This window comes from Yersinia sp. 22-579 (assembly GCF_030433455.1).
GTDB lineage: Bacteria > Pseudomonadota > Gammaproteobacteria > Enterobacterales > Enterobacteriaceae > Yersinia > Yersinia enterocolitica.
Genome location: NZ_JAUJTZ010000023.1, coordinates 1 through 53,167, shown reverse-complemented (window position 1 = coordinate 53,167; position 53,167 = coordinate 1). Strand labels below are relative to the sequence as shown.

The window sequence follows — 53,167 nt, the reverse complement described above, 5'->3', positions numbered from 1 at the left end:
TAAAGAGCGTTCGTTACCCGTTTGCCTTGCGGCGAATCTTACGGTAACGCGGGAGGCAGATAATACGCTTTCCCGCTACAGAGTCAACCACTTAATTAGTTAATTTTCTCTGCTCTTCCCGGCCACTCTGTGAAGTTGCTCACAGCGCCGTGTCGATGGATGCGCATTATAGGGAGCCGCTTCAGAATGGCAAGGGTTTATCTTAAAGTTTTTTCTGACTGCCGATTATTTGAACGTTACGACTACTTATGACGCATTTTTATGGCTTTCGGCAGGTCAGCCAGACTATTTAGTACCAAATCCGCTGCTGCCTCACCTTCCGCGGTCACAGGTTTGCCAGTGCGAACTAATACTTTAGTACCGATATTTGCAGCCAATGCTGCCTGCATATCTTCAATTTTGTCGCCAACCATATAAGAAGCAGCCATATCGATGTTCAATTCACTTTGTGCTTGCAGTAACATGCCTGGCAATGGTTTACGGCATTCACATGTTTCACGGAACTCCGCTACACTGCCATCGGGGTGATGCGGGCAGAAATAGATGCCATCCAAATCAACACCGCGATCAGCTAGCGACCAATCCATCCACTCGGTGAGGCTCAGGAATTGCTCTTCGGTAAAGATACCGCGTGCGATACCCGATTGGTTGGTGACCAAAACCAGAGCAAAGCCCATTTCTTTCAATTCACGGCAAGCATCAATAACACCGTCTATAAACTGAAAATTATCAATTTCGTGGACATAACCGTGGTCGACATTAATTGTACCATCACGATCTAAAAATATTGCGGGGACGGGCTGAGTCACTTATCTACTCCTGAGGGCTGTTAACGCCACTAGTATCGCATGTTTTATTACCGATTGAGAATGGAAGAGAATCAGTGTTGCCAGTTGACTTAGCCGTCTAGACGCCTTAACATCCAATCCATACTTTGGTTTTGCCAAAGCTGACTTTTTATCTAGCCACGGAAATGACGATAAAATAAGAATAATATGATTAAACTTTCTCACATCAGCAAAGAGTTTCAGCAGGGTTCGCGCACGATTACCGCGCTTTCCGACGTGAGTCTACACGTCCCCGCTGGGCAAATTTATGGCGTTATTGGTGCCTCAGGTGCCGGTAAAAGTACATTGATTCGATGCGCCAATATGTTAGAGCGTCCTACCAGCGGACAAGTTCTGGTAGATGGACAAGATCTCACGACCTTATCTGAAGGGCAGTTGACACGCGCACGCCGCCAGATTGGCATGATTTTCCAGCACTTCAATCTACTTTCTTCCCGCACGGTGTATGGCAATATCGCGCTGCCGCTCGAGCTGGACAACACACCACGCGCAGATATAAAGAAGAGAGTCACCGAGTTGTTGGATTTAGTCGGGCTTGCCGATAAGCAAGACGCGTATCCAGCGAATTTGTCCGGTGGACAGAAACAACGCGTTGCCATCGCCCGTGCTTTGGCGAGTAATCCTAAGGTTCTGCTATGTGATGAAGCCACCAGCGCATTAGACCCAGCGACCACCCGCTCAATTCTGGAACTGCTTAAAGACATTAATCGTCGTTTGGGCCTGACCATTCTACTTATTACCCATGAGATGGACGTGGTGAAACGTATATGTGATCAGGTTGCGGTTATCAGCGAAGGCAAATTGATTGAAAAAGACAGCGTCAGCGAAGTGTTCTCTCATCCGAAAACCCCGCTGGCTCAACAATTTATTCAATCAACGCTGCATTTAGATATTCCAGAAGATTACGCACTGCGTATGACTCAAGAACCCACCCCAGATCGGGTGCCACTGCTGAAACTGGAATTTACCGGTCAGTCGGTTGATGCTCCGTTAATATCACAGGCTGTACGTCGCTTTAATATTGATATCGGTATCCTTAGCTCGCAAATGGACTATGCCGGCGGCGTTAAATTTGGTGTCATGCTGGCAGAGTTGCATGGCGACAATCAGGATGGCCTTGCTGCCATCAAGTTCTTGCAAGATCATCATGTAAAAGTAGAGGTTCTGGGTTATGTCTGAGGCAATGATGTGGTTAATGGGCCGAGGCGTCTGGGAAACTCTAATGATGACGTTTGTCTCTGGCTTCTTTGGTTTTGTTTTGGGGCTACCGGTTGGCGTTCTGTTATATGTCACCCGCCCTGGGCAAATTATTGCCAACAATAAGATTTACCGCACCCTATCTGGGGTAGTGAACATCTTCCGCTCCATACCTTTTATTATCTTATTGGTATGGATGATCCCATTCACTCGGATGATCGTCGGTACCTCTATTGGTTTACAAGCGGCAATCGTGCCACTGACAGTCGGTGCAGCTCCGTTTATTGCCCGCATGGTGGAAAATGCCTTGTTGGAAATACCATCGGGTTTGGTTGAAGCAGCACGCGCAATGGGTGCTACGCCAATGCAAATCATCAAAAAAGTGTTGTTGCCTGAAGCCCTGCCCGGCTTGGTGAATGCAGCAACTATTACCCTGATTACCCTGGTGGGTTATTCCGCTATGGGGGGTGCAGTAGGTGCCGGAGGCTTAGGCCAAATCGGCTATCAGTATGGCTACATTGGTTATAACGCCACAGTGATGAATACGGTATTAGTATTATTAGTTATTTTGGTTTACCTGATTCAAATCAGTGGTGATCGGATCGTAAAAGCGGTTACTCACAAATAGTTATTAATACATATATTACCCTGCGACTGCCTCACACAGCGGCGCATCTTAACGAATGTCTATAGAGGAAAGGATATGTCTTTAAAATTCAAATCTATCGCGGCAGTCAGTGCATTGATTGGTACTCTGGCCCTGGTAGGTTGCGGCCCAGCGGAAAAAGATCCAAACCATATTAAAGTCGGCGTGATTGTGGGTGCTGAACAGCAAGTTGCTGAAGTTGCACAGAAAGTTGCAAAAGACAAGTACGGTCTGGATGTTGAATTAGTCACTTTCAACGACTATGTATTGCCAAATGAAGCTCTGAGTAAAGGTGATATTGATCTGAATGCTTTCCAGCATAAACCTTATTTGGATCAGCAAATTAAAGATCGTGGCTACAAACTGGTTTCTGTTGGTAACTCATTCGTTTACCCAATCGCTGGTTACTCTAAAAAAATTAAATCATTGGAAGAACTGCAACCTGGCTCTCAGGTAGCACTGCCAAATGATCCGACTAACCTGGGCCGTTCTCTGTTACTGCTGGAAAAAGTCGGTCTGATTAAACTGAAAGACGGCGTTGGTCTGCTGCCAACCGTACTGGATGTTGTTGAGAATCCTAAAAACCTGAAATTAGTCGAGCTGGAAGCTCCTCAGTTACCACGTTCTTTGGATGACCAACAAATCGCTTTGGCGATTATCAACACCACTTATGCTAGCCAAATCGGCCTGACACCTGCCAAAGATGGTCTATTTGTCGAAGACAAAGAGTCACCATACGTTAACCTGATCGTTGCTCGCGAAGATAATAAAGATGCGGAAAACGTGAAGAAATTCGTTCAGGCTTATCAGTCTGATGAAGTCAACGACGCAGCAAACAAAGCATTCAACGGTGGCGCTGTTAAAGGCTGGTAATGGCCAATGGGCCATTTTGCTGAATATTAGGTTTCCTAAATTCAGTGTTTGCTAAATATATTGCAAGACGGGCAACAGCCCGTCTTGTTATTTGCATAATAGATTGCTTCAATAGCGCCTCTTAAATAAAAAGGCTGAGGAATTTCTATGCGTGCGTTACCTCTGTGTCTGTTAGCCCTCTCGCTAACTGGATGTTCCATGCTTCAATCAAAGCCATCCACCACAGAAAATCCGGTTAAGCAACCGCCTCCGGTTATCAAACCCAGCCCTACGGCAGCCCCGCGCCCGGCACCGGTCAAACTTTATAAAAGTGCAGAAGAACTGGTTGGCAAACCTTTCCGTGACTTAGGCGAAGTGTCCGGTGAGTCGTGCCAATCCACCGTTCAGGACTCCCCACCGAGTATTGCAACCGCCCGTAAGAGAATGCAGACTCGTGCATCGTATATGAAAGCCAATGCGGTCTTGCTGCATCAATGTGAAATACTTAGCGCTGTCCCCGGCTGTTATCAACAAGCCGTATGTCAGGGTTCTGCACTGAATGTTTCATCAAAATGAGTGTGTTTTCCTTTAATCAGATTGGCGTTATCCGCTCGCCCTATAAAGAAAAGTTTGCCGTACCGCGGCAGCCTGGTCTGATTGAAGATGGCGGTGGTGAGTTACAACTCTTAGCGCCCTATAATCAAGCAGAAGCAGTTCGCGGCTTATCTGATTTTAGCCATTTATGGGTGATGTTCGTTTTTCATCAAACCATGAATGGTGGTTGGCGGCCTACGGTTCGTCCACCGCGCTTAGGTGGTAATGCCCGAATGGGGGTATTTGCCACCCGCTCTACCTTTCGGCCCAACCCGATTGGTATGTCCCTGATTGAGCTGAAAGAGGTGCGATGCCAGGGAGGTGAAGTAACTTTGGTGTTAGGCAGTCTGGATTTGGTTGATGGTACGCCCGTAATTGATATCAAACCCTATTTGCCTTTTGCGGAGAGCCACCCCCATGCCCGAGCGGGTTTTGCTCAAGCTGCACCTGACGCAGACATGCAAGTTTGCTTTTCCAGCATCGCTGAACAACAGTTAGTACAGCAACAACAGCGTTACCCGCACTTACGGCGTTTTATTACCCAGGTTTTAGCACAAGACCCTCGTCCAGCCTACCGCAAAGGCGATAGTGAAAGCCGAGAATATGCTGTTCTGCTACTGGAATTTAATGTGCGCTGGCGGGTTATTGGAGAGCAAACGGAAGTGTTATCACTCGACCCATGCTAAATTTCACCCTGCTCTCTTTTGACAACCGGTACTCGCTGGTAAACTAAACCACTTTTTACTTTTTTGGCTGCCTCTATTTGTTGCAGCGCCAATGGAATCAAAACATCATGCGTACTAGCCAATATTTGCTCTCCACTTTGAAGGAGACACCTGCTGATGCTGAAGTGATCAGTCACCAGCTGATGCTCCGCGCCGGGATGATACGTAAACTGGCTTCAGGTCTTTATACCTGGTTGCCGACCGGGGTTCGGGTATTGAAGAAAGTCGAAAACATCGTGCGTGAAGAAATGAATAACGCCGGTGCAATCGAAGTTTCAATGCCGGTGGTGCAACCGGCTGATTTATGGCAAGAGAGTGGCCGCTGGGAACAATATGGCCCTGAGCTGTTACGCTTTGTTGATCGTGGCGAGCGCCCTTTTGTACTTGGCCCAACCCATGAAGAAGTCATTACTGACCTGATTCGCGGTGAGATTAACTCTTACAAACAGTTGCCGCTGAATTTCTTCCAAATCCAAACCAAATTCCGTGATGAAGTACGCCCACGGTTTGGTGTGATGCGCGCCCGTGAATTCCTGATGAAAGATGCTTACTCTTTCCACACGACTCAGGAATCATTACAGGAAACTTACGATGCGATGTATGCCGCATACAGCAAGATCTTCGAGCGTATGGATCTGAATTTCCGAGCTGTGCTGGCAGATACCGGCTCAATTGGTGGCAGTGCATCTCACGAATTCCAGGTGCTGGCAGACAGTGGTGAAGACGATATCGTGTTCTCAACCGCGTCAGATTATGCTGCTAACATTGAGTTTGCTGAAGCGCTGGCACCCTCTGCACCACGGGCTGTTGCAACAGAAGATCTGCGTATCATTGATACTCCGAATGCAAAAACCATCGCTGAATTAGTTGAGCAGTTCAACCTGCCGATTGAGAAAACAGTGAAAACCTTAATGGTTCATGCTCATGAAGAGAGTGGCCATAAGTTGGTTGCTTTGTTGGTTCGTGGTGATCATGAATTGAATGAAATCAAAGCCGAGAAATTGCCACAAGTGGCCAAGCCACTCACCTTCGCCACCGAAGAAGAGATTCGTGCAATTATCGGTGCAGGTCCAGGTTCATTAGGCCCGGTTAATCTGCCGCTACCCGTTGTGGTTGATCGCAGTGTGGCGGTGATGAGTGATTTCGGTGCCGGTGCCAATATCGATGGTAAACATTACTTTGGCATTAACTGGGAGCGCGACTTGCCGCTGCCACAGGTTGCTGATTTGCGTAATGTGGTTGAAGGCGATATCAGCCCAGACGGCAAAGGCACTTTGCAAATCAAGCGCGGCATTGAAGTCGGGCATATCTTCCAGTTAGGCACTAAATACTCGGAAGCGATGAAAGCCACGGTTCAGGGGGAGGATGGCCGCAATCAAGTGATGACCATGGGTTGTTACGGTATTGGGGTGTCCCGTGTGGTTGCGGCAGCAATTGAGCAGAATCATGATGAGCGCGGTATTATTTGGCCGGATGCTATTGCCCCATTCCAGGTAGCCATTTTGCCAATGAATATGCACAAATCTTTCCGCGTTCAGGCGCTGGCAGAAGAGTTGTATACCACCCTGCGTTCACACGGTATTGACGTGATTCTCGACGATCGTAAAGAGCGTCCTGGCGTGATGTTTGCTGATATGGAATTGATTGGCGTACCACACAATATCGTGATTGGTGATCGCAATCTCGACAGCGAAGAAGTGGAATACAAAAACCGCCGTGCCGGTGAAAAGCAAATGATTAAAACCAGCGAAATTATTGATTTCTTGCTGAGCCAAATCAAACGCTAATTGATTACGTGTTAAAAAACCGCTGGCTAGTGAATAACTACCAGCGGTTTTTTATTATTTCACCAATACCCTTTATCGATTCTCACAGTTCTTATTAGCATTAAACTGGATATCATCAGCTGGGATCAACGTTTTATCAGACTGCCCTTCTTCCATTGACGGTCGAATATCAAAATAGCCATTGAGAGTCAGGAAGACCGGCTCACCCACATTTTTGCGGGCTTTTAGATAGCCCTTTTCCAACGCGATATTATTTTCCACCGGGAAAGTTTTTCCCGTAACACAATCGGTGAACACCGCAGCATCAGCGAAATATTTATACATACCGCTTAGTGGCATTGGGGTTTTAGGTAAAGGCTGTTCGGTCGGTACTAACTGATAATTCAAATTAGATTCAATCGATAAACCTTGTTGATCAAGCATCACCAAATTTTTACCGACAGGCCGGAAATAACGTTTTTCTCCCTGGCCAGTGGTTAACACTAATTTATCTGCCGTCCGTGCCCACTTACCATATTCGGCAAAAGCCTGATCGCCTTCTTTACTCCCCCGATAAATCTCTTTCAAGACAAATGTTCCATCGCTGTCGAGGAATAACGAGGTATCCAAACCACTGCAATCAGCACAGGGTAAAAGTCCCTGATAACTTTGCTGCATCGGTTGTAAAGTCTGTTCGACCGGCTGATGCCGATTATTACAACCTAATAGTGACAGTGCGCCTACTGCCAAAAATAGCGTTATTGTTAATTTACTCACAGTCATTCTCCCATACTGTGTCCGATATAAAAGGATGAAGCTGCCTTATTCACCATAGAGCTGATATCAGCATCAATCCTGATGTATTTTACCACGCAGTGCTTTTGTCGCCCCTTTGCGGACTTTGCTTTCAACCCGCCTAATTTTTGAACCTTTAGTTGGTTTCGTCGCCCGGCGTGTTTTTTCTACCACCATCGACTGGCGGATTAATGCCACCAGCCGCTGCTGCGCAGCCTCACGATTCATATCCTGGCTACGGTATTCTTGTGCTTTGATAATGATGACCCCTTCGGCAGTCATCAAATGGCTATTGAGCGATAATAATCTTTCTTTATAGTACTCTGGCAGGCTTGAAGCCTTAATGTCAAAGCGCAAATGAATGGCTGTCGAGGTTTTATTAACGTGCTGCCCACCCGCACCTTGGGCGCGGATCGCCGTCAATTCAATCTCGCTGTCGGGTAAGCTGACATTATTGGATATGATCAACACGCTTATTGCCCATCGCCTTGCCATTCATCAAAACTAATTTCCAGATTATTCTGATCATCAGATAACCAAATAGTTCCCTCTTGCAACGTGGCCTGCAATGACATATTGCGATTAGACAGCGCCGCCAATTTTGCCATTTGCTCATCATCCAGGAAGCGTACCCTAAGATTACGGTGCCCAGATAATTTGTCCTTAACTTGTGGCCACCACACTTTAGCGGCCCTTTCACTATAGGCATAGAGCACAACTTGCTGTGATTGGTTACAAGCTTTACGCAACCGTTTTTCCTCGGGCAACCCCAATTCGACCCACAGTTCGATGCCATTGTGATCATTGTGACGCCAAATTTCTGGCTCATCATCAGCGCTCAAGCCTTTGGTAAACTGCAAACGCTCATCAGCATGACAAATCCACGCCAATAAACGCAGCATCATACGCTGGTCAGTTTCAGATGGGTGTTGCGCGATGGTCAGGTTAACATCTTGAAAGAAATTACGGTCCATATCGGCGATGTTAACTGCAGCTTTATGGATGGTTGCTTTTAGTGCCATGAGTGACCTCTTAATTATCTGGCTGACAGTGTACTTGATTAGGTCTGCTTGCAGCCAGCCCGGAGGAAAGAGAGTTATTAGTGGTATCAATACTAAAAAGAAAGCTTCATTCTGACTCTAATATCTCCACCACTCCTGTGCTATAGTCCTTATAAGTTCAGAGTTTATCTTCGTAGGTTGACAGCGCGACGTTTCCGCAGAGAATCTACTGGGTTAAACTTTTCCGGGAGGATTACTGTGCAGCAATACTGTGAATTAGTGCGCCGTTTTTATGCACAAATTGCTAGTGGTGACCAGGGCTACGTGTCAGATGCACTGGGTTGTGTATTGAAAGCATTGGACGAAGTTGCGGCTAATGACGCACTCCCGTCCTCCGTTAGGGAACAGGCGGCCTTTGCCGCCGCTAACTTATTGGTGAGCGATTATGTCGATGAGTGAAGAGTATCAACCCATCAATTGTGATGACTACGATAATCTGGAACTCGCCTGCCAACATCACCTGATACTGACGTTGAAGTTGAGAGGCGGTGAGATCGTAGAAGGAAAAGCTAGCGATCTGCTGCTGAGAAAAAAGGTCGAATACCTGATTGTCGAGCAGGAAGGGACAATGCGTGAATTACGTCTTGACCACATAGCCAGCTTCAGCCACCCCGAAATCGGGACGGTAGTAGTAAGTGCATCATAAGCAGTAAGTGCATCATAGTTTCTACACCTTTACTGACGGGCCGCTGAAAAGTGGCCCGTTTTGCTTTTAAGGCTAACCAATCTGCTTTAAGGCTTTAAACTCGCATAATAGGCTGCCAGATCAGAGATATCATCATCGGTTAGAGGCGTAACATAAGCCTGCATTACCCCAGCTTGCCCACCTGTCCGCTCTCCTTTCTTATACGCTTTTAATGATTGCTCTAAATACATAGCATTTTGCCCAGCCAAATTAGGATACATAGGGACTGAAACCTTGCCCTGAGCACCGTGACAAGCCACACAGCTGGCTGACTTTGCACGACCCGCTTCTACATCATTTTTTGCCAGTGCCGAAAAACTACATAAACTGAATATCACTATGCTAATAACTAGTTTCATCATTGCTCCTCAAAATAAATGCTCTTACTTGTTCTTATTATTCAGTTCCGGTTTGGCCCAATGAAGGTGCCAGCACGGTTCATTTTCTTTAGCCTGCCCAGCTTGAGTGACAAAAACCCCCACCGCAGCAATCAACTGCTCGCCAAAATACAGCAACGGAATACGCTCTCGCAGCCATGGCGGGATGCCTAACTCTTGCCATAATTTCTTGCTTTGGCGTGAATGTTGCCGCCCGACAATTTTAATATCCCCTTGCAAACCAAAACCTATGCTTATTTCATCGCCAATAACTGGGGCTTTAAGGGCTTGCCCGCCCTCGGTGGTAAAGCTCAATGTCCCAAGGCCCGCCGGCAGAATTAAAGGGGCTGGCACAACCGGTTCCGAACCAGAGCCAGCCTGAACTTTAGCCCAAGACAGATACGGTATTCGTATCTCTGTCAGTGGCGATAGCAGGTACAAATATTGTCGGAAACGGCGAACTTGATGTGCGCCGAGAGTTAATTGAGGCTCAGCATCTTGTCTGGCCATAGCCACTTCCAACCACAAACGTTGCAGTTGGCTCTGCGATGGCATTGCGGCTCCCCATTGTGCTAACCAACGGCGCAGTATTGCCGCACGTTTAGCCTCTGAGGCCACTAATAACCCCTCGACAGACAGTGCTCCTTCTGCATTTTGTAGCTGTTGCAGGTTATCCGCCAACAACTCATCCAGTAGTTGCTCCTGCTCAGCACACAAACTGGCACTGCGTGCCGTGGCTTGAGCAAAGTGCGGCCAACGCTGAGTCAGTAAAGGTAAGATTCTTAATCGCAGGAAATTGCGATCAAAGCGATCATCCTGATTACTGTCATCTTCAATCCACTGTAATCGCTGCACTTGAGCATAATTCTCAAGTGTCTCACGGGAAAATGCCAATAATGGCCGCCACAATTGGCTATGCGCAAAATGCATTTTAGCCGCCATTGCGGATAGGCCAGCCGGGCCGCTGCCGCGTTTGAGTGCCAGTAAGAAGGTTTCACATTGGTCATCTAAATGCTGGGCAGTAACTAACACTTCATTCGCGGCTAAATGTGAGGCAAGTGCTTGATAACGCGCCGTTCTTGCCGCTGCCTCAATGCCAGTATGACGTGCATCAATAGTGACTCGCACCACTTCGAGCGGGATTTTCCATTGCTCACATTGCTGCTGGCAATGTTTTACCCAACTGTCTGCCAATGGGTTTAAACCGTGATGAATATGAATAGCGCGAATCATCAAGTCAGGGATCAGTTGATCACGCAGGCAAACCAATAAATGCAGCAGTACACTGGAATCCAAACCACCACTGAACCCGACCAGCACATGGCGCTGCTCGCCCAATTGCGCGAACAGTGGGTTAAGCAAAACATTGGATGTAGCAGGAGTGGCGTTCATCTTATTCCGCTGTCAGTTCATAGAGCTCCAGAGGTAAACCATCTGGGTCATTAAAGAAAGTAAAACGTGCTTGTGTGTAGGGATCAATGCGGACTGCTTCGCAAATTACACCAGCGCCTTCAAGTTCCCGCACCGCCAGTTCAATGTCATCGACCTGAAAGGCCAAATGCCGTAAGCCACATGCTTCCGGGCGACTGGGTCGTGCGGCAGGAGACGGAAAGGAAAAAAGCTCGATCGTATACTGACCGTTTAACGCCAGGTCCGCTTTCCAGGAATCCCGCGTTTCACGATAAACTTCACTCATGAGACTAAAACCTAAAACCTCACAATAGAATTTTTTGCTCGCCTGATAATCTGAGCCAATTATCGCAATATGATGAACCTGACGTATTGCCAGCATATATCACTCCAACTTAGTCGTTTGTATTGAGTATATTGACCCAGTAACGCCCATTATCATCGCGCTTGGCACCATGTATATCCGTTTCAAACCCAGGATAACGAGCACCAATAGCACAAAGCATCAGGAGGAAATCCAATACTGCACGGCTCTCTTCAGTAATCATTTCACCTGGCATGACTAATGGAACTCCCGGTGGATAAGGTAAGATCATGTTGGCGACTACTTTGCCAATCAAATCAGCCATATCACAAGCGACTATATTACCGCGGATCTGCTGTTGGAACATGTTATAAGGTGTGAGTTTCATCTCTGGCAATACATCAAATGACTTGCGCATCAGGCGAGGTAAATCATGTTGGCGGATCATATTATGAATACCTGCCGCCAGATCCTGAATACGCATATGGCGATAAAAATCAGGATCTTCAGCAAACAGATCTGGCAGCATATTTTTAATCCGCAAATTAAGATCAAAAGCGCGCTTAAAGTCGGTCAGGCCGCGCAATAAACTCATTGCCTTAGTTTTATCAATGCCGATACTAAATAAGAATAGCAAATTATAGGGGCCGGTTTTTTCTACCACGATCCCACGTTCATCCAGAAACTTTGCTACCAATGCGGCAGGGATCCCTTCCTCTTCAAGTGCTCCTTCGTGACTCATTCCCGGCGTCAGAATTGTCACTTTGATCGGATCAAGATACATATGATCAGCATCTGCAGAGCTAAAACCATGCCACGCTTGTCCCGGTTGGAGTGGCCAGCAGGCTATTTCGTCAATATCTTCCGGCTGCCAAACATCAAAGAACCAGTTATCACTTTCTGAGCGTAAGCGGCGCACTTCCTTGCGAAAATGCATAGCCCGTTCGATGGAGCGCAAAATCATGCGTCGGCCAGGATTGCCACGCATCATTGCCGCCGCCGTCTCCATTGAAGCGACAATCCCGTAATTAGGGGAGGTCGTGGTGTGCATCATGTAAGCTTCATTAAAGGTACTTTCATTGTAATCACCTTTAATATGAATCATTGATGCCTGAGAGAATGCGGCTAGTAATTTATGGGTTGATTGCGTTTCATAAAATACTTTTCCTGCCATTCGCTTGCCACTCATACCACTTTTACCCTCATAAATTTCATGAAAGTTGGTATAAGGAACCCAGGCCGAATCAAAGTGAATGGAAGGAACATCCAATGTCTGCTTAATATAATCCGTATTATAGAGCAAGCCATCGTAGGTCGAGTTGGTTATTACTGCATGTACCGGCCAACTGGCATTCTTAGTCTGCGCAACTTTTGCCTCAATGGAGGTTTTAGTAAATTCGCGCTGCGGAATGCCGCCTAAAATGCCATAAGCATTTCGCGCAGGACATAAATAAAGAGGAATAATATCGCTCATCATTAATAGATGCGTCAGAGACTTATGGCAATTTCGGTCAATCAGTACCGTACTGCCTGCAGGTGATGAGTACATACCAATGATTTTATTCGCCGTCGATGTGCCATTGGTTACCATATAACTCTGTTCGGCATTGAATGTGCGGGCAATATATTCCTCGGCCTCCAAATGTGGCCCGGTATGATCTAATAATGATCCCAGTTCAGTAACGGAGATTGAAATATCCGCTTTAAGGGTATTAGCGCCAAAGAAATCATAGAACAAACTCCCCACCGGACTTTTTTGAAAAGCTGTTCCCGCCATATGTCCAGGAGTACAAAATGTATACTTTCCTTCTTTAACATAATTAAACAGTGCTTTGGTTAAAGGCGGGGTAATACTATCCATATACTCTGTCGTATATTGTTCAATATGTTGAGCGATATCTTCAGCGGCATTCAGGGTATATTCAAAGAAATAAAGTGCCATGCGCATTTCATTCAAACTGACATCCAGTGACGATGTGGTATTGATAAATGCATAAAGTGGAAGATATTCGTTTAGATCATTAATCTCAGCACAAAGTTCATTACTGTGTTGGTCCCAATCAAAAATCACACCAATAATGCGCGCATTATGCTCAATAAGCTTGAGCAGATCACCACGACTCTTAGGATAGATGAGCTGAAAACCTCTGGCGAGCAGGGCGTCGTTCAACTCTCGAATAGGTTCATCTTTATAATAAACCCCCATCGGCCCCATGATTGCGATGATATTCATTGGTGAATCCTCAAATTGTTCACTAATCATCTATAACAACATGAAAATTCAACACAGGGTATCTTTTAGCCGAAAATTATGAGGTTAAACATTATTTTGAGATAAATACTCAATCGGTATCTACGATGTTTAAACAATATTATTTATCTGCTTATAAATGATCAGTTACAAACTGAGCGGATATAACATGGCAGAATGACTTGCCAGCGTGAGCTGGGTGCTAATAAATAAAAAAATCCGGTACATAATATATGCACCGGATTTCAATATCTAACTTAAATGACCAGCAATGTGGACGCAGTTACTCAGCAATAACCATAGTTCATCAGGCGCTGATAACGACGATTTAATAGCTCTTCGCCATTCAGCACATCCAGATCACTGAGATCAGCCAGAAGCTGTGCTTTCAGTGAAGCGGCAATCGCCAGATAATCACGATGCGCACCGCCCAAAGGCTCAGGAATGACGGAGTCGATCATCTTCAGTTCTTTCAAACGATGAGCAGTAATACCCATTGCTTCTGCGGCCAGGGGTGCTTTATCAGCACTTTTCCACAAAATAGAGGCACAGCCTTCTGGTGAGATAACGGAATAAGTGCTGTATTGCAGCATATTCACTTTATCGCCTACACCGATTGCCAAAGCACCGCCAGAGCCGCCTTCGCCAATGACAGTACAGACGATAGGCACATTCAGGCGAGACATCTCACGCAAGTTACGCGCAATGGCCTCAGATTGACCACGTTCTTCAGCACCAACACCAGGATAAGCCCCTGGGGTATCAATGAAAGTAATGATTGGCAGCTTAAAGCGTTCAGCCATTTCCATCAGACGCAATGCCTTACGATAACCTTCTGGAGCTGGCATACCAAAGTTACGGCGAATCTTCTCTTTGGTTTCACGACCTTTTTGATGACCAATGATCATCACCGGGCGACCATCCAGACGAGCGATACCACCGACGATAGCTTTATCGTCAGCATAGGCGCGATCACCTGCCAGCTCTTCGAAATCAGTAAAGATATTAGCGATATAATCCAGGGTATAAGGGCGACGAGGATGGCGTGCCAATTGGGCAATCTGCCATGCACCGAGATCCGAGAATATCTTCCGCGTCAGCTCGACACTTTTCTCACGTAGACGCTGAACCTCTTCGTCCAGATTAATATCTAATTTTTCGTCTTGACGGCTGACTGCGGTCAGCGAGTCAATTTTCGCTTCCAGCTCTGCAATCGGCTGTTCAAAATCAAGAAAATTCAGACTCATAGCATTCCTATTTTAGTCAAATTCCAGTTCCACCTGCTCATTACCTACCAGCGTTCGCAAATCTATCAATAAGCGATCGGTGGGCGTCACGCGCCATGTGGCTCCAAACCGCAGCCGGGCGCGAGCATCTTCCCGTTGGTAATAAAGATGCACTGGGATCGTCCCCGCTCGATGGGGTTCCAACGACTGACGGAGACGGTTCAAAAGCTGGTCATCAATTTGCCTGTCGGTCAGCGATATAGCAAGCCCACGGGCATATTTTTCACGAGCTTCACTGATGTCCATTAACTCACGGGCGGTCATTTTAAGTCCACCACTAAAGTCATCAAAGCTGACCTGTCCGGTGGCTATCAGGATACGGTCTTTTTCCAACAAATGCTGATATTTTTCCAACGCATCGGTGAATAGCATGACCTCAAGACGCCCGGAACGGTCATCCAAAGTACAAATGCCAATACGATTTCCGCGTTTTGTCACCATAACTCTGGCTGCGATAACCAGCCCCGCAGCCATGGTCATTTTGCCCCGATCCGTCGGATGCATATCTTTCAAACGCAGCCCGCCGGCATAACGTTCTATTTCCTTCAGATACTGGGTAATCGGATGGCCGGTCAGGTATAACCCCAGAGTTTCCCGCTCACCGTCTAAAACAATCTGCTCTTGCCACGGCGGCACATTAGCATAAGATTGCTCAACCTGCTCTGGTGCATCTGCCAATACACCAAACATATCAACCTGACCAATAGCTTCTGCCTTGGCATGTTGGTCTGCTGCCTTTAATGCCTCACCCAGCGAGCTCATTAATGCAGCCCGGTGTGGCCCCAAACGGTCAAAGGCACCTGACATAATAAGCTTTTCTAAAATTCGACGATTGAGTTTTTTAGTGTCAACTCTGGCACATAAATCAAATAACTCTTTGAAATAGCCCCCCTCTTTACGGGCTTCCAACATGGCCTCGATAGGCCCCTCGCCAACACCTTTGATTGCACCGATACCATAAACAATTTCGCCCTCATCATTTACATGGAAATGATATAGGCCGCTGTTGATATCCGGAGGCAGAATTTTCAGCCCCATCCGCCAGCACTCATCAACCAGACCAACTACTTTATCAGTGTTATCCATATCGGCCGTCATTACCGCAGCCATAAATTCAGCTGGGTAATGAGCTTTCAGCCATAGCGTTTGATAGGAAACCAATGCATAAGCTGCTGAGTGTGACTTGTTAAACCCGTAGCCGGCAAATTTCTCTACCAGGTCAAAGATTTTAATTGCCAGCTCGCCGTCAACACCCTGGCTTTTGGCTCCATCTTCAAACACAGAGCGCTGTTTCGCCATCTCTGCCGGGTTTTTCTTACCCATCGCACGCCGCAACATATCTGCACCGCCGAGTGAGTAACCAGACAGAACCTGCGCAATCTGCATAACCTGTTCTTGGTACAAGATGATGCCGTAGGTCGGCTCAAGCACCGGTTTTAGAGATTCATGCTGCCATTCAATATCAGGATAGGATATCGCTTCACGGCCGTGTTTACGGTCAATAAAGTTATCAACCATCCCTGATTGCAACGGACCAGGGCGGAATAATGCCACCAGTGCGATCATATCTTCGAAGCAGTCAGGTTTTAGACGCTTGATAAGATCCTTCATACCTCTGGATTCTAGCTGGAATACTGCTGTCGTTTCAGAACGTTGCAGCATATCGAAGCTTTTTTTATCATCCAGAGGAATAGACGCAATATCAATCGGCTCTAATCCGGTTTTCGCGCGGCGAGCGTTGATCATCTCCAACGCCCAGTTAATGATAGTGAGCGTTCGCAAACCAAGGAAGTCAAACTTCACCAATCCGGCATATTCCACATCATTCTTATCGAACTGTGTAACCGGGTTATTCCCTTCCGCATCACAGTATAGTGGGGCGAAATCGGTAATTTTTGTTGGTGCGATAACCACCCCACCGGCATGCTTACCGGCGTTACGCGTTACCCCTTCCAATTTTCGCGCCATATCAATCAGCGCTCTAACTTCTTCATCTGCCTCATAGATTTCAGGCAGTTGCGGTTCCGCTGCGAAAGCTTTCTCCAACGTCATGCCCGGATCAGGCGGGACCAGTTTGGAGATACGATCGACAAAACCATAAGGATGGCCCAGCACACGGCCCACATCGCGGATCACCGCTTTGGCTGCCATAGTACCAAAGGTAATTATCTGAGAAACAGCATCCCGGCCATACATATCCGCAACGTGCTCAATCACCAGATCGCGCTTCTCCATGCAGAAGTCGACGTCGAAGTCAGGCATTGATACACGTTCTGGGTTTAAGAAACGTTCGAACAGTAGGTCAAATTCCAGTGGATCAAGATCGGTAATCTTCAGCGCGTAAGCAACCAGAGAACCGGCACCAGAACCACGTCCAGGGCCTACCGGTACTCCGTTATCTTTTGACCACTGGATAAATTCCATTACTATCAAGAAGTAGCCGGGGAAGCCCATCTGGTTAATAACTTTTAGTTCGATTTCCAGACGTTCATCATATGCGGGGCGTTTTTGTGCCCGAACTTCAGGATCAGGGAACAAGAACTCCAGTCGTTCTTCTAAACCTTGTTTAGACTTTTCAACCAGGAAGTCCTCTGTGCTCATATCACCCGTTGGGAACTGGGGTAAAAAATATTCCCCAAGCCGGATCGTCACATTACAACGTTTAGCGATTTCAACACTGTTAATCAGCGCCTCAGGAATATCCGCGAACAGCTCACACATCTGCTCTTCGTCGCGCATAAACTGCTGCGGGCTATAGTTTTTAGGTCGCTTAGGATCAACCAGAGTAAAGCCGTCGTGGATAGCCACGCGAATCTCGTGGGCATCAAAATCTGATTCATCGATAAAACGCACATCATTGGTCGCTACTACGGGCAAGCCACGTTCGGTTGCTAATGCCACAGCGGCATGAAGGTAGTTTTCTTCATCCGGGCGACCAGTACGGATTAATTCCAGATAGTAACTGTCAGGGAAATGCTCTTGATAAAACTCAAGGCACTGATCAACCTGAGCATGATTACCCCGCAGAATAAACTTACCCACATCCCCCATCCGACCACCGGACAGCAGAATCAGACCTTCTTTATGCTTAATCAGCCAGTCACGGTCAATAATAGGACCAGCTGCGCCATAGCCGCGTTGATAAGCTTCAGATATCAGTAAAGTAAGATTTTGGTAACCTTCATTGTTGCGTGCCAGCACAGTAAGGTGAGCTAATTCATCACCTAAGATTTCACTTTGCACATAGAAGTCTGCGCCGATGATGGGTTTGACTCCAGCACTATGCGCGCTACCGTAGAATTTTACCAAGCCGCACAGGTTGGTAAAATCGGTAATGGCCAGAGCGGGCATGCCTAATGCAGCAGCTCTCTTCACCAAGGGTCCAATCTTGGCTAATCCATCGATCATGGAGTAATCGCTGTGAACACGCAGGTGGACAAAACGAGGTTCGGCCATATCCAGACACCAGAAATTAGTGGATTGAATCACATCCCCAGCAACTCATTGCTAAGGAATTATATCCATACGTTATGAATGTTGCTTTGTTTATGAGTGCAAACAGCCGTTTACACTAAACCCAGCACACGTTTAACCGGGCCAAAACTCCGCCGGTGATGCTCTGTTGCCCCAAAAGTTGTCAACTTTTCTAAATGGACAGCGGTTGGATAGCCTTTGTGCTGTGCGAAACCATATTCAGGGAATTGGAGATCCAGCTCAGTCATTTCACGATCGCGCGTGACTTTAGCCAGAATTGAAGCGGCGCTTATCTCAGCCACTCGACTATCACCTTTCACCACAGCCAATGATGGCATAGCCAGTTTCGGGCAACGGTTACCGTCAATCAAGACATAATCGGGCGTAATATGCAGCCCTGCGACTGCTCTTTGCATTGCCAGCATAGTGGCGTGCAATATATTAAGCTGGTCAATCTCTTCAGGCTCAGCGCGCCCAAGGCTCCATGATAAGGCCTTGTCTGTAATTTCGTCATAAAGTGATAAACGGCGCTTTTCACTCAGCTTTTTCGAGTCGGCTAAGCCCACTATTGGCCGTTTAGGATCGAGAATGACCGCAGCAGTGACAACTGCTCCCACTAAAGGGCCGCGACCCACTTCATCCACACCCGCAATCAGATTTGCCTGCGGGTAAATAAAAATATCAGTCATCGCCCAGCTAGCTCCAATACAGCCTGTGCTGCCTGTTCATCTGCACCACAGCGAATGCTCTGATGTAAAATCAGGAAACGCTCTTTCAAGGCCTCAACCGCTGAACCACCTTGTAGTAACGGCAGCAGCGCATCGGCTAACTTTTGCGGTTGGCACTCTTGTTGCAACAACTCTGTAACCAGCTCTTCGCCAGCCAACAGATTAGGCAACGAGACATAAGGGGTCTTGACCAGCCGCTCAGCCAGCCAGAACGTCAAAGGCTTCATGCGATAACCGACAACCATAGGGCACTTGGCCAACATACATTCTAGTGCGGCAGTACCGGAAGCCAGCAATGTCGCATCAGCAGCAATCATTGCCAGACGAGCATTGCCGTCAAGTAAGTGCACTGCCAGGTCAGGTGCAGTTTCGGCTTTAATTCGCTCAAACTGCTCACGCCGCTTGCTGTTCACCAGAGGAACCAACACTTCCAGATTAGGTATTTGTTGCCGCAGAATGGCAGCAGTGCGCAGAAAATCACCACTGAGCATTTCTACTTCAGAATGGCGGCTACCCGGCAATAAGGCCAAACAAGGAGTATTTGCTGCAATACCAAGTTCTGCTTTTGCCGCGTTTTTATCAGGTGTTAGCGGCATGGCATCAGCCATGGTATGGCCGATGAAACGGCAGGGAACATTGAAACGATCGTAAAACGCTTTTTCAAAAGGAAGGAAAGCGAGCACCATATCGGTGGCTTTGCCAATTTTGAAAACACGTTTTTGCCGCCAGGCCCACACAGATGGGCTGACATAATGAACGGTACGTATGCCACGCTGTTTCAAGCGCCCTTCAAGGGTAATATTGAAATCAGGGGCGTCAATACCGACAAAAACATCCGGCGAGAGCTCACTAAAACGCTGAGTCAGCTCTTTTCGGATTTTTAGTAGTCTTGGTAGCCGCTCTAATACTTCAACTACACCCATCACTGCCAATTCTTCCATCTCAAACCAAGCTTCGCATCCTTCAGCTTGCATCAGAGGCCCAGCCACACCAACAAAGCGGGCATCAGGAACCTGAGCTTTCAATGCACGAATCAATCCAGCACCTAAGATATCGCCAGATGTTTCGCCGGCGACTAAACCTATAGTTAAAGGACGCACACTGCTTGACGGTCGATCAACAGATAATGGGGTATTTTGCATAAGTCAGCGAATAATGCCGCGAGTCGAACGAGCAAAGAAATCAATGAATGCTTGAACTGCCGGATGTTGCTCTGCCAATTCAGCAATTTCGGGCTTCACTTCATCCAGCGTCCGGCCGCTGCGATACAATAATTTGTAGGCATTGCGGATAGCATGGAGTGATTCTTTGTCGAAACCACGACGCTTCAACCCTTCGATATTGATACCGAATGGTGTCGCATGGTTACCCTGAGCGATGACAAAAGGAGGCACATCTTGAGCAACACCAGAACAACCGCCCACCATCACATGCGCACCAATCACGCAGAATTGATGGATAGCAGTCATTCCACCAATAATGGCAAAATCGTCGATTTCTACATGACCACCCAATGTTGCATTATTCGCAAGAATGCAACGATCGCCAATGATGCAGTCATGGGCTATGTGGGCATTGATCATCAGTAAATTATCGCTGCCTACTTTCGTTAATCCACCACCTTGCACAGTGCCACGGTGGATAGAAACACTTTCGCGGATACGGTTACGGTCACCGATCTCAACACGAGTAGGCTCGCCTGCATACTTCAGATCCTGATTTGCTTCACCAATGGAAGCAAATTGATAAATCTGATTATCACAGCCGATTTTTGTTATTCCATTAACGACGACATGGGATTTCAGTTCCGTGCCAGCGCCGATTTCCACCTGGGATCCGACAAAGCAGAAGGGGCCAATATGGACACCAGCGCCAATAACTGCACCTTCTTCGACGATAGAACTTGGATGGATAACGGCGGTTTTGTCAATCACGTATCAGGACTCCTTAACGTCAGGCTTTGCAACTTCAGACTTTGTAGCTTCAGACTTTGTAACTACAGCTGTTGCTGGTTTGCTACGAGCACACATCATGGTTGCCGTACAAACAATTTCACCATCAACTTTCGCAACACCAGTAAAACGGGTCAGACCACGGCGTTCTTTAACAAACTCAACTTCCATGATCATTTGATCGCCAGGCACTACTGGACGTTTAAAGCGGGCTTCATCGATACCAGCAAAATAATAAAGCTCACCTGGTTCAAGTTTACCGCGGCTCTTAAACGCCAAAATCCCGGTAGCCTGAGCCATCGCTTCTAATATCAGCACACCAGGGAAGATTGGCTTACCTGGGAAATGGCCTTGGAAAAATGGCTCGTTGAAAGAGACGTTCTTCACCGCACGCAGAAATTTGCCTTCCTCAAAATCAAGGACGCGATCTACCAGCAAAAACGGAAAACGGTGCGGCAGTAGATCCAAAATCTCTTCAATGTGCAGAGTATGAGTGTCAGTAGTCAAAATACTCTTCCTGTCTAAAAAACTGATGCTATCAACAACACGGCCTGCACTGCCCCCAAAGGGAGGCATTAGGCAGGCCGCAAATTAGGAACTCTTTACACTTACTTTTGGCATCAATGCCAATAAGTTTGATTATTTGCTCAGAGTTTCGGGCTTAAGTGATTATTCTTTATCGATTTTGCGCTCAATAGCTTTTAAGCGTTTATTAATTCCATCAATATTCATCACCAAAGCAGCGGTTTTACGCCAAACTTTATTGGGTTGTAGCGGAATACCGGAGGAGTATAACCCAGGTTCAGTGATTGGACGCATCACCATTCCCATTCCGGTGATTGTGACTTTGTCACAGATCTCCATATGACCATTGATCACACTTGCGCCGCCAATCATGCAATAGCGCCCAACTTTGAGGCTACCCGCCATGATAACACCACCCGCAACTGCGGTATTGTCGCCAATCACAACGTTATGTGCAATCTGACATTGGTTATCAATGATGACGCCATTGCCAATAATCGTATTATCCAGTGCACCACGGTCAATCGTTGTACAGGCGCCAATCTCAACCCGATCGCCAATATGTACAGAACCGAGCTGTGGTATTTTTATCCAGTTGCCACGATCATTTGCATAGCCAAAACCATCTGCACCAATGACCGTACCGGATTGAATCAAACAGTTTTGCCCGATTACAACTTCATGATAAACGGAAACATTGGCCCACAAACGGCTACCAGCACCAATGTGAGTATTCTTACCAATAAAACAGCCCGCACCGATAACCACGTTATCACCCAGCACTACACCGGACTCTATCACTGCATTTGCACCGATAGAAATATTCTCACCCAGCGTTGCCTGTGGAGAAATAACCGCACTAGGAGCAATATCCTGCGCAGGTTGAGGTGTGGTATCCATTATCTGAGCCATGCGTGCATAGGTTAGATAAGGGTTTTTAACCACCAGGGCCGCAGATTTACAGAAGGGTAAGTCAGCCTCAGTCAACACCACAGCACCTGCATTGCAAGTTGCGAGTTGTTCCTGATAACGGCTGTTTGACAAAAACGTGATTTGCGATGGCTCGGCAGAATGCATAGAAGCGATGCCGGTGATGACGAGATCGCCATCACCGTGCACCTGTGCATCCAACTGCTGGGCTAAATCAGCCAGTCGAATTGAAGGCATGTTTTATTTAACCTGTTTCAGCACGTCGGCAGTGATATCTTTAGAAGGGTCTGCATATGCAACAGCATTTGCATCAATCACCACGTCATAACCGCCTTTGCTAGCAACAGATTTAACAGCATCCTGAATACGGCTCAGGATTTTATTACGCTCTTCCATCTGACGACGGCGATTATCTTGCTCAAAAGCCTGGGCTTTAGTAGAGAAAGTTTCACGCTGTTTCATTACGTCGTTTTCCAGTTTGGTACGATCACTGGCTTTCATGGTAGAACCGTCACGTTGCAGTTTCTGCATTTTAGTCTGCAGATCGCGCTCCATTCCTTGCAGTTCGGTTGCTCGGCCTTTGAATTCATTCTCCAGCTGTTTAGCTACGGTTTCACGCGCAGGTAATTGTTGGAAAATGCTGGAAACGTTAACAATAGCAATTTTGTCTGCGGCTTGAACGCTGGCAGAAGCTGCCAATGCTAAACCAAGACCTGCGGCACACAACCACTTTTTCACTATAAACTCCTTACCATTACCTGTTTGTGTCAGAGACACCTTGAAGTGCACTTAATACTGAATAACACCAAAGAGAGCGCCAGCCTAAGCCGACGCTACTTTAGGTGATTCCAACTACCAGTGCTGTCTTTAAAATTCAGTGTTACTTAGCTAATCAATTACCACGTTTTACCAATGTTAAACTGGAATTGTTCTGACTTGTCGCCTTCGTAATCTTTAACCGGTTTAGCATATGAGAATACTAGAGGCCCCAATGGAGACATCCATTGTAGCGCCACACCGGCAGAGACACGAATATTGCTGGCTTTACTGTAATCAGGAATACCTGCAGCTCGTGTTTGAGCAGTATTTTCCCAATTGGTATCCCATACGGTACCTGAGTCAATGAAGACTGAGGTGCGTACAGAGTTAGCGTATTTCTCACTAATGAACGGTGTCGGTGTAATCAACTCTAAACTGGCCACCGCCATCGCGTTCCCCCCTACCGCATCGGTAGAGTCTCTGATGGTTCCATCAGCATTATAGTATGCAGCTTTTGGACCAATGTTATTAGAGCGGAAGCCACGAACAGAGCTGGCACCCCCGGCATAGAAGTTCTCGTAGAATGGCATTTCTTTCGAGCCAATGCCGCCACCGTAACCCAAGCGACCACGGCCCAACAGCACCCACGAACGATCTTCATCTAATGGCTGATAGGCTGATGTATCGAATGTCACTTTGTAGAACTCATTATCTGAGCCAGGTACAGTCACTTTGGTATTCACCGATGATTTCACCCCCGACGTTGGGAAGAAACCACGGTCAAGGTTGTTGTATGTCCAACCCAGGTTCAGCGTAAAATCATCAGTAGTAAAGCCAGTTGTACCTGTATAGCCTGGGCGTTCGCCGACAGATTCGAGATAGCGCCACATTGCGACTTGCGGCTCCATATCAGACAGATCGTTATGGACGTAACCTAAGCCAACACGCAATGAGTTATTTTCATTGATTGGGAAGCCTAAAGTACCGTCAACACCGTAGCTGCTATTGGTATAGCCGGACAGGTCTGCGTTATCTGCTTTAAAGTCATTATAGAAGATACGCCCACCCAGACTGACACCATCAACGGTGAAGTATGGGTCAGTTAAGGTAAACTCAGCATAGGTCTGGTAGTCGTTTTTCGTGCCGTTAATACCGACAGTGTTACCCGTACCCAGCCAGTTATCCTGCTGCACACCAACCTGGAAGCTCACACCACTTTCAGTACCGTAACCGATACCAAAGTTCAAACTACCGGTGTTTCGTTCCTTAACTTTGTAAGTCACATCGACCTGATCAGCCGTTCCCGGGACACGTTGAGTTTCAACATCGACAGTCTCGAAATAGCCTAAACGGTTCAGACGTTCTTTACCGGCTTCAACTTGGTCATTACCCAGCCATGCACCTTCCATTTGACGCATTTCACGGCGCAATACGGAGTCTTTACTGGTGTCATTACCTTCGAAACGGACATTACGGACATAGAAACGGTTGCCCGCATCTACATTGATATGCAGTTTGACAGTTTTATCAGCATCATTAATTTCAGGCTGAGATACGACACGCGGATAAGCATAGCCATAGCGGCCTAACATCTTCTTGATGTCTTCTTCCATGCGCGTAACTTTACTGCCGTTAAACAGTTCACCTGGCTCAATCTTGGTCAGTTTATCCGCTTCAGATTGATGGCCCGCAAGATTACCACTCACAACCACGCTGTTAAGCTTGTATTGGTCGCCTTCAGTAATATTGATAGTGATGTAGATACCTTTTTTATCTGGCGTCAAACTCACCTGGGTTGAATCAATGTTAAATCGAGCATAACCACGATCCAGATAGAAACTGCGTAAAGTTTCAAGGTCACCCGCTAGTTTCTGCTTCTGATATTTACGATCACCAACCACGTTCCACCACGGCACTTCATCACGCAATTGGAAACGTGAGATAAGTTCATCCGTTGTGAAACTGTGGTTACCTACAATGTTGATCTGCTGAATTTTCGCAGACACACCTTCGGTAAAGACCAGTTTTAGATCGACACGATTACGTGGCAATGGCGTAACGACAGCCTTCACTGAAGCACTGTATTTACCCACACTGTAGTAGAAGTCTTCGAGTCCTTTTTCAATGTTAGATATAGTGGTACGGTCCAAGGCTTCACCAACCCGGACGCCAGAGGCTTCCAGGTTCTGCTTAAGCATGTCATCTTTCACCGCTTTATTACCGGAGAAAGTGATGCTGGCAATCGTTGGGCGTTCTTTGACTTGAACAATCAGCGTATCACCATCGCGCAGGACGCGAACGTCCTCGAAGTTGCCTGTAGCAAACAACGCACGGATAGTTTGACCGATGTCATCATCACTGACGGTATCGCCTACGCGAACCGGCATATTAAGTAACGCCGCACCGACGGCGACCCGTTGCAGGCCTTCGAAATGAATATCTTTCACTACGAACCCGTCTGCACCGTATACGGTGGCGCTGCCAAACAGCAGCGACGCTATGAGCAACTTTTTCATCGCCATCGTTGTTATGCGTTCTTCCTAACCTATCCCCTGCCGTTAAAGACGGGAGAAATCATTGAAAAGTGCAAGCCCCATTAATAACACCAGCAAAATCGAGCCGATGCGATAACTGAAGTCTTGTACTCGCTCAGAAACCGGCCCACCCTTCAGCTTTTCTATCGCCAGGAAGAGCAGATGTCCACCATCTAACACCGGTAACGGGAACAAATTGATAATCCCTAAGTTGACACTGATCAGTGCCAAAAACATCAGGTAATACACCAACCCATACTCAGCTGAAACCCCAGCACCTTGTGCAATAGATATCGGGCCACTCAAGTTATTCAGCTTAACATCACCAGTAATCAGTTTACCCAACATGTTTACCGTCAGCCGCATCAACTGCCAGGTTTTATCCCCAGCTTGGTAGAGTGCAGTGAACGGGCCATATTGGCGAATTGTTTTATATTCATCCGGAAGCGGTATAACTTTCGGCACTACACCCGCAAAACCTTCACTGCGGTTTTCTCCAACCGATTTTGTATCTGGTATCAAGGTTAAAGACAAGGGGGTACCGCCCCTTTCAATATCTAACACCAGCGCTTTACCGGGGTTATCTCGAACTCGTAAAACAAATGTTTGCCAACGATCCAGCAACTGCCCGTTAACTTTAACTACCCTATCCCCTGCTTGTAAACCCGCCTTTTCTGCCGCTGACCCTGGCTGGACTTCTGCCAAGACGGATTCAATTTGCGGGCCGCGTGGGATAATGCCTAGTGCAACCACAGGATCTTGTTTATCAGGCTCAAATTGCCACTGACGCAAATCAAGTGTCTTTTGCACCACATTAGCAGAGCCAAATGGAGCAACACCGACTTGCGTTTGCTTGTCACCAATTTTGCTGACTAAAGCCAAACGAACAGAATCCCAGTCAGGCGTTTCGATACCATCAACAGACTTAAGTTCCATTCCCGGAGAAATATTGGCTTGCGCAGCAATGGATTGTGGCGAAATATCACCCACAACCGGACGCACGCTTGGGACACCAATGATAAACACCAGCCAGTAGGCAATAATAGCAAAAAGGAAATTGGCAATAGGACCTGCACTGACAATTGCAGCACGTTGTAAGACTGTTTTATTGTTAAAAGATTGATGGCGAAATTCAGGCGCAACCGCCTCTACGCGCTCATCCAACATTTTAACATAGCCGCCCAACGGGATAAGGGCGATAACATACTCGGTTCCCTGACGATCAGTCCGACGCCATAGCGCTTTACCAAAACCAATCGAAAAGCGTTCAACACGGACACCACAGCGCCGTGCCACCCAAAAGTGGCCGAACTCATGCACTGTAATTAAGATCCCCAGTGCGACAATAAACGCGGCCAGGCTCCAGAGTATGCTCATCATATTCCCTAAACTCCCCGTCAGTGACGGATTAAAACACTAACAGCATTAAGCAGGCAAACACCGGCACAGCTGCGGTCAGGCTATCGATACGATCCAGTATCCCACCATGACCAGGAATCAAATGACCACTGTCTTTGATTCCCGCTTCACGTTTAAACATACTTTCGGTCAAATCGCCGAGTACCGAGGCCAATGCCGCAACCACGGAACAGATTAACAGTATTTCTGGGATGATATCCAACGGAGCATATCGACCAAATAACCATGATATCAGAGCTGATGTCAGTAAACCGCCAATTAATCCTTCCCACGTTTTACCCGGTGAGACTTTAGGCGCTAATTTATGTTTACCGAATAATTTACCAAACATGTAAGCGCCAGAATCGGCTCCCCACACCAAGAGCATCACATACAGCAGCCACCAGGCGCCGATATTGTGATCCTGTTCATAGCCATACTGGCGCAGGGCAACCATACCCCAGAAGAATGGGACAATGGTCAGAATGCCGAAAATTATACGTAACAGACGTGAGTCGCGCCAGACCGTTGCAGAACGTGGATAGGTCAGTACCAACAGTAATGCTGCAATCCACCACCCCATAGAGAGCCAGAGAGGCACACTCACCTGTGGAAGATGAGCTGAATGCTGGTACGCTGGTAGGCTAAGCAGCATTGATATCAGTAAAAAGCCACAAAGTATGGCTAACCAAATACGCTGAGAACGACTGGCAAACCCGGCTAATTGCCCCCACTCCCATGCCGCAAGCATACAGACGACAAGAGTGACAATAGCAAAACCAACCGGCGGAAGCAGGAATAGTGCACCAATGACAACCGGAATCAAAATCAAAGCAGTTATGAGACGATACTTCAGCAAAAGTTCCCCCTAGGATGCAGTGGCATCGATAGGTGTAGTTCCCCCGAAGCGACGCTCGCGTTGTGCAAATGCATTCAGCGCACCTTCAAAGACATGTTCATCAAAATCAGGCCAGAGTACATCAGTAAAGTAAAGTTCAGCATAGGCGATTTGCCATAACAAGAAATTACTGATGCGATGTTCACCACCGGTTCTGATCACTAGATCTACCTCAGATTGTTCATGTAGGCAGATATATGAGTTTAGCGACTCTTCACAGATATCTTTAGGTTGCAATTCTCCTCGCTGTACCTGCTCAGCTAAGTGACGCACTCCCTGAATAATATCCCAACGGCCACCATAATTGGCAGCAATGTTAAGTTTCAGACCGTCATTATTTGCCGTTAACTCTTCTGAGCGACGGATCCGTTGCTGCAAACGTTCACTAAATCGACTGATATCACCAATGACCGATAAACGAACATTATGTTTATGCAGACTTTTTACTTCGCTGTCCAGCGCGCGAACAAAAAGTTCCATCAGTGCGGTGACTTCTTGTGCAGGGCGATTCCAGTTTTCACTGCTAAAAGCATAAAGCGTGAGCGCATCTAACTGATGAGTGGCAGCAAAACTGACCGCCCGACGAACTGATTTCACTCCCGCTTTATGACCGAAGACCCTTAATTTACCCTGTTTTTTAGCCCAACGCCCATTACCATCCATGATGATAGCAACATGGCGTGGAGTCAGGGGTGACAAGTTAGCCCTATCTTCATTTACAGACGACATAATGCGAACTCATTTCCTCAATAAATCAGTTGTTCGTCCCGAACATTAGGCAGCAAGCGCACAAAAAAAGCCGTGTACCAAGTCACGGCTTCTCAAGTGACAGCCAAAATAGACGGTTTAAATACCTATTGGGCCACTAATCAACAGTCTATCTGTCCATTGACGGTGCAGACTATATCATCTCAGCCTTGCCCTAACAAATTCCCACATCAGCCTACGAGGCTTTTAATTATTCAATTTTGCTATTGCTTGAACGGCTGCATCACGGGCTTTACGGTCAATCACCAATACCTCATCTACACTGGCTGGCTCTGGTAATGATAACTGCTCCACTACAATACGATTAATGACTGCAATGTCGGTGAAACGAATTCTCGAATCTAAAAATGCCATGACAGAAATTTCATTGGCGGCATTCAGTGCTGTGGTTGCGGCCTGGCCTGCATTAGAAGCATCGATAGCCAGCTTCAGGCAGGGATAACGTTGATAATCCGGCTCAGCAAAAGTCAGCTCGCGTATTTTGCAGAAATCCAGCGGCGCAACGCCTGAATTCACGCGCATTGGGTACGCCATCGCATGCGCAATAGGTGTCCGCATATCTGGGGTACCCATCTGTGCCAATACACTGCCATCATGGTAACGCACCATCGAATGAATGACAGATTGAGGATGTAAAATAACCTCCACCTGTTCCGCGCTAGCGTTAAATAACCAGCGCGCCTCGATATACTCTAGCCCTTTGTTCATCATTGTCGCAGAGTCGACCGAAATCTTACGCCCCATAGACCAGTTTGGATGCGCGCAAGCCTGGTCTGGAGTGACATCTGCGAATTGCGCTAATGGCGTTTCGCGCAGTGGGCCACCAGAGCCTGTTAAGATAATGCGGGAAACACCATTATCACTCAGTGAAGAATAGCCTAATTGAGACTGAACCTTTTCAGGTAAACTCTGAAAAATAGCATTATGTTCGCTGTCGATGGGCAGCAATTGCGCACGACTGTACTTCACTTCATCCATAAAAAGCTTGCCGCAGGTAATCAGCGACTCTTTGTTAGCCAGTAATACTTGTTTACCTGCACGGATAGCTGCCAGCGTGGAAGGCAACCCTGCGACGCCAACAATAGCAGCCATCACCTGATCGACATCGTCTATCGCCGCCAGTTCACATGCCGCTTTCTCGCCGGAATAAACCTCAGTTCGTGCACCATTTTCAGCCAATAACAGGCGTAACGCTTTAGCCGAGGTTTCATCGGACATAGCTGCATAACGGGGGGAAAATTCGAGACATTGTTGCGCCATCTGGTGGACATTGCGACCAGCAACCAACGCGGTGATTTTGAATAATTCGGGATTAGCGCGCACAACACCCAGAGTGCTGTTGCCGATGGAGCCTGTAGAACCAAGAATAGTCAGTTGCTTCATGAGAGTGCTCTGAATAACTGTTTTTATGATAGGCGAGGCATTCACCAACCTGCATAGCAGGCAGTATAACGATTATCCCCAAACCCAACTTATGGCGTTTTACTGCCGATAACATTTTGTTTTAATGACATATTGATTGAATGAAGTATCAATTCAATAAAACATTGGGCCATCTAAAAACAAAGCGCCGCCTAAGCGACGCTATGTTGTTGTCGGTGAAGATTAGAAATCCATCAACTCGGTTTCTTTGGCCGCCAATGCTGCATCAACTTTCTTGATGAAAGCATCAGTCAGCTTTTGTATATCGTCTTGAGAACGACGATCTTCATCTTCACTGATCTCTTTATCTTTCAACAAAGCTTTCACTTTTTCGTTTGCATCGCGACGCACGTTACGGATAGAGACACGGCCCTGTTCTGCTTCTGCGCGTACAACTTTAATCAAGTCCTTACGACGTTCTTCAGTCAATGCTGGCAGTGGAACACGAATAACAGTGCCCGCAGAAGAAGGATTCAGACCTAAATCAGAGGTCATAATCGCTTTCTCAACAGCGGCGCTCAGGCTGCGGTCAAAGACGGTCAACGCCAGAGTACGGGAGTCTTCAACAACGATGTTAGCCAACTGGCGCAATGGCGTAGCGGTGCCATAATACTCAACCTGAATGCCATCAAGAATGCTCGGAGAAGCGCGACCAGTACGAATCTTACTAATATGATTCTGGAAGACTTCTAAGCATTTCTCCATGCGTACTTCGGTATCTTTTCTAATTTCGTTAATCACGTTGTGAACCCTTGAAAACTGGTTACTTGTCAGGCCATAACTTAAGTATAGCCGGTGAATATACAAACCAACAGTTGCTGGCTAGAGGGGCAAACGTTCAATCCAGATGCCCCTGACAGTACGGGAAGTCGCTTATTTAGTTACCGCTACCACTTCTTTAGTGATCAGCGTCCCTTCATTCTCACCCATCACCACGCGACGTAAAGCGCCAGGTTTATTCATATTAAAGACACGAATTGGTAAGTTGTGGTCACGGGCCAAAGTAAAGGCTGCCAGATCCATAACTTTCAACTCACGCTCTAAAACGTCCTGATAGGTTAACTGCTCGTACAGTGTTGCGTCAGGATTTTTCACCGGATCTGCGGAGTAAACCCCATCGACTTTTGTTGCTTTCAACACAACATCAGCTTCAATTTCGATACCACGCAGACAAGCCGCTGAATCTGTAGTGAAGAATGGGTTACCCGTACCCGCAGCAAAAATAACCACACGGTTGTGGCGCAGCAGGCTGATTGCTTCAGCCCAGCTGTAATTATCACACACACCATTAAGTGGAATAGCAGACATCAGGCGGGCGTTCACATAGGCACGGTGCAGTGCATCTCGCATTGCCAGGCCGTTCATTACGGTAGCCAGCATTCCCATGTGGTCGCCCACTACGCGGTTCATCCCAGCTTGTGCCAAACCGGCACCGCGGAACAAGTTACCACCACCAATCACCACACCGACCTGAATGCCCAATTCGACCAGCTCTTTCACTTCTTGAGCCATGCGATCCAAAACGCTTGCGTCGATACCAAAACCTTCTGCACCTTGCAGGGCTTCGCCACTAAGCTTAAGCAGGATACGCTGATATACGGGTTTTGCATTGGTTGCCATGGTGTTCTGTCCTAAGCAGCAGTAATAATATTGGAGACTTGACCGTCAGGGTTTCAAAGCAACTTTGGGCGTTGAAAACTGACCTGCCAAGTTTATACCCTGGATAATTCGAGCGGCAGAGAGACAATAACTGAGCGAATTCCTAGACGCTTACATCAGTAAGTGACCAAGGTGAACGGCGGCAGTCAACGCACCTGTAGCTTGAAGTATAACGGGTATCGAATGGATAAAATGGAACCGCCTGGTGGCGGCTCCATTTTTAGCATTAAGACTGTTTGCTCATTGCTGCAACTTCAGCAGCAAAGTCAGTCTCAACTTTCTCAATGCCTTCGCCCACTTCAAAGCGGATGAAGTTTACAACGTCAGCGTTGTTCTCTTTCAACAGATCGCCAACAGTTTTGCTTGGGTCCATAACGAAGTTCTGACCAGTCAGAGAAACTTCGCCGGTGAACTTACGCATACGACCTTCAACCATCTTCTCAGCAATTTCACGTGGCTTGCCGGATTCGATAGCGATGTCCAACTGGATTTGGTGCTCGCGAGCAACAACTTCAGCAGGAACATCTTCTGGCTTAACGTATTCAGGCTTGCTTGCAGCAATGTGCATAGCAATGTGCTTAACCAGCTCTTCATCAGCGCCAGTTGCCGCAACCATAACACCGATACGTGCGCCGTGCAGGTAAGTACCCAGAACATCGCCTTCCAGAGCAGCAACACGACGAATGTTGATGTTCTCACCGATTTTAGCAACCAGGTTAGCGCGTTGTTCTTCAAACTTAGCTTTCAGAACGTCGATATCAGTGATTTTGTCAGCCAGAGCTGCGTTGATAACTTCTTCGCCGAATGCTTTGAAGCCAGCATCTTTAGCAACGAAGTCAGTTTCGCAGTTCAGTTCCAGAATCACACCGAATTTACCGTCGGCTGATACTTTAGCCAGGATGATACCTTCAGCAGCGATACGGCCTGCTTTCTTGGCAGCTTTAGCCTGACCAGATTTACGCATATTGTCGATGGCAAGCTCGATGTCGCCGTTAGCTTCAACCAACGCCTTTTTACATTCCATCATGCCTGCGGCAGTACGCTCACGCAGTTCTTTTACCAAAGCAGCGGTAATAGCAACCATTTCAATTTCCTCGGTTCTCTTGTGAAAACAAGATCTCACATTAGATACGCAAAGGGGGCCTATAAAAGGCCCCCTAACCAACATATTTCAATACCTGGTTAATAAGGGCTCACGACGAGCCTGACTTATTATTCAGCTTCTACGAAGCTTTCTTCCGCTTGAACGGCCAGATCTTGAGAACGACCTTCCTTGACGGCATCAGCAACAGCATTCAGGTACAGTTTAACTGCACGGATTGCGTCATCGTTACCTGGGATGATGAAGTCAACGCCATCTGGATCGGAGTTAGTATCAACGATAGAGAATACCGGGATACCCAGGTTGTTAGCTTCTTTGATAGCGATGTGTTCGTGATCAGCATCAACAACGAACAGTGCGTCTGGTAAGCCGCCCATGTCTTTGATACCGCCCAGGCTGTTTTCCAGCTTGTTCAGTTCACGAGTACGCATCAGCGCTTCTTTTTTGGTCAGCTTATCAAAGGTGCCGTCTTGAGACTGGATTTCCAAATCTTTCAAACGTTTGATGGACTGACGAACAGTTTTCCAGTTAGTCAGCATCCCGCCCAACCAGCGATGGTTCACGAAGAACTGGTCGCAGTTGTTGGCAGCTTCTTTTACCGCTTCGCTTGCTGCGCGTTTAGTACCAACGAACAAGATCTTACCTTTACGGGAAGAGATCTTTTTCAATTCAGCCAGAGCTTCGTTGAACAATGGTACGGTCTTTTCCAGGTTGATGATGTGAACTTTGTTACGTGCGCCGAAGATGAAAGGCTTCATTTTCGGGTTCCAGTAACGGGTCTGGTGACCGAAGTGAACACCGGCCTGGAGCATGTCGCGCATGGAAACAGTTGCCATGATTAAAACCTCTATAGTATCAGTTGGGGTTATGCCTCCACGTGTCCCATAACGCCGACCCCATAAGCGATTGATGATAATCAAAAACTTTAGGGCACCCCGGCGTATGTGTCGACACGTGTGTGTTATTTACACATATGAGTGCGATTGGTATTACTCGACTAAACAACGCCTTCTAGCCAGAACATGTCCGGGAAGAGAGTGCGGTTCGCCGGCGCGCTTTATACCATAAACAGCCACAACACACCAACTTTTGTTGTATTTAATGTCGTCACTGCAAACGAAAGTTTGGCAGCAAATTGCTGGGCTGGTACCATTAGCAACAGATTTTTTATTAATCGATATTCACCTGCTTATTCATATCTATTTACTAACGGCGGCTGGTCATTTATAGCCCCTACGGACACTTTTGCATGGCAATCTCAATCAAAACACCTGAAGATATTCAAAAAATGCGCGTTGCTGGCCGCTTGGCTGCTGAAGTGCTGGAAATCATTGAGCCTCACGTAAAACCAGGCGTCACCACCGGTGAACTTGATCGTATTTGTCACGACCATATCACCAATCACCAGCAAGCCATTTCAGCTTGTCTCGGCTATCACGGCTTTCCAAAATCAGTTTGTATTTCAGTAAATGAAGTCATTTGCCACGGGATTCCAAGTGACGAAAAAGTCCTGAAAGATGGCGATATCGTCAATATCGACGTTACCGTGATTAAAGATGGTTTTCATGGCGACACATCAAAAATGTTTATTGTCGGTAAGCCAACCATTCTTGGTGAGCGCTTGTGCCGTGTGACACAAGAGAGCCTGTATCTGGCCATCAAAATGGTTAAGCCGGGTATCCGTCTGCGCACTTTGGGCAAAGAGATCCAGAAGTTTGTAGAAGCAGAAAACTTCTCAGTAGTACGTGAATATTGTGGTCACGGCATTGGTGAAGGTTTCCATGAGGAGCCACAGGTTCTGCACTATGATGCTGATGATGGTGGTGTCGTGCTGCAAACGGGCATGGCCTTTACCATTGAACCTATGGTCAATGCTGGCGATTACCGGATTCGTACCATGAAAGACGGTTGGACAGTAAAAACTAAAGATCGCAGCTTGTCGGCACAGTATGAGCATACTATTGTGGTAACTGATAACGGCTGCGAAATAATGACGTTGCGCAAGGATGACACCATCCCCAACATCATAACGCACGAGTAATAATGATAAGCCGGCAGCCGCCGGCTTTTTTATGGGCTGCGTCTTTTACCAGGTAAACATATGTCTGACAATCACACCGAGCACTCTGTACCACCCGCGGTAACGAAGGTCATTCCTGAGCAGCCCGCATCACCGGCAACCTATCTTGATAGCGAGCTTAATTGTCCAGAACTCAAGCAGCGATTGGAAACTTTCCAGTCCTGGTTGGCTGATGCATTCAATGGCGGAATCAGCGCGGAGACATTAATTGCTGCGCGCAGTGATTACATTGATCGCCTGTTAGGCCGACTGTGGACATTCTATGGCTTCGATGACGTGCCAGAAACCGCGCTGGTCGCCGTCGGTGGCTACGGCCGTGGCGAGCTGCACCCGCTATCAGATATTGATGTGCTGATTCTGTCCAAACAGCGCCTCAATGACGAGCATGCACAGCGCGTCGGCCAGTTGATCACCTTACTCTGGGATCTGAAACTGGAAGTCGGCCACAGTGTGCGCACTCTGGAAGAGTGTTTGCTGGAAGGCTTGGCTGACCTCACCGTTGCTACCAATATGATTGAATCGCGCCTCATTTGTGGCGATGTTGCTCTATTCCTACAGATGCAAAAACACATTTTCAGCGACAATTTCTGGCCCTCGCCAAAATTTTTCCATGCCAAAGTAGTGGAGCAACAAGAGCGGCATAAACGTTATCACGGCACCAGTTATAATCTGGAACCGGATATTAAAAGCAGCCCCGGCGGATTAAGGGATATTCATACTCTTCAGTGGGTTGCCCGTCGCCATTTTGGTGCGACGTCGTTGAGTGAGATGGTTGATTTTGGTTTTCTCACTAAAGCCGAGCGCAACGAACTGATTGAAAGCCAAAGTTTTTTGTGGCGCATCCGCTTTGCCTTGCATTTGGTACTGACCCGCTACGATAACCGCCTGCTGTTTGACCGCCAACTGAGTGTTGCCCAACTTTTGCAATATCAGGGTGAAGGGAATGAGCCGGTCGAACGCATGATGAAAGATTTTTATCGCATGACTCGCCGGGTCAGTGAGCTGAACAACATGCTGTTACAGCTATTTGATGAAGCCATATTGGCGCTGGATGCCAATGAGAAACCGCGGCCGCTGGATGATGAATTTCAATTACGTGGCGATTTAATCGATTTGCGTGATGAAAATCTGTTTGTTGAGAAACCTGAAGCCATTATGCGCATGTTTTATCTCATGGTGCGCAATCAGGATATTAAAGGTATTTACTCCACCACTGTGCGCCGTTTACGCCATGCCCGTCGTCACCTGAAGCAGCCATTATGTAATATCCCTGAAGCACGCAAACTGTTTATGGCCATTTTACGCCATCCGGGTGCCGTTTCCCGAGCGCTGCTACCTATGCATCGCCACAGTGTACTGTGGGCTTATATGCCACAGTGGGGCAGTATTGTCGGGCAGATGCAGTTTGACCTGTTTCATGCTTATACCGTCGATGAGCACACAATCCGTGTGTTACTTAAACTCGAAAGTTTCGCTGATGAAAGCACCCGCCCACGCCACCCTCTTTGTGTCGAACTTTATCCGCGCTTACCTCAACCTGAACTATTGCTGCTCGCGGCGCTATTCCACGATATAGCCAAAGGACGAGGGGGTGACCATTCAATATTGGGCGCGCACGATGTACTGGAATTTGCCGAACAGCATGGGCTGAACTCACGTGAGGCCCAGCTTGTTGCCTGGCTAGTCCGTTGCCATTTATTGATGTCAGTAACCGCTCAACGTCGTGATATTCAAGACCCGGCGGTGATACAGCAATTTTCAGCAGAAGTACAAAGTGAAACCCGCTTGCGCTATTTAGTCAGCCTAACAGTAGCTGATATTTGTGCCACCAATGAAAACCTGTGGAATAGCTGGAAACAAAGCCTGCTGCGCGAGCTCTATTTCGCTACAGAGAAACAGCTGCGTCGCGGTATGCAAAACAGCCCTGATTTACGCGAACGCGTCCGCCATCATCGGCTTCAGGCGTTGGCACTGCTGCGCATGGATAATATTGATGAAGAAGCGCTGCACCATATCTGGAGCCGCTGTCGGGCGGATTATTTCCTGCGTCATTCACCCAATCAATTGGCCTGGCATGCTCGCCATCTACTGGAACATGACTCGACAAAACCATTGGTATTGGTCAGCCGCCAGGCTACTCGTGGTGGGACCGAAATCTTTATCTGGTGCCCTGATCGCCCGTCGTTGTTTGCCGCTGTGGTGGGTGAGTTGGATCGCCGCAACCTGAGTGTTCATGACGCACAGATTTTTACCAACCGAGATGGCATGGCGATGGATACCTTCATTGTATTGGAACCTGATGGCAGTCCATTAGCGCAAGATAGGCACCCTATTATCATCCATGCCTTGCAGCAAGCGATGACTCGACAAAACTATCAACACCCACGGGTAAGACGCTTATCGCCCAAATTACGCCATTTCAGTGTACCGACTGAAACCAATTTCTTACCAACACATAACGAACGCCGAACTTATCTGGAGCTTATTGCTCTAGACCAGCCAGGCTTACTGGCACGCGTCGGTGACATTTTCGCTGATTTAGGGTTATCACTGCATAGTGCGCGTATCACCACAATCGGCGAGCGTGTTGAGGATTTATTTGTGTTAGCTGATAAGGATCGCCGTGCCTTAAGCATTGAAACGCGTCGTGAATTAGCACAACGGTTGACAGATACCCTCAATCCAAACGATAAACTGTGATACAAATAACTTTTTAGTCATTAATTTACTTACAATCGACCCCCAAGATCATTGACGTTATTGCTCACACTGCAATGGCTTCAAGTACGAAGGGTATAACATCAGGAAAGAACAGGATGCAGCAACTACAGAACGTTATTGAAACCGCTTTCGAACGCCGTGCAGATATCACTCCGGCGAATGTTGATACCGTCACGCGCGAAGCGATTAACCATGTAATTGATTTACTGGATACCGGTGCTCTGCGGGTGGCAGAAAAGATTGACGGTCAGTGGGTTACCCATCAGTGGCTGAAAAAAGCCGTGCTGCTATCTTTCCGTATCAATGACAATCAAGTCATGGAAGGTGCAGAAACGCGTTACTACGATAAAGTCCCAATGAAGTTTGCTGGCTATGATGAAGCCCGTTTCCAACGCGAAGGTTTCCGTGTCGTACCACCAGCAACCGTGCGTAAGGGCGCATTCATTGCGCGCAATACTGTACTAATGCCTTCCTACGTTAATATCGGTGCCTTTGTTGATGAAGGCACCATGGTCGACACATGGGCAACAGTGGGTTCTTGCGCACAAATCGGTAAGAATGTTCACTTGTCTGGCGGTGTTGGCATTGGTGGCGTGTTGGAGCCACTGCAAGCTAACCCGACTATTATCGAAGACAACTGCTTTGTCGGCGCACGTTCAGAAGTGGTCGAAGGGGTTATCGTTGAAGAAGGCTCGGTTATTTCCATGGGCGTATTTATCGGTCAAAGCACCCGTATTTATGATCGTGAAACCGGCGAAATCCATTATGGTCGCGTTCCCGCAGGCTCTGTCGTCGTTTCAGGTAATCTGCCATCAAAAGATGGTAGCTACAGCCTGTACTGCGCGGTTATCGTGAAGAAAGTGGATGCGAAAACCCGTGGAAAAGTCGGTATCAATGAGTTATTACGCACCATCGACTAAGATTGAAGATAGCGGGCTAATCCCCCGCTATTTTTTTGCCTTGTGAGTTAATCACATTTTTTGGCGAAAATTACCGTCATAATCATAAACTGTGGAATATATACCTATAAGGGTGGCGCTATGTATGACAATCTGAAAAGCTTAGGAATCACACAACCAGAAGATGTCGATCGCTATAGCCTGCGTCAGGAGGCCAATAACGACATTCTGAAAATTTACTTCCGCAAAGATAAAGGTGAGTTTTTTGCTAAGAGTGTGAAGTTCAAATACCCACGCCAACGCAAAACTGTGGTTGCTGATAATGCGGGTCATGGCTACAAAGAAATCAATGAAATCAACCCAAATCTACGCTATGTCATTGATGAACTTGATCAACTGTGCAAACGCGATCAAGTTGAAGTTGATTTGAAACGTAAGATTCTGGATGACTTGCGTCATTTAGAGAGTGTAGTGACCAATAAAATTGCTGAAATTGAAGCTGACCTGGAAAAACTGACCAGCGGTCGCTAAATAGGTTGTATCACTAAAGTCATTGGTGTTGCAGGTGAATAAACATCGCTCTCACCTGCAACTTCATGAGTTAAGGATTAATACCCTAAATAGTTCGAGTTAAAGCATGGTGGGTATAATTATTGAAATAAACAGTTATTGAAATAAATAATTATTGAAGTAGACGGCCCCACTGCTCCACCCACGAAGCTGAAACAACCTCAGGTTCCGGATGTTCAATAGCATCAATCTCTAGCCTTTCGCCAATCCTCGTCGCACCCTGCTCTTGTAATAACTCATCAAATGCACGACCGGCTCCGCAGAAATTATCATAACTGCTGTCACCCAACGCAATGATGCCATAGCGCAATTCTGGTTGGAATCCAACCTGATCACGCACGGCGATGAAGAGCGAAGCAATGCTATCTGGGAAATCACCCTGCCCGGTTGTCGAGGTCACCACCAGTGCATAATGTTGACGATAATACTGCCAGGCCTCTAAAGTGCCCTCATCGAACACTTTGACCTCATGCCCTTGTTCTTTCAGTATGCTCTCGGCTTCTTCTGCAACTAAGAGTGAGTTACCGTACACAGTGCCGACAAAAATCCCGACCTGAGCCATAAAAAGTTGTCCTTTTAACGAGAAAAATCACGCACTATCCTGACTGGCCGTTGCTGCAAACTCAACCCTTTCAAGATGAGGGACAATACCCAGCCAACCAAAATGTGACATCAGCTGTTGCCAGGATTCATCCCAACGCGCAGTCAAACTGAGCGACTCTCCGGTCACAGGATGATTCAGATGCAAATGACTGGCATGAAGCATGAGCCGCGAGCAATCAAAATGTTCTGCAACTCCACGATTCTGACGCAGATCGCCGTGGGCACTGTCACCGATGATCGGATGGCGAATATGCGCCATATGTCGACGAAGTTGGTGTTTGCGGCCCGTTTCTGGTTTTAACTCCATTAAACTAAAGCGCGAAGTGTCATAGCGCCCAATAGCAATAGGCACTTCCACTTGAGCCAAGGCCTGATAATGGGTAACTGAAGGCTGTGGTGCTTTATCGGGGCGAGCAAATTTATCCGCAATCTTGTCTAACTCTTCAGTCATCTCATAATCAATAGTGCCATCTTCTAGCACGTATCCACGAACGACCGCATGATAGGTTTTCTGAATCTGATGCTGTTCAAATTGCAACGAAAGGGCACGAGCCACATCGCTGGACAGTGCCATCAGCAGTACACCCGATGTCGGGCGGTCCAGGCGATGAACGGTATAAACATGCTGGCCAATTTGATCACGTACTGTTTGCATGACAAATACGGTTTCATTGCTATCCAGCCAACTGCGGTGAACTAACCAGCCGGCTGGTTTATTTACCGCAACTATATGTTCGTCTTGATAGAGTATTTCCAGCATTAGTGATTTTCTTTATTCAGCAGGTCATCGAGACGCTGTAATTCTACCAGCAGCAAGGTGCAATCCGGGCGATCCTCGCCAGTCAGCGCTTCTTCAAAGTAGGGTGTAATAGCAAAACGAGTGGGGAGTGGCCCTTTCGATTCCAACAATGCATACATCCGAGGGATAAGTACCCATTGTAACCACTGCTCAGCATCCATAGTATCAATGCTAAAAGGCTCATTACTTTCAAAAGCCTCGGCTTGTGGTGGAACTGTTTGCCAAAGATCAATGGCCCGCATGGCAAACTCAATATTCTGTAGGCTCTGGCGCACCTGATTTTCTGTATTCATGATTATGCTCTCAACCAAAAAATAACTATTCACCGAGCTGGTTCAACGGCGGCCAAGCATACCATTGAAGAACAAGATGCCCAAACTCACACCCTAGACGACTGGAGTAGATTGAGCAAAATGTGGATAAAAAAAGGGGTACTGTTTTACCAGTACCCCTCTATTCGTTTCATAGCAATCCAGCTAAAAGTGATGCTCCCTGCTCAATCCTTGAAAACTTTTCCGTGCGGTTATCCTAACCAGCAATCCGTCGCGTTGTCCTACACCATCCCAGTGCCAATCCTGAAGTTATCCTAACCCACCAATCATCCTGAACTGGCTCTCAATCTCCATCCTGGAGGTGTCCTTTGTTTCTTCCTGAAACATCCCTTCACTCATCCTAAGCAGTCCCTGAGTCCTTCATCCTGAAGTGGCACCATCCTGATACCGTCCTTTCCGCCAGATCCTATCGGGCGAGTAAAGGATCGCTTAATCGACAAAGAGAGGCAAGGTACTGTAAGAAGAATGGGGAGGATGCTTTTATATATAAAAAAATGAATGTTTGTAACAAAGTGATTTTATTGAAGATAAATCTAATACAATAATTTCACATAAAAGGAATAGAAGTGATGTCTCACAGCTCGTGTGAGAGATCTCTCACACGAGCTGTGCTGGGATGGGCAATAATCTTATCTTTATTCAGGAAATACAGGACGTAATGCATCCAGAAAATGAGCAAGAGTCGATGCCAGTAATGTCCGTTTACCGCTACCAAACTCCTCTAACACCACATTGCCACTAACATTACACAGTGAGGCCATGGTCATTTCCGATTCCGTTGTTGCTAAAAACAGTGTTGGCGAGAGTTTCAGTCTTTTCTGTGTCACCAAATGGCCAATGAGATTTTCCTGTAAACGAATGAAATCGTCTTCGCTCCAAACCTGAAGCAAGGTAAAGCGGTGATCACCTAAATCAGCTTTCATATCCCCGGCATATTGCTGGGTATAAAACTCATGGATATCTGGATGAAGCTGAATCTCCAGTGCTCGTTCAACATTGGCAAGATTAGCTTCACCAACAAAAGGCTGCGGCAGCCAGAACACCTGATTATCCTGAGTTTCTATATTACAGGGAGAAGGTACCCCATAAAGCTCCTCACTGGCAGGTGGCCGCCCGGTTTGCTGCTGCCATAAGTCAATATAGCGCTGAGTAAAGCTCTTAAGTGCCGTTGAAACGTTCTGGTCCATTGTTATTCTCTGTATCGCGGCGGCTTGCGCTGCACCAAGGTAAAGGCGTTACCCTACTTAGAAATGCAGTTAAACGCGGCATTAATTGATAAACTACCGCTATTGTACCTTTCTCTCATCATGGGAACAGCATGTCTTCATATCAAGACCACAAGGCTCTGGCGGAACTGACGCTGGGCAAACCCACCGCGTATTGTGATCACTATGACGTGACCTTATTGCAGGCCGTGCCACGCAGTATGAACCGCGAACCTCTCGGTTTATATCCCGATAATCTGCCCTTTCATGGCGCTGATATCTGGACGTTATATGAGCTATCCTGGCTAAACAGTAAGGGCTTACCACAAGTTGCTGTAGGTGAAATTAGCCTAAATGCTGAGAGCGTTAATCTCATTGAGTCAAAAAGCTTTAAACTTTACCTCAACAGTTTTAACCAAACAGCGTTTACTGACTGGGAAAGTGTGCGCACTACTTTGCAACAGGATTTATCCGCCTGTGCCCAAGGAGAAGTGAGTGTCACCCTATACCGTCTGGATGAAATGACACATCAACCGATAGCCAACTTCTCGGGAGAATGTCTGGATGAGCAAGATATCTGTATCGATAGTTATGAATTCAATGCCGATTATCTGCAAGGTGCAGCAGGTAAAAACTGCGTAACAGAGAGCCTGGTCAGCCACTTGCTAAAATCTAACTGTCTGATAACTCACCAACCAGATTGGGGTTCTGTCCAAATAAGCTACAGTGGCCCGCAAATTAACCGCGAAGCCTTACTGCGCTATCTGATCTCTTTCCGCCATCATAATGAGTTTCACGAGCAGTGTGTCGAACGCATTTTCAATGACATTATGCGTTTCTGTCAGCCCGAGACACTATCAGTTTATGCGCGCTATACCCGTCGCGGAGGGCTGGATATCAATCCATGGCGTTCCAATACTGATTTTGTGCCATTGACTGGCCGCCTGGCGCGACAATAAATGCGTACACCTGCGCAACTTTATCACCAGCAGCACGTTAGTATTGGCAAAAAGTAAGCGACGACGTTAAGGTTATTTATAGGTTCCTTATGCTATTTTCAGTATAAAAATCAGTAATGGATACTTAGTGGTCTCTCTGATATTCCACGGAAAACAGAAAGCAGCACTCTGATACATAGGCACTACCACCCTTAGGGGTGTAAAGGAGTAACTTTGATTACACATGTCAGCCCACTCGGCTCAATGGATCTGTTATCACAGTTCGAAGTGGATATGCTCAAACGTACAGCCAGTAGTGATCTGTACCGTTTATTCCGTAATTGCTCATTGGCTGTTCTTAACTCAGGTAGTCTGACTGATAACAGCAAAGAGCTTTTATCTCGCTATGAAACCTTTGATATCAATGTGCTACGCCGCGAACGCGGTGTCAAACTCGAACTGGTTAATCCACCAGAGCATGCTTTTGTTGATGGTAAAATTATTCGCTCTTTGCAGGCAAACTTGTTTGCAGTCTTACGTGACATTCTGTTTGTTAATGGTCAAATCGTAAACGCCGAGCGTTTCCAACATCTGAATATGGAAAGCTCCAACCATTTGACCAATTTGGTCTTTTCAATTTTGCGTAATGCCCGTGCCCTGCATCTTGATGAAGATCCGAATATGATTGTGTGCTGGGGCGGCCATTCAATCAATGAAACCGAATATTTGTATGCCCGTAAAGTCGGCAACCAGTTAGGTTTGCGTGAATTGAATATCTGCACCGGCTGTGGGCCGGGAGCCATGGAAGCACCGATGAAAGGTGCCGCAGTGGGTCATGCCCAACAACGTTACAAACAAGGCCGCTTTATCGGTATGACCGAACCATCAATCATTGCTGCAGAGCCACCAAACCCGTTAGTCAATGAACTGATTATCATGCCCGACATTGAAAAACGGCTAGAGGCCTTTGTTCGTATCGCTCATGGCATCATTATTTTCCCTGGTGGCGTGGGAACAGCAGAAGAATTGCTCTATTTGTTAGGTATTCTGATGAATCCGGATAATAAGGAGCAGGTTTTACCCCTGATTCTGACCGGGCCAAAAGAGAGTGCAGATTACTTCAGAGTTGTGGATGAATTCATCATGAATACTCTGGGCGATAAAGCACGTGAATACTACCAGATAATTATTGATGACCCGGATGAAGTCGCTCGTCAGATGAAAAAAGCGATGCCATTGGTGAAAGAAAATCGCCGTAATACCGGTGATGCTTATAGTTTCAACTGGTCTATGCGTATCGAGTCGGACTTGCAGCACCCCTTTGAACCGACTCATGAGAACATGGCCAACCTGGACTTGTCCCACAACCAACCCCCAGAGAAGCTGGCTGCTGCATTGCGCCGCGCTTTCTCCGGTATTGTTGCGGGTAACGTTAAAGAAGTGGGTATCCATGCCATTGAAGCTCACGGGCCATTCAAGTTGCATGGTGATCCTCTACTAATGAAACATATGGACCAGCTGTTGCAAGGTTTTATTATCCAACAGCGGATGAAATTACCAGGCAGTGCTTATACACCTTGCTATGAAATCTGTAGTTAAAGAATAAATACCCCTCAGCGATAGCGCTGGTAAGGACTTCCGGCTGGCGCTACCTGAAGGTTATTTGAGCACCGTCAGGTGCGCTCTTTATAGCAAAGCAGGGCCAATAAAATAGCCCTTATGGGATAGGTTTTAAGACCGTTAATGCAAATCCACCTTCTTATTGTTGATGCCCTTAACCTGATTCGTCGCATTCATGCGGTGCAAGGTTCACCTTGTGTGAATGCTTGCCAGCATGCACTGCAACAGCTTATTTCACATAGCCAGCCAACCCATGCAGTCGCCGTTTTTGATGAAGATGACCGCTCGGATAGTTGGCGTCATCAATCTCTGCCTGATTACAAAGCGGGCCGCTCACCGATGCCAGATAATCTGCAACAAGAGATGCCGCTGATCCGTGAAGCATTTCACTCATTGGGGGTTAATTGCTGGAGTTCGCCGGGCAATGAAGCTGATGACCTTGCAGCGACGTTGGCAATAAAAATTGGTGAGGCCGGGCACCAGGTCACGATTGTTTCAACCGACAAAGGCTATTGCCAACTGTTGGCGCCAAATGTTCAGATTCGCGATTACTTCCAAAAACGCTGGTTGGATATGCCGTTCGTCAAGCAGGAGTTTGGCGTTTTACCGCACCAATTACCTGACTACTGGGGGCTCGCTGGGATCAGTAGTAGTAAAATTCCGGGAGTCGCCGGTATTGGAGCAAAAACTGCCGCGCTGTTATTGCAACAAGCCAGCTGCCTGGAGGAACTCTATCAGGAGCTAGACTCGGTGCCAGAGAAATGGCGTAAAAAGTTGCAACAGCATCAGGAAATGGCCTTTATTTGCAAACAAATAGCGGCCCTGAAAACTGATTTACCATTAAGTGGCAACTTGCAACAGCTACGTTTGAATCGATAATATCAGCATAAAAAATGAAGGGGCCATCTGGCCCCTTGCGTGTATACCCGTCATACTTCAAGCTGCATGTGCGTTAGCTACGCTCAATAACCCGAATCACTTACGACAGTAAGCTCATCGGGGTTATCTCCCTTGCCGCCTTCCTGCAACTCGAATTATTTAGGGTATATATCACCAAATTTTAAAAACGCTCATCACGACGGCCCGGCACACCAGACCAAATACGCCGCACATGCACCGTAACTTCTTCGCGGTCATGATAGAGCTGCTTAGCCTGAATATGGGCATTAATACCATTTTCTTTTAGCTGTTCATCAATCATTTCCAGATTTTCTGAAACAACTTCAAAACGCTTTTTCATCGGTAACTTCAGGTTAAAAATAGCCTCACGACACCAACCATTGACCAGCCATTTAATAATAAGTTGGGTGACTTTAGCCGGTTTTTCCACCATATCGCACACTAACCAGTAAATATTGCTACGTGTTGGCTCATATTTAAAACCGTCTACGCGATGGTGCGTAACCTGCCCGGTATCCATCAAACTTTGTGCCATCAAGCCATTATCAATGGCCTGAACCATCATGCTGCGTTGCACTAACTGATAAGTCCAACCACCGGGACAAGCTCCTAAATCGACAGCATGCATACCACTGGCTAAACGCTCTTCCCATTCATCTGCGGGGATAAACACATGGAAAGCTTCTTCCAGTTTAAGAGTTGAACGGCTTGGGGCATCAGATGGGAACTTAAGGCGCGGGATCCCCATATAGAACGGGGAGTTATTGTTGCTATAAGAATAACCAACATAACAACAACCCGATGCAATAAAGAATACATGCACCACTGGCCGATGAGGATTCTCACGGGCAGACAGAATTTTTTGCTCACGCATTGCATTACGCAACGGCACCGTCAACTTACGGCAAAACTTAAGTAACTCTTTGCTTTCATTGGTGTCAGCAACTTCAACTCGCAGTTCACCGGCTTTCTCGACAACACCGGTTAACATACCAACTATTGGCGATACGCGATCTTCCGGCGGTAAATCTTTCAGTAGCTCACCCACAACCATCATTTGGCGGGCGAAAATCAATTCGCGGAATGGCACTTCACGAATCAAACGATCCGCATCTTCCAACTGATAACATTCAAACAGCACATAACCGCTATTTTCTTTTACCCGAGCGAAACCAAAGATTTCGAGCTGTGCTGCTTTGGCGGTAATTTCCGCCGCACACTCTTTCTCAAAACCTGAGCGGCAATATAAAGCAATTTTATTATTCATGGCGTTCTGCCCTTTTTCTTAGACGCAGCGCGCCAATCAACATCAAAATCCATCCCGCCAGAAAACATACTCCGCCCACTGGCGTGATATATACCCACAATTTCAGGTGCGATAGAGCCAGGCAGTATAAACTGCCACTAAATAGTAATATTCCGAGTGCTAACAAGGCACCACTCCAGTAAAACCAGATACTTATCTGCCGTTGCATGGCAACAGCGAGTGCCAGGATAGCCAGTGTATGGAATCCCTGATACTCCAGCCCAGTATGAACCCAAGCCATTTCATTCGCCCCCAAAGAGGCACTCAATACATGCGCCCCAAAGGCACCGAAAGCAACATAGAAAAAACCGCTCAAGGCAGCAAATATCAGCATTAAACGACCATTCATCGTCATAAACCTTAAATTAATATCGCCTAATAATTAAAATTAGTTCTCGTAGCGAAAGCGTAGCTTTTCCTGCTCGCTAGCCGCTCTTGCCAGTATCCACTGACGAAAGGCGGCTATTTTACCCAGTTCTGCCTGACTGTCATGACAAACCAGATAAAAAGCATTTTTACTCACTAGCACATCACTAAACGGGCACACCAATCGACCCGCTTCAATTTCAGATTGCGCCATCACGTTATTCACCAACGCAATACCCTGACCATGCACAGCAGCCTGAACCACCATCGCACTGTGGCTAAATATCGGACCTTGCTGCACATTAATCTGTGGCACACCCAATTGACGGGTATACGCCATCCAATCTCGGCGGGAAGTATCATGCAACAGGGTGTGATTAGCCAGATCTGCCGGTACTTTTAATCCATTCTCGCCCATTAGCAGGCTGGGAGCACAAACAGGAAGCAAGAATTCGGCATACAGGCGTTCAGTACGCAACCCGGTCCAATTTCCCCGGCCATAAAATATCGCCACATCGACATCATCAGCGAGTTTATCCTCTTCTCGGTCTACCGCCTGAATTCTGACATCAATACCCGGATAAGCCGCATTAAATCCAGACAGACGAGGAACCAACCATTGGATAGCAAAACTGGGGGGAAGACTGACGGTCAGAGCACCTTTAGCACTACGTGCCTGCAATTTACGAGTGGCTTCATTGATAGAGGTAAAAATCTCTTTGATGTCGAGGTAATAACTCTGCCCTTCTTCGGTCAGCAGCAAAGAACGGTTACGCCGACGGAACAGTTTTAGTCCGAGAAAATCCTCCAGTGACTTTATCTGGTGGCTAACAGCGGCTTGCGTGACAAATAATTCATCAGCCGCTTTAGTAAAACTCAGGTGGCGTGCGGCCGCATCGAAGACCCGCAAGGCGTTCAGTGGTGGTAATCGTTTTGACATGAATTGGATACTTTTTTATAACGGCTCATCTTCAGATGAAACCCTTTGTTTACTTATTAGTTTTTGTAATCCGAGACATTATAAATTGTCCGTTGATGATGCGCCAGCAAATACCTATAGTGGCGGCACTTCCCAAGCCGGAACGAAAAGTAGGTTTAGTATCCAGGTACTGAATTGCTTTTGGCTTTGTGGTTGTGATGTTGTGTTTGCAAATGGTCTGGTGTGCCAGACATAGTAGCTAAGCTACTGTTTTTTTTCACTTCCTGTACATTTACCCTGTCTGTCCATAGTGATTTTATGCAGCACCGCTATTTTCGCGGTGCTTTTTTTTGGCCTTATTTTTAGAGCCTGCTTACTTCTTTTCAAAAACTAAATGTAAGCGCCACTTTGCATTGCACATAGTTATGCTTAAATTTAAGTTGTTGTCGCGGGTTTCCAAACCGGATCAGGCTTCTTTTTGAGAACAACTTCGCAGTTTAACTACTTGCCCTCAGCCATTTCTTTGACCTCTGAACGATTAATTTGCTGTTCGGTGCCATTGGCATCGGTATAGCTTATCATCCCAGTTTCATCATCTACTTTAGGTTTACCATCAGCAACGATAGTGCGACCATCGTTAGTGTGCATGACATAGTTGCTTGAACACGCTGCTAAAGTAAAAGTGAGCATAAGTGCAGAGATTACGGCAGCTGTCTTTTTCATGGGTGACTCCTTGCAGATTAAAATGCTAAAAAAATCGTTTCCATTACCAGACAAATGGTTATGTCCGTTACTATTCAGCATAACCCGCTTGAGACATATTGCCAGCCACCAAAGCCATTAGTGGGCTAATTGTGGCTAAAATGAGACAGTTCCGAAGTGAACCAAAGGATGCGAACAACAGAATGAAGTCTTTTAATCCAACGGATTTTCGCCAGGAATTTCCGGCAATTAACGATGAAATAATCTATCTGGACAGCGCAGCGACGGCCCTGAAACCGCACGCTATGATTGAAGCGACCCAGTTATTTTATCAGCAAGACGCCGCAACGGTGCATCGTAGTCAACATCAATCGGCATTGTCATTGACCGCTCGTTTTGAAGAAACCCGCCAGCAGGTAGCTGACTTTATCAATGCGCCAGACGCAGAAAATATCATTTGGACTCGCGGTACAACTGAAGCCATTAATCTGGTAGCGCAAAGTTATGCTCGCCCTCGCCTACAGGCTGGGGATGAAATTATTGTTAGCGAGGCAGAACATCATGCCAACTTAATACCCTGGCTTATGGTTGCCAAACAAACGGGTGCTCGAATCATTAAGTTGCCTATCGGTATGGATCATCTACCCAACCTATCGTTATTGCCGCAGTTATTTAGCAATAAAACCCGCATCCTGGCGTTAGGTCAGATGTCTAATGTGACAGGCGGTAGCCCACAATTAGCAGAAGCCATTGAACTCGCTCATCAACATGGCTGCATCGTTATGGTCGATGGCGCGCAAGGCATTGTTCATAGTCCAGCAGATGTTCAAGCGCTTGATATTGATTTTTATGCTTTTTCCGCCCACAAATTGTATGGGCCAACCGGTATTGGCGTACTGTATGGCAAATCTGAACTGCTAAAAGAAATGCCCGCCTGGCAAGGTGGCGGCAAAATGCTAACCCATGCCTCATTCGGCGGTTTTACGCCCCACGAAGTACCCTATCGCTTTGAAGCTGGAACTCCTAATATTGCTGGCGTGATTGGTTTATCGGCCGTGCTCAGTTGGCTCGAACACATCGACCTGGGCGAAGCCGAAACTTATAGCCAAAACCTGGCGACATTAGCGGAAAATAAACTGGCTCAATTGCCGGGCTTTCGTAGCTTCCGTTGCCAGCAATCAAGCTTGTTAGCATTCACTTTTGATGGTGTTCATCACAGCGATTTAGTGACGTTATTGGCAGAACAAGGGATCGCGCTACGCGCTGGACAACATTGTGCTCAACCATTAATGGCAGCATTGGGGGTAAGCGGTAGCCTGCGCGCTTCATTTGCGCCTTATAATACAGAAAACGACGTTGAAACTTTGTGTACGGCGATCGCTAAGGCACTGGAATTATTGCAAGATTAATCGCTAATAAGAGAAAAAAATGATGATTGCCCCACACCCCTTTGGTCACGATATCACTGCTGCCAATCTGCTTGAGACATTCAGTGCTCATAAACAGTGGGAAGATCGCTACCGCCAGTTAATCCTACTGGCCAAACAACTTCCGCCATTGCCCGAAGCATTAAAACAAAATGAACTGGAGCTAACGGGGTGTGAAAACCGCGTGTGGCTGGGTCATGAGTACTTACCGGATGGTCGTTTACATTTCTACGGTGATAGCGAGGGCCGTATTGTTCGTGGGTTGCTGGCCGTTATTCTGACCGCCGTGGAAGGCAAAACCCCGCAGCAGGTACTGACAGAAGATCCCTTGGCACTGTTTGAGCAATTGGGGTTACGGCAGCAATTAAGTACCTCGCGCGCCAGCGGTTTACAAGCACTGGCGCAGGCTGTACGGGCGATTGCGGCTAAATATGTTCAATGATGGCTATTGCCCCTGACGGGCGGCTTTCGCCATCATTTTCTTCAATGCATGGGACACCGCAACAAAGCCAAACGTGGCGGTGACCATCGTGGCCGAGCCAAAACCGGAGGTACAATCCATCTTTTTCGGCCCTTCAGCAGTGCTGCGCGACGCACACACAGAACCATCACTTTGCGGGTAAACTAATGGCTCACTGGAGAACACACAGTCGATTCCCAATTTGCCTTTGCTGTTTTTCACTACGTTAAAATCACTTTTTAGCCTTTCACGTAACTTTGCCGCTAACGGATCCTGAATGGTTTTCGCCAGATCCACTACCTCAATGCGAGTCGGATCAATTTGCCCGCCGGCACCACCGGTGGTCACTACCGGGATTTTATACCGACGGCAATAGGACAGCAGTGCTGCTTTGGGGCGAACACTATCAATAGCATCAATAACATAGCTAAAGTTTTTATCTAAAAGCTCGGCAACATTATCCGCAGTAATAAAATCATCAATACAAGTCACTTGGCATTCAGGATTGATAGCTAAAATACGCTCAGCCATCACTTCTGTTTTGGCCTGCCCGACATTGCTGCGTAAAGCATGGATCTGACGATTAGTATTTGTGACGCAAACATCATCCATATCAATCAAGGTGATCGCACCAATACCTGTACGCGCCAGTGCTTCAGCTGCCCATGAACCCACGCCACCGATACCGATAACACAAATATGCGCCTGCGAAAAAAGTGTCAGCGCTTGCTGCCCATAAAGGCGAGCAATGCCACCAAATCGCTGTTGATAAGCTTCGGAATAGGCTGTGTTCATAGACTTGTTACCTTCATAACTTATTACCTTTATAGCCTGTAAAAATAATACGAATACAAAAGCGGCCAATTGGCCGCCTGAGAAAGAGGTGAATCAATCACATCAACCGCTGACCTACTGGCCTTGATTCCTGACTAATAGTGAGGAACCATCACCTGATTGAGCTGTTGCTTTGCCACTTTGATAAGCGGTAAACAGCGGCCCATTACTTTGCGCATTTTTTAACACCCAAACGCGGCCATAATGGTTATAGAAGCCAGCAGCTTGCCCTGCTTCGTGACCAATCCCCTGATAAATATCAAAATGTTGGCCTTTAATTGCGCCACCGACATCCAGCGCCACCATTAAACGCATCTGATATTGGCCGGTAAATTTACCCTGATTATCCAATAAAGGAACTTCGGCCAATAGTGTTGTGCCCGGTGGAATCAGTGAACGATCAGAAGCAACCGAGGCTTTGGCAATCAATGGCACAGCGCTGGCTCCTTTCACCGGCGCATACATTTCCGGTTTGAAGAACACAAAGGATGGGTTCTGCTCTAATAACTCTCTGACCTCAGCTTCACTGTGAGTTTCAGCCCAATGACGGATAGCCTGCATCGACATATCCGCTTTTGCCACTTCCCCACGGTCAATCAGCACTTTGCCAATGCTGCGATAAGCATGACCATTCTTCCCCGCATAACCGAAGAAAGTCAGTGGTCGCCCATCACCATAATCAACATATCCACTGCCCTGCACCTCCATCATAAAGTTATCTACCAGCGAATTGGTGTAGGCGATAACTAAATTTTTGCTATCCAATGCGCCTGCATATATAGCTGCGCGATCAGGTAGACGCCCCTTTCCTTTAGCAGGCATGCGATAAAGTGGATGGCGGAATTCGCCTTGTGGGGTATAGCGAGCCTGAAGCACCGGCGTGTAGTAACCGGTAAATTGTACATTACCGAAATTATCCACCCCTTCCATCTGATAAGCATTCAAACCAAACAGGCTTAACTTACTGGTATCTGCTCCGGCTAACATCCAATTTTCCACCGCATTGAATGTACTACTGTTGCGGCTATACAGACCCGGTGAAGATTGGTTAATCACTTTCACCTGATCAGAGAAATCTTTGGCATTGACTGGCTTACCTGTTGCGTGTGGTTCATTCACTAACTCCAGTGGATGCTCCAAACGCCCATCTTTATATTGCTGCCCACGATCGGTTGGCCGAGATTGGCAACCTGCCAGAACAGCAATCATTATTCCACTCAGTAGGTATTTGCCCCAACGACTTGTCATTTCACGCCTTCTCTTCTCTTACTTACTTTTATCTACCGGCGAACGATAACAAACGCCTATAGATAAAGGAATCAGCATGCAGAAAAAAATCCCCTGACGCTGTTGTGGGGAAAAAGGAAACAGATAGTTGATAAATTAATCGAAAAACCATTTTTACCATAATTAAGTGGCAAAACTACTTGCAACAGATCTCATCCAGAGTATAGTGCGCTCAATCGGACGCGGGGTGGAGCAGCCTGGTAGCTCGTCGGGCTCATAACCCGAAGGTCGTCGGTTCAAATCCGGCCCCCGC

General features: G+C 47.0%; 52 protein-coding genes. 17 read left to right on the top strand and 35 right to left on the bottom strand.

The genetic code is table 11. The features are described 5' to 3' along the window. Positions 1-242: 242 nt before the first annotated feature. Positions 243-809, bottom strand: coding sequence for a D-glycero-beta-D-manno-heptose 1,7-bisphosphate 7-phosphatase (gene gmhB, locus QSV56_RS20825; RefSeq protein WP_005173139.1), 567 nt, complete (start codon positions 807-809; stop codon positions 243-245). A 186-nt stretch (positions 810-995) separates the two neighbouring features. Between gmhB and metN the strand changes: the two genes are divergently transcribed. From metN to proS, 6 genes are all read left to right on the top strand, one after another. Further along, entirely contained in the window at positions 996-2,027 is a 1,032-nt protein-coding gene (gene metN / locus QSV56_RS20820) for a methionine ABC transporter ATP-binding protein MetN (protein ID WP_019078884.1), read from the top strand. Then, the gene (locus QSV56_RS20815; protein ID WP_005163991.1) at positions 2,020-2,673 is read left to right on the top strand and encodes a methionine ABC transporter permease MetI; all 654 of its coding nucleotides are present in this window, start codon (positions 2,020-2,022) and stop codon (positions 2,671-2,673) included. The genes metN and QSV56_RS20815 overlap by 8 nt, the downstream gene beginning before the upstream one ends. Before the next feature lie 75 nt (positions 2,674-2,748). Continuing rightward, positions 2,749-3,564, top strand: a complete 816-nt coding sequence (locus QSV56_RS20810) for a MetQ/NlpA family lipoprotein (RefSeq protein WP_005163992.1) — start codon at positions 2,749-2,751, stop codon at positions 3,562-3,564. A 147-nt stretch (positions 3,565-3,711) separates the two neighbouring features. Further along, positions 3,712-4,119 (top strand): Rcs stress response system protein RcsF, encoded by a 408-nt coding sequence (gene rcsF / locus QSV56_RS20805; protein WP_005163994.1) that lies wholly within the window; start codon positions 3,712-3,714, stop codon positions 4,117-4,119. After that, on the top strand, positions 4,116-4,823 hold the full coding sequence (gene tsaA, locus QSV56_RS20800; RefSeq protein ID WP_019078887.1) for a tRNA (N6-threonylcarbamoyladenosine(37)-N6)-methyltransferase TrmO: 708 nt from the start codon (positions 4,116-4,118) through the stop codon (positions 4,821-4,823). The genes rcsF and tsaA overlap by 4 nt, the downstream gene beginning before the upstream one ends. A gap of 107 nt (positions 4,824-4,930) precedes the next feature. Then, positions 4,931-6,649 carry a proline--tRNA ligase gene (gene proS, locus QSV56_RS20795; protein WP_046694633.1) on the top strand — a complete coding sequence of 573 codons (1,719 nt, stop codon included), beginning with the start codon at positions 4,931-4,933 and terminating at the stop codon, positions 6,647-6,649. 72 nt (positions 6,650-6,721) lie between these two features. On the opposite strand, the gene nlpE is transcribed toward proS, so the two are convergent. The 3 genes from nlpE to QSV56_RS20780 form a co-directional block, all read right to left on the bottom strand. Then, a complete protein-coding gene (gene nlpE / locus QSV56_RS20790) occupies positions 6,722-7,405 on the bottom strand; it encodes an envelope stress response activation lipoprotein NlpE (protein WP_026017780.1) in 684 nt (227 codons plus the stop codon). Between the two features lie 72 nt (positions 7,406-7,477). Then, positions 7,478-7,894 carry an alternative ribosome rescue aminoacyl-tRNA hydrolase ArfB gene (arfB, locus tag QSV56_RS20785; protein WP_046050359.1) on the bottom strand — a complete coding sequence of 139 codons (417 nt, stop codon included), beginning with the start codon at positions 7,892-7,894 and terminating at the stop codon, positions 7,478-7,480. A 2-nt stretch (positions 7,895-7,896) separates the two neighbouring features. After that, positions 7,897-8,445, bottom strand: a complete 549-nt coding sequence (locus QSV56_RS20780; protein WP_046050358.1) for a YaeQ family protein — start codon at positions 8,443-8,445, stop codon at positions 7,897-7,899. 237 nt (positions 8,446-8,682) lie between these two features. On the opposite strand from QSV56_RS20780, the gene QSV56_RS20775 reads away from it, so the two are divergent. Further along, positions 8,683-8,883, top strand: a complete 201-nt coding sequence (locus QSV56_RS20775; protein ID WP_004391680.1) for a YaeP family protein — start codon at positions 8,683-8,685, stop codon at positions 8,881-8,883. Next, a complete protein-coding gene (rof, locus tag QSV56_RS20770) occupies positions 8,870-9,130 on the top strand; it encodes a Rho-binding antiterminator (RefSeq protein ID WP_002218374.1) in 261 nt (86 codons plus the stop codon). The genes QSV56_RS20775 and rof overlap by 14 nt, the downstream gene beginning before the upstream one ends. A gap of 86 nt (positions 9,131-9,216) precedes the next feature. Here rof and QSV56_RS20765 read toward each other — a convergent pair whose 3' ends face one another. From QSV56_RS20765 to rpsB, 21 genes are all read right to left on the bottom strand, one after another. Continuing rightward, positions 9,217-9,531 carry a cytochrome c gene (locus QSV56_RS20765; RefSeq protein WP_005164008.1) on the bottom strand — a complete coding sequence of 105 codons (315 nt, stop codon included), beginning with the start codon at positions 9,529-9,531 and terminating at the stop codon, positions 9,217-9,219. Between the two features lie 21 nt (positions 9,532-9,552). Then, positions 9,553-10,938 carry a tRNA lysidine(34) synthetase TilS gene (gene tilS / locus QSV56_RS20760; RefSeq protein ID WP_050163178.1) on the bottom strand — a complete coding sequence of 462 codons (1,386 nt, stop codon included), beginning with the start codon at positions 10,936-10,938 and terminating at the stop codon, positions 9,553-9,555. A 1-nt stretch (position 10,939) separates the two neighbouring features. Continuing rightward, positions 10,940-11,338: a VOC family protein gene (locus tag QSV56_RS20755; RefSeq protein WP_005173167.1), complete on the bottom strand. Its 399-nt coding sequence runs from the start codon at positions 11,336-11,338 to the stop codon at positions 10,940-10,942. Between the two features lie 13 nt (positions 11,339-11,351). Continuing rightward, complete coding sequence (locus QSV56_RS20750) at positions 11,352-13,493, bottom strand: lysine decarboxylase LdcC (RefSeq protein WP_046050355.1); 2,142 nt, start codon at positions 13,491-13,493, stop codon at positions 11,352-11,354. Positions 13,494-13,798: 305 nt separating this feature from the next. Continuing rightward, entirely contained in the window at positions 13,799-14,758 is a 960-nt protein-coding gene (gene accA / locus QSV56_RS20745; protein ID WP_019078896.1) for an acetyl-CoA carboxylase carboxyl transferase subunit alpha, read from the bottom strand. Between the two features lie 12 nt (positions 14,759-14,770). Further along, on the bottom strand, positions 14,771-18,253 hold the full coding sequence (gene dnaE, locus QSV56_RS20740) for a DNA polymerase III subunit alpha (RefSeq protein WP_026017782.1): 3,483 nt from the start codon (positions 18,251-18,253) through the stop codon (positions 14,771-14,773). 110 nt (positions 18,254-18,363) lie between these two features. After that, a complete protein-coding gene (gene rnhB, locus QSV56_RS20735; RefSeq protein WP_019082475.1) occupies positions 18,364-18,960 on the bottom strand; it encodes a ribonuclease HII in 597 nt (198 codons plus the stop codon). Further along, positions 18,957-20,141: a lipid-A-disaccharide synthase gene (gene lpxB / locus QSV56_RS20730; protein ID WP_019082474.1), complete on the bottom strand. Its 1,185-nt coding sequence runs from the start codon at positions 20,139-20,141 to the stop codon at positions 18,957-18,959. The genes rnhB and lpxB overlap by 4 nt, the downstream gene beginning before the upstream one ends. Positions 20,142-20,144: 3 nt before the next feature. Continuing rightward, the gene (gene lpxA / locus QSV56_RS20725) at positions 20,145-20,933 is read right to left on the bottom strand and encodes an acyl-ACP--UDP-N-acetylglucosamine O-acyltransferase (protein ID WP_019078900.1); all 789 of its coding nucleotides are present in this window, start codon (positions 20,931-20,933) and stop codon (positions 20,145-20,147) included. 3 nt (positions 20,934-20,936) lie between these two features. Continuing rightward, on the bottom strand, positions 20,937-21,458 hold the full coding sequence (gene fabZ, locus QSV56_RS20720) for a 3-hydroxyacyl-ACP dehydratase FabZ (protein WP_026018162.1): 522 nt from the start codon (positions 21,456-21,458) through the stop codon (positions 20,937-20,939). 162 nt (positions 21,459-21,620) lie between these two features. Next, entirely contained in the window at positions 21,621-22,643 is a 1,023-nt protein-coding gene (lpxD, locus tag QSV56_RS20715) for a UDP-3-O-(3-hydroxymyristoyl)glucosamine N-acyltransferase (RefSeq protein WP_019078901.1), read from the bottom strand. A gap of 3 nt (positions 22,644-22,646) precedes the next feature. Continuing rightward, on the bottom strand, positions 22,647-23,144 hold the full coding sequence (gene skp, locus QSV56_RS20710; RefSeq protein WP_011816966.1) for a molecular chaperone Skp: 498 nt from the start codon (positions 23,142-23,144) through the stop codon (positions 22,647-22,649). Between the two features lie 158 nt (positions 23,145-23,302). Beyond that, a complete protein-coding gene (gene bamA / locus QSV56_RS20705; protein ID WP_046694630.1) occupies positions 23,303-25,687 on the bottom strand; it encodes an outer membrane protein assembly factor BamA in 2,385 nt (794 codons plus the stop codon). 36 nt (positions 25,688-25,723) lie between these two features. After that, positions 25,724-27,079: a sigma E protease regulator RseP gene (gene rseP, locus QSV56_RS20700; protein WP_019078903.1), complete on the bottom strand. Its 1,356-nt coding sequence runs from the start codon at positions 27,077-27,079 to the stop codon at positions 25,724-25,726. 28 nt (positions 27,080-27,107) lie between these two features. Beyond that, positions 27,108-27,956 carry a phosphatidate cytidylyltransferase gene (cdsA, locus tag QSV56_RS20695; RefSeq protein WP_019078904.1) on the bottom strand — a complete coding sequence of 283 codons (849 nt, stop codon included), beginning with the start codon at positions 27,954-27,956 and terminating at the stop codon, positions 27,108-27,110. Positions 27,957-27,965: 9 nt separating this feature from the next. Next, positions 27,966-28,724 carry a (2E,6E)-farnesyl-diphosphate-specific ditrans,polycis-undecaprenyl-diphosphate synthase gene (gene ispU, locus QSV56_RS20690; RefSeq protein ID WP_005173219.1) on the bottom strand — a complete coding sequence of 253 codons (759 nt, stop codon included), beginning with the start codon at positions 28,722-28,724 and terminating at the stop codon, positions 27,966-27,968. A gap of 225 nt (positions 28,725-28,949) precedes the next feature. Next, positions 28,950-30,146 carry a 1-deoxy-D-xylulose-5-phosphate reductoisomerase gene (ispC, locus tag QSV56_RS20685; RefSeq protein ID WP_019078905.1) on the bottom strand — a complete coding sequence of 399 codons (1,197 nt, stop codon included), beginning with the start codon at positions 30,144-30,146 and terminating at the stop codon, positions 28,950-28,952. Between the two features lie 222 nt (positions 30,147-30,368). Continuing rightward, the gene (gene frr / locus QSV56_RS20680; RefSeq protein ID WP_005164052.1) at positions 30,369-30,926 is read right to left on the bottom strand and encodes a ribosome recycling factor; all 558 of its coding nucleotides are present in this window, start codon (positions 30,924-30,926) and stop codon (positions 30,369-30,371) included. Positions 30,927-31,058: 132 nt separating this feature from the next. Further along, on the bottom strand, positions 31,059-31,805 hold the full coding sequence (gene pyrH, locus QSV56_RS20675; protein ID WP_019078906.1) for a UMP kinase: 747 nt from the start codon (positions 31,803-31,805) through the stop codon (positions 31,059-31,061). 265 nt (positions 31,806-32,070) lie between these two features. Then, positions 32,071-32,928, bottom strand: a complete 858-nt coding sequence (gene tsf, locus QSV56_RS20670) for a translation elongation factor Ts (RefSeq protein ID WP_005173227.1) — start codon at positions 32,926-32,928, stop codon at positions 32,071-32,073. Between the two features lie 128 nt (positions 32,929-33,056). Continuing rightward, positions 33,057-33,782: a 30S ribosomal protein S2 gene (rpsB, locus tag QSV56_RS20665; protein ID WP_005164055.1), complete on the bottom strand. Its 726-nt coding sequence runs from the start codon at positions 33,780-33,782 to the stop codon at positions 33,057-33,059. Positions 33,783-34,195: 413 nt separating this feature from the next. Here rpsB and map point away from each other — a divergent pair, with 413 nt between their 5' ends. The 4 genes from map to QSV56_RS20645 all read left to right on the top strand — a co-directional run bounded on the left by map (position 34,196) and on the right by QSV56_RS20645 (position 39,177). Then, positions 34,196-34,987 (top strand): type I methionyl aminopeptidase, encoded by a 792-nt coding sequence (gene map / locus QSV56_RS20660; RefSeq protein WP_016266399.1) that lies wholly within the window; start codon positions 34,196-34,198, stop codon positions 34,985-34,987. 60 nt (positions 34,988-35,047) lie between these two features. Beyond that, positions 35,048-37,726 carry a bifunctional uridylyltransferase/uridylyl-removing protein GlnD gene (glnD, locus tag QSV56_RS20655; RefSeq protein WP_050158356.1) on the top strand — a complete coding sequence of 893 codons (2,679 nt, stop codon included), beginning with the start codon at positions 35,048-35,050 and terminating at the stop codon, positions 37,724-37,726. A gap of 116 nt (positions 37,727-37,842) precedes the next feature. Continuing rightward, positions 37,843-38,667, top strand: coding sequence for a 2,3,4,5-tetrahydropyridine-2,6-dicarboxylate N-succinyltransferase (gene dapD, locus QSV56_RS20650; RefSeq protein ID WP_004391708.1), 825 nt, complete (start codon positions 37,843-37,845; stop codon positions 38,665-38,667). 120 nt (positions 38,668-38,787) lie between these two features. After that, a complete protein-coding gene (locus QSV56_RS20645; protein WP_005164058.1) occupies positions 38,788-39,177 on the top strand; it encodes a DUF3461 family protein in 390 nt (129 codons plus the stop codon). A 151-nt stretch (positions 39,178-39,328) separates the two neighbouring features. On the opposite strand, the gene QSV56_RS20640 is transcribed toward QSV56_RS20645, so the two are convergent. From QSV56_RS20640 to syd, 4 genes are all read right to left on the bottom strand, one after another. Continuing rightward, complete coding sequence (locus tag QSV56_RS20640; RefSeq protein ID WP_005164060.1) at positions 39,329-39,778, bottom strand: flavodoxin; 450 nt, start codon at positions 39,776-39,778, stop codon at positions 39,329-39,331. Positions 39,779-39,805: 27 nt separating this feature from the next. Next, the gene (truC, locus tag QSV56_RS20635; protein WP_005164062.1) at positions 39,806-40,579 is read right to left on the bottom strand and encodes a tRNA pseudouridine(65) synthase TruC; all 774 of its coding nucleotides are present in this window, start codon (positions 40,577-40,579) and stop codon (positions 39,806-39,808) included. Continuing rightward, on the bottom strand, positions 40,579-40,911 hold the full coding sequence (locus tag QSV56_RS20630; RefSeq protein WP_019078909.1) for a YqcC family protein: 333 nt from the start codon (positions 40,909-40,911) through the stop codon (positions 40,579-40,581). The genes truC and QSV56_RS20630 overlap by 1 nt, the downstream gene beginning before the upstream one ends. 674 nt (positions 40,912-41,585) lie before the next feature. Further along, on the bottom strand, positions 41,586-42,137 hold the full coding sequence (gene syd / locus QSV56_RS20625) for a SecY-interacting protein (protein WP_019082469.1): 552 nt from the start codon (positions 42,135-42,137) through the stop codon (positions 41,586-41,588). A 131-nt stretch (positions 42,138-42,268) separates the two neighbouring features. On the opposite strand from syd, the gene queF reads away from it, so the two are divergent. The 3 genes from queF to xni all read left to right on the top strand — a co-directional run bounded on the left by queF (position 42,269) and on the right by xni (position 45,592). Further along, entirely contained in the window at positions 42,269-43,114 is an 846-nt protein-coding gene (queF, locus tag QSV56_RS20620; RefSeq protein ID WP_019082468.1) for an NADPH-dependent 7-cyano-7-deazaguanine reductase QueF, read from the top strand. A gap of 213 nt (positions 43,115-43,327) precedes the next feature. After that, positions 43,328-44,692: a nucleotide 5'-monophosphate nucleosidase PpnN gene (gene ppnN / locus QSV56_RS20615; RefSeq protein WP_019078913.1), complete on the top strand. Its 1,365-nt coding sequence runs from the start codon at positions 43,328-43,330 to the stop codon at positions 44,690-44,692. A 144-nt stretch (positions 44,693-44,836) separates the two neighbouring features. Then, a complete protein-coding gene (gene xni / locus QSV56_RS20610; protein ID WP_046050351.1) occupies positions 44,837-45,592 on the top strand; it encodes a flap endonuclease Xni in 756 nt (251 codons plus the stop codon). A 181-nt stretch (positions 45,593-45,773) separates the two neighbouring features. Here the strand turns inward: xni and rlmM are convergent, their stop codons facing one another. From rlmM to QSV56_RS20590, 4 genes are all read right to left on the bottom strand, one after another. Beyond that, the gene (gene rlmM / locus QSV56_RS20605; protein ID WP_005173248.1) at positions 45,774-46,880 is read right to left on the bottom strand and encodes a 23S rRNA (cytidine(2498)-2'-O)-methyltransferase RlmM; all 1,107 of its coding nucleotides are present in this window, start codon (positions 46,878-46,880) and stop codon (positions 45,774-45,776) included. Next, positions 46,873-47,268 carry a DUF423 domain-containing protein gene (locus QSV56_RS20600; protein ID WP_005173250.1) on the bottom strand — a complete coding sequence of 132 codons (396 nt, stop codon included), beginning with the start codon at positions 47,266-47,268 and terminating at the stop codon, positions 46,873-46,875. The genes rlmM and QSV56_RS20600 overlap by 8 nt, the downstream gene beginning before the upstream one ends. Before the next feature lie 39 nt (positions 47,269-47,307). Next, complete coding sequence (locus QSV56_RS20595; RefSeq protein ID WP_005166353.1) at positions 47,308-48,225, bottom strand: transcriptional regulator GcvA; 918 nt, start codon at positions 48,223-48,225, stop codon at positions 47,308-47,310. Between the two features lie 480 nt (positions 48,226-48,705). Continuing rightward, entirely contained in the window at positions 48,706-48,927 is a 222-nt protein-coding gene (locus QSV56_RS20590) for a YgdI/YgdR family lipoprotein (protein WP_005166349.1), read from the bottom strand. Positions 48,928-49,109: 182 nt separating this feature from the next. On the opposite strand from QSV56_RS20590, the gene csdA reads away from it, so the two are divergent. Then, on the top strand, positions 49,110-50,315 hold the full coding sequence (csdA, locus tag QSV56_RS20585) for a cysteine desulfurase CsdA (RefSeq protein WP_019078915.1): 1,206 nt from the start codon (positions 49,110-49,112) through the stop codon (positions 50,313-50,315). A gap of 19 nt (positions 50,316-50,334) precedes the next feature. Next, a complete protein-coding gene (gene csdE, locus QSV56_RS20580) occupies positions 50,335-50,775 on the top strand; it encodes a cysteine desulfurase sulfur acceptor subunit CsdE (RefSeq protein ID WP_019078916.1) in 441 nt (146 codons plus the stop codon). A gap of 3 nt (positions 50,776-50,778) precedes the next feature. Here csdE and tcdA read toward each other — a convergent pair whose 3' ends face one another. Together tcdA and mltA are read right to left on the bottom strand one after the other, a co-directional pair. Beyond that, positions 50,779-51,588, bottom strand: coding sequence for a tRNA cyclic N6-threonylcarbamoyladenosine(37) synthase TcdA (gene tcdA, locus QSV56_RS20575; protein ID WP_019082464.1), 810 nt, complete (start codon positions 51,586-51,588; stop codon positions 50,779-50,781). A 114-nt stretch (positions 51,589-51,702) separates the two neighbouring features. Then, positions 51,703-52,875 (bottom strand): murein transglycosylase A, encoded by a 1,173-nt coding sequence (mltA, locus tag QSV56_RS20570; protein WP_019078918.1) that lies wholly within the window; start codon positions 52,873-52,875, stop codon positions 51,703-51,705. Positions 52,876-53,167 lie beyond the last annotated feature (292 nt).

Coding starts and splice junctions, on each gene's coding strand:
- QSV56_RS20780 (WP_046050358.1), bottom strand. CDS start 8,445: ATGGCACTAAAAGCAACCATCCATAAAGCTGCAGTTAACATCGCCGAT.
- xni (WP_046050351.1), top strand. CDS start 44,837: ATGCAAATCCACCTTCTTATTGTTGATGCCCTTAACCTGATTCGTCGC.
- QSV56_RS20765 (WP_005164008.1), bottom strand. CDS start 9,531: ATGATGAAACTAGTTATTAGCATAGTGATATTCAGTTTATGTAGTTTT.
- QSV56_RS20600 (WP_005173250.1), bottom strand. CDS start 47,268: ATGAATGGTCGTTTAATGCTGATATTTGCTGCCTTGAGCGGTTTTTTC.
- dnaE (WP_026017782.1), bottom strand. CDS start 18,253: ATGGCCGAACCTCGTTTTGTCCACCTGCGTGTTCACAGCGATTACTCC.
- bamA (WP_046694630.1), bottom strand. CDS start 25,687: ATGGCGATGAAAAAGTTGCTCATAGCGTCGCTGCTGTTTGGCAGCGCC.
- rof (WP_002218374.1), top strand. CDS start 8,870: ATGTCGATGAGTGAAGAGTATCAACCCATCAATTGTGATGACTACGAT.
- QSV56_RS20630 (WP_019078909.1), bottom strand. CDS start 40,911: ATGAATACAGAAAATCAGGTGCGCCAGAGCCTACAGAATATTGAGTTT.
- QSV56_RS20590 (WP_005166349.1), bottom strand. CDS start 48,927: ATGAAAAAGACAGCTGCCGTAATCTCTGCACTTATGCTCACTTTTACT.
- tcdA (WP_019082464.1), bottom strand. CDS start 51,588: ATGAACACAGCCTATTCCGAAGCTTATCAACAGCGATTTGGTGGCATT.
- QSV56_RS20645 (WP_005164058.1), top strand. CDS start 38,788: ATGTATGACAATCTGAAAAGCTTAGGAATCACACAACCAGAAGATGTC.
- lpxD (WP_019078901.1), bottom strand. CDS start 22,643: ATGCCTTCAATTCGACTGGCTGATTTAGCCCAGCAGTTGGATGCACAG.
- syd (WP_019082469.1), bottom strand. CDS start 42,137: ATGGACCAGAACGTTTCAACGGCACTTAAGAGCTTTACTCAGCGCTAT.
- rpsB (WP_005164055.1), bottom strand. CDS start 33,782: ATGGCAACTGTTTCCATGCGCGACATGCTCCAGGCCGGTGTTCACTTC.
- QSV56_RS20750 (WP_046050355.1), bottom strand. CDS start 13,493: ATGAATATCATCGCAATCATGGGGCCGATGGGGGTTTATTATAAAGAT.
- mltA (WP_019078918.1), bottom strand. CDS start 52,875: ATGACAAGTCGTTGGGGCAAATACCTACTGAGTGGAATAATGATTGCT.
- tilS (WP_050163178.1), bottom strand. CDS start 10,938: ATGAACGCCACTCCTGCTACATCCAATGTTTTGCTTAACCCACTGTTC.
- lpxB (WP_019082474.1), bottom strand. CDS start 20,141: ATGCAAAATACCCCATTATCTGTTGATCGACCGTCAAGCAGTGTGCGT.
- csdE (WP_019078916.1), top strand. CDS start 50,335: ATGATGATTGCCCCACACCCCTTTGGTCACGATATCACTGCTGCCAAT.
- QSV56_RS20815 (WP_005163991.1), top strand. CDS start 2,020: ATGTCTGAGGCAATGATGTGGTTAATGGGCCGAGGCGTCTGGGAAACT.
- QSV56_RS20595 (WP_005166353.1), bottom strand. CDS start 48,225: ATGTCAAAACGATTACCACCACTGAACGCCTTGCGGGTCTTCGATGCG.
- tsaA (WP_019078887.1), top strand. CDS start 4,116: ATGAGTGTGTTTTCCTTTAATCAGATTGGCGTTATCCGCTCGCCCTAT.
- rcsF (WP_005163994.1), top strand. CDS start 3,712: ATGCGTGCGTTACCTCTGTGTCTGTTAGCCCTCTCGCTAACTGGATGT.
- rnhB (WP_019082475.1), bottom strand. CDS start 18,960: ATGACTGATATTTTTATTTACCCGCAGGCAAATCTGATTGCGGGTGTG.
- ispC (WP_019078905.1), bottom strand. CDS start 30,146: ATGAAGCAACTGACTATTCTTGGTTCTACAGGCTCCATCGGCAACAGC.
- dapD (WP_004391708.1), top strand. CDS start 37,843: ATGCAGCAACTACAGAACGTTATTGAAACCGCTTTCGAACGCCGTGCA.
- QSV56_RS20755 (WP_005173167.1), bottom strand. CDS start 11,338: ATGCTGGCAATACGTCAGGTTCATCATATTGCGATAATTGGCTCAGAT.
- rseP (WP_019078903.1), bottom strand. CDS start 27,079: ATGATGAGCATACTCTGGAGCCTGGCCGCGTTTATTGTCGCACTGGGG.
- map (WP_016266399.1), top strand. CDS start 34,196: ATGGCAATCTCAATCAAAACACCTGAAGATATTCAAAAAATGCGCGTT.
- QSV56_RS20640 (WP_005164060.1), bottom strand. CDS start 39,778: ATGGCTCAGGTCGGGATTTTTGTCGGCACTGTGTACGGTAACTCACTC.
- metN (WP_019078884.1), top strand. CDS start 996: ATGATTAAACTTTCTCACATCAGCAAAGAGTTTCAGCAGGGTTCGCGC.
- QSV56_RS20810 (WP_005163992.1), top strand. CDS start 2,749: ATGTCTTTAAAATTCAAATCTATCGCGGCAGTCAGTGCATTGATTGGT.
- queF (WP_019082468.1), top strand. CDS start 42,269: ATGTCTTCATATCAAGACCACAAGGCTCTGGCGGAACTGACGCTGGGC.
- accA (WP_019078896.1), bottom strand. CDS start 14,758: ATGAGTCTGAATTTTCTTGATTTTGAACAGCCGATTGCAGAGCTGGAA.
- ispU (WP_005173219.1), bottom strand. CDS start 28,724: ATGTCGTCTGTAAATGAAGATAGGGCTAACTTGTCACCCCTGACTCCA.
- rlmM (WP_005173248.1), bottom strand. CDS start 46,880: ATGAATAATAAAATTGCTTTATATTGCCGCTCAGGTTTTGAGAAAGAG.
- proS (WP_046694633.1), top strand. CDS start 4,931: ATGCGTACTAGCCAATATTTGCTCTCCACTTTGAAGGAGACACCTGCT.
- tsf (WP_005173227.1), bottom strand. CDS start 32,928: ATGGTTGCTATTACCGCTGCTTTGGTAAAAGAACTGCGTGAGCGTACT.
- csdA (WP_019078915.1), top strand. CDS start 49,110: ATGAAGTCTTTTAATCCAACGGATTTTCGCCAGGAATTTCCGGCAATT.
- glnD (WP_050158356.1), top strand. CDS start 35,048: ATGTCTGACAATCACACCGAGCACTCTGTACCACCCGCGGTAACGAAG.
- truC (WP_005164062.1), bottom strand. CDS start 40,579: ATGCTGGAAATACTCTATCAAGACGAACATATAGTTGCGGTAAATAAA.
- pyrH (WP_019078906.1), bottom strand. CDS start 31,805: ATGGCAACCAATGCAAAACCCGTATATCAGCGTATCCTGCTTAAGCTT.